The organism is Neobacillus sp. K501 (genome assembly GCF_053749995.1).
Genome location: NZ_JBSLYA010000006.1, coordinates 230,687 through 288,357, shown reverse-complemented (window position 1 = coordinate 288,357; position 57,671 = coordinate 230,687). Strand labels below are relative to the sequence as shown.

General features: G+C 41.3%; 52 protein-coding genes (2 of these 52 running past the window's edge). 43 read left to right on the top strand and 9 right to left on the bottom strand.

What is annotated here, in order from left to right; genetic code table 11:
• From purL to ACWM35_RS15680, 7 genes are all read left to right on the top strand, one after another.
• A protein-coding gene (gene purL, locus ACWM35_RS15710) for a phosphoribosylformylglycinamidine synthase subunit PurL (RefSeq protein ID WP_454819739.1) crosses the window boundary here: on the top strand, positions 1-1,601 show its 3' portion. 631 nt of this gene lie to the left of the window's left edge; 1,601 of the gene's 2,232 nt are visible here — the last part of the coding sequence; its start codon lies beyond the left edge, outside the window; the stop codon is at positions 1,599-1,601.
• On the top strand, positions 1,577-2,986 hold the full coding sequence (gene purF, locus ACWM35_RS15705) for an amidophosphoribosyltransferase (RefSeq protein WP_454819738.1): 1,410 nt from the start codon (positions 1,577-1,579) through the stop codon (positions 2,984-2,986). Before purL ends, purF begins: the two co-directional genes overlap by 25 nt.
• Before the next feature lie 5 nt (positions 2,987-2,991).
• On the top strand, positions 2,992-4,017 hold the full coding sequence (gene purM / locus ACWM35_RS15700; RefSeq protein WP_454819737.1) for a phosphoribosylformylglycinamidine cyclo-ligase: 1,026 nt from the start codon (positions 2,992-2,994) through the stop codon (positions 4,015-4,017).
• Entirely contained in the window at positions 4,014-4,601 is a 588-nt protein-coding gene (gene purN, locus ACWM35_RS15695; protein ID WP_454819736.1) for a phosphoribosylglycinamide formyltransferase, read from the top strand. The genes purM and purN overlap by 4 nt, the downstream gene beginning before the upstream one ends.
• Entirely contained in the window at positions 4,591-6,129 is a 1,539-nt protein-coding gene (gene purH / locus ACWM35_RS15690) for a bifunctional phosphoribosylaminoimidazolecarboxamide formyltransferase/IMP cyclohydrolase (RefSeq protein WP_454819735.1), read from the top strand. Before purN ends, purH begins: the two co-directional genes overlap by 11 nt.
• A 298-nt stretch (positions 6,130-6,427) precedes the next feature.
• The gene (gene purD, locus ACWM35_RS15685; RefSeq protein WP_454819734.1) at positions 6,428-7,699 is read left to right on the top strand and encodes a phosphoribosylamine--glycine ligase; all 1,272 of its coding nucleotides are present in this window, start codon (positions 6,428-6,430) and stop codon (positions 7,697-7,699) included.
• A 195-nt stretch (positions 7,700-7,894) separates the two neighbouring features.
• On the top strand, positions 7,895-10,012 hold the full coding sequence (locus tag ACWM35_RS15680) for a peptidoglycan D,D-transpeptidase FtsI family protein (protein WP_454819733.1): 2,118 nt from the start codon (positions 7,895-7,897) through the stop codon (positions 10,010-10,012).
• 21 nt (positions 10,013-10,033) lie between these two features.
• Here the strand turns inward: ACWM35_RS15680 and ACWM35_RS15675 are convergent, their stop codons facing one another.
• A complete protein-coding gene (locus ACWM35_RS15675) occupies positions 10,034-10,147 on the bottom strand; it encodes an EYxxD motif small membrane protein (RefSeq protein ID WP_454819732.1) in 114 nt (37 codons plus the stop codon).
• Between the two features lie 55 nt (positions 10,148-10,202).
• Entirely contained in the window at positions 10,203-10,505 is a 303-nt protein-coding gene (locus tag ACWM35_RS15670) for a YgaP family membrane protein (protein ID WP_454819731.1), read from the bottom strand.
• A gap of 165 nt (positions 10,506-10,670) precedes the next feature.
• Between ACWM35_RS15670 and ACWM35_RS15665 the strand changes: the two genes are divergently transcribed.
• The 3 genes from ACWM35_RS15665 to ACWM35_RS15655 all read left to right on the top strand — a co-directional run bounded on the left by ACWM35_RS15665 (position 10,671) and on the right by ACWM35_RS15655 (position 13,915).
• A complete protein-coding gene (locus tag ACWM35_RS15665; protein WP_454819730.1) occupies positions 10,671-12,419 on the top strand; it encodes an adenine deaminase C-terminal domain-containing protein in 1,749 nt (582 codons plus the stop codon).
• 100 nt (positions 12,420-12,519) lie between these two features.
• Entirely contained in the window at positions 12,520-13,566 is a 1,047-nt protein-coding gene (locus tag ACWM35_RS15660) for a DUF3048 domain-containing protein (RefSeq protein ID WP_454819729.1), read from the top strand.
• 34 nt (positions 13,567-13,600) lie between these two features.
• The gene (locus ACWM35_RS15655; protein WP_454819728.1) at positions 13,601-13,915 is read left to right on the top strand and encodes a YerC/YecD family TrpR-related protein; all 315 of its coding nucleotides are present in this window, start codon (positions 13,601-13,603) and stop codon (positions 13,913-13,915) included.
• 21 nt (positions 13,916-13,936) lie between these two features.
• Here ACWM35_RS15655 and ACWM35_RS15650 read toward each other — a convergent pair whose 3' ends face one another.
• Complete coding sequence (locus tag ACWM35_RS15650) at positions 13,937-14,470, bottom strand: hypothetical protein (protein WP_454819727.1); 534 nt, start codon at positions 14,468-14,470, stop codon at positions 13,937-13,939.
• A 145-nt stretch (positions 14,471-14,615) separates the two neighbouring features.
• Here ACWM35_RS15650 and ACWM35_RS15645 point away from each other — a divergent pair, with 145 nt between their 5' ends.
• The 10 genes from ACWM35_RS15645 to ACWM35_RS15600 all read left to right on the top strand — a co-directional run bounded on the left by ACWM35_RS15645 (position 14,616) and on the right by ACWM35_RS15600 (position 29,138).
• On the top strand, positions 14,616-15,299 hold the full coding sequence (locus ACWM35_RS15645; RefSeq protein WP_454819726.1) for a heptaprenylglyceryl phosphate synthase: 684 nt from the start codon (positions 14,616-14,618) through the stop codon (positions 15,297-15,299).
• Between the two features lie 64 nt (positions 15,300-15,363).
• Positions 15,364-17,634, top strand: a complete 2,271-nt coding sequence (gene pcrA, locus ACWM35_RS15640) for a DNA helicase PcrA (RefSeq protein WP_454819725.1) — start codon at positions 15,364-15,366, stop codon at positions 17,632-17,634.
• A 269-nt stretch (positions 17,635-17,903) separates the two neighbouring features.
• Entirely contained in the window at positions 17,904-19,910 is a 2,007-nt protein-coding gene (gene ligA, locus ACWM35_RS15635) for an NAD-dependent DNA ligase LigA (protein WP_454819724.1), read from the top strand.
• Positions 19,911-19,924: 14 nt separating this feature from the next.
• Positions 19,925-21,091, top strand: coding sequence for a CamS family sex pheromone protein (locus tag ACWM35_RS15630; protein WP_454819723.1), 1,167 nt, complete (start codon positions 19,925-19,927; stop codon positions 21,089-21,091).
• A 266-nt stretch (positions 21,092-21,357) separates the two neighbouring features.
• Positions 21,358-22,905, top strand: coding sequence for an L-glutamate gamma-semialdehyde dehydrogenase (gene pruA / locus ACWM35_RS15625; RefSeq protein WP_454819722.1), 1,548 nt, complete (start codon positions 21,358-21,360; stop codon positions 22,903-22,905).
• Between the two features lie 550 nt (positions 22,906-23,455).
• Complete coding sequence (nirB, locus tag ACWM35_RS15620) at positions 23,456-25,855, top strand: nitrite reductase large subunit NirB (protein WP_454819758.1); 2,400 nt, start codon at positions 23,456-23,458, stop codon at positions 25,853-25,855.
• Between the two features lie 6 nt (positions 25,856-25,861).
• Entirely contained in the window at positions 25,862-26,182 is a 321-nt protein-coding gene (gene nirD / locus ACWM35_RS15615; protein WP_454819721.1) for a nitrite reductase small subunit NirD, read from the top strand.
• A 184-nt stretch (positions 26,183-26,366) separates the two neighbouring features.
• The gene (gene cobA, locus ACWM35_RS15610; protein ID WP_454819720.1) at positions 26,367-27,815 is read left to right on the top strand and encodes a uroporphyrinogen-III C-methyltransferase; all 1,449 of its coding nucleotides are present in this window, start codon (positions 26,367-26,369) and stop codon (positions 27,813-27,815) included.
• A 2-nt stretch (positions 27,816-27,817) separates the two neighbouring features.
• Positions 27,818-28,522 (top strand): sirohydrochlorin chelatase, encoded by a 705-nt coding sequence (locus ACWM35_RS15605; RefSeq protein WP_454819719.1) that lies wholly within the window; start codon positions 27,818-27,820, stop codon positions 28,520-28,522.
• A complete protein-coding gene (locus tag ACWM35_RS15600; RefSeq protein WP_454819718.1) occupies positions 28,512-29,138 on the top strand; it encodes an NAD(P)-binding protein in 627 nt (208 codons plus the stop codon). The genes ACWM35_RS15605 and ACWM35_RS15600 overlap by 11 nt, the downstream gene beginning before the upstream one ends.
• A 26-nt stretch (positions 29,139-29,164) precedes the next feature.
• Here the strand turns inward: ACWM35_RS15600 and ACWM35_RS15595 are convergent, their stop codons facing one another.
• Complete coding sequence (locus tag ACWM35_RS15595; RefSeq protein ID WP_454819717.1) at positions 29,165-29,374, bottom strand: hypothetical protein; 210 nt, start codon at positions 29,372-29,374, stop codon at positions 29,165-29,167.
• Positions 29,375-29,610: 236 nt separating this feature from the next.
• Between ACWM35_RS15595 and aceB the strand changes: the two genes are divergently transcribed.
• The 4 genes from aceB (at position 29,611) to ACWM35_RS15575 (ending at position 34,520) form a co-directional block, all read left to right on the top strand.
• Positions 29,611-31,203, top strand: coding sequence for a malate synthase A (aceB, locus tag ACWM35_RS15590; RefSeq protein ID WP_454819716.1), 1,593 nt, complete (start codon positions 29,611-29,613; stop codon positions 31,201-31,203).
• Positions 31,204-31,235: 32 nt separating this feature from the next.
• The gene (gene aceA / locus ACWM35_RS15585; RefSeq protein WP_454819715.1) at positions 31,236-32,513 is read left to right on the top strand and encodes an isocitrate lyase; all 1,278 of its coding nucleotides are present in this window, start codon (positions 31,236-31,238) and stop codon (positions 32,511-32,513) included.
• 806 nt (positions 32,514-33,319) lie between these two features.
• Positions 33,320-33,751, top strand: a complete 432-nt coding sequence (locus tag ACWM35_RS15580; RefSeq protein ID WP_454819714.1) for a YueI family protein — start codon at positions 33,320-33,322, stop codon at positions 33,749-33,751.
• A gap of 226 nt (positions 33,752-33,977) precedes the next feature.
• Positions 33,978-34,520, top strand: coding sequence for a hypothetical protein (locus tag ACWM35_RS15575; protein WP_454819713.1), 543 nt, complete (start codon positions 33,978-33,980; stop codon positions 34,518-34,520).
• A gap of 26 nt (positions 34,521-34,546) precedes the next feature.
• On the opposite strand, the gene ACWM35_RS15570 is transcribed toward ACWM35_RS15575, so the two are convergent.
• Positions 34,547-35,002, bottom strand: coding sequence for an OsmC family protein (locus ACWM35_RS15570; protein ID WP_454819712.1), 456 nt, complete (start codon positions 35,000-35,002; stop codon positions 34,547-34,549).
• Between the two features lie 79 nt (positions 35,003-35,081).
• On the opposite strand from ACWM35_RS15570, the gene ACWM35_RS15565 reads away from it, so the two are divergent.
• The 4 genes from ACWM35_RS15565 to gatB all read left to right on the top strand — a co-directional run bounded on the left by ACWM35_RS15565 (position 35,082) and on the right by gatB (position 38,937).
• The gene (locus tag ACWM35_RS15565) at positions 35,082-35,582 is read left to right on the top strand and encodes a VanZ family protein (RefSeq protein WP_454819711.1); all 501 of its coding nucleotides are present in this window, start codon (positions 35,082-35,084) and stop codon (positions 35,580-35,582) included.
• A 122-nt stretch (positions 35,583-35,704) separates the two neighbouring features.
• The gene (gene gatC, locus ACWM35_RS15560; protein ID WP_454819710.1) at positions 35,705-35,998 is read left to right on the top strand and encodes an Asp-tRNA(Asn)/Glu-tRNA(Gln) amidotransferase subunit GatC; all 294 of its coding nucleotides are present in this window, start codon (positions 35,705-35,707) and stop codon (positions 35,996-35,998) included.
• A 52-nt stretch (positions 35,999-36,050) separates the two neighbouring features.
• Positions 36,051-37,496, top strand: a complete 1,446-nt coding sequence (gatA, locus tag ACWM35_RS15555; RefSeq protein WP_454819709.1) for an Asp-tRNA(Asn)/Glu-tRNA(Gln) amidotransferase subunit GatA — start codon at positions 36,051-36,053, stop codon at positions 37,494-37,496.
• Between the two features lie 13 nt (positions 37,497-37,509).
• Complete coding sequence (gatB, locus tag ACWM35_RS15550) at positions 37,510-38,937, top strand: Asp-tRNA(Asn)/Glu-tRNA(Gln) amidotransferase subunit GatB (RefSeq protein WP_454819708.1); 1,428 nt, start codon at positions 37,510-37,512, stop codon at positions 38,935-38,937.
• Between the two features lie 506 nt (positions 38,938-39,443).
• Here gatB and putP read toward each other — a convergent pair.
• Positions 39,444-40,922, bottom strand: coding sequence for a sodium/proline symporter PutP (gene putP, locus ACWM35_RS15545; RefSeq protein ID WP_454819707.1), 1,479 nt, complete (start codon positions 40,920-40,922; stop codon positions 39,444-39,446).
• Positions 40,923-41,142: 220 nt separating this feature from the next.
• On the opposite strand from putP, the gene ACWM35_RS15540 reads away from it, so the two are divergent.
• Positions 41,143-41,697 (top strand): thioredoxin family protein, encoded by a 555-nt coding sequence (locus ACWM35_RS15540; protein WP_454819706.1) that lies wholly within the window; start codon positions 41,143-41,145, stop codon positions 41,695-41,697.
• A 237-nt stretch (positions 41,698-41,934) separates the two neighbouring features.
• Here ACWM35_RS15540 and plsY read toward each other — a convergent pair whose 3' ends face one another.
• Complete coding sequence (gene plsY / locus ACWM35_RS15535; RefSeq protein WP_454819705.1) at positions 41,935-42,561, bottom strand: glycerol-3-phosphate 1-O-acyltransferase PlsY; 627 nt, start codon at positions 42,559-42,561, stop codon at positions 41,935-41,937.
• 95 nt (positions 42,562-42,656) lie between these two features.
• Between plsY and ACWM35_RS15530 the strand changes: the two genes are divergently transcribed.
• From ACWM35_RS15530 to ACWM35_RS15495, 8 genes are all read left to right on the top strand, one after another.
• Positions 42,657-43,430, top strand: coding sequence for an RNA polymerase sigma factor (locus ACWM35_RS15530; protein ID WP_454819704.1), 774 nt, complete (start codon positions 42,657-42,659; stop codon positions 43,428-43,430).
• Positions 43,427-43,894, top strand: a complete 468-nt coding sequence (locus ACWM35_RS15525) for an anti-sigma factor family protein (RefSeq protein ID WP_454819703.1) — start codon at positions 43,427-43,429, stop codon at positions 43,892-43,894. The genes ACWM35_RS15530 and ACWM35_RS15525 overlap by 4 nt, the downstream gene beginning before the upstream one ends.
• Positions 43,891-44,967 (top strand): DUF6677 family protein, encoded by a 1,077-nt coding sequence (locus ACWM35_RS15520; RefSeq protein WP_454819702.1) that lies wholly within the window; start codon positions 43,891-43,893, stop codon positions 44,965-44,967. The genes ACWM35_RS15525 and ACWM35_RS15520 overlap by 4 nt, the downstream gene beginning before the upstream one ends.
• On the top strand, positions 44,964-45,056 hold the full coding sequence (locus tag ACWM35_RS15515) for an LPXTG cell wall anchor domain-containing protein (RefSeq protein ID WP_454819701.1): 93 nt from the start codon (positions 44,964-44,966) through the stop codon (positions 45,054-45,056). Before ACWM35_RS15520 ends, ACWM35_RS15515 begins: the two co-directional genes overlap by 4 nt.
• A complete protein-coding gene (locus ACWM35_RS15510) occupies positions 45,053-45,976 on the top strand; it encodes a LiaF transmembrane domain-containing protein (protein WP_454819700.1) in 924 nt (307 codons plus the stop codon). Before ACWM35_RS15515 ends, ACWM35_RS15510 begins: the two co-directional genes overlap by 4 nt.
• A gap of 168 nt (positions 45,977-46,144) precedes the next feature.
• Positions 46,145-47,086, top strand: a complete 942-nt coding sequence (locus ACWM35_RS15505) for a diacylglycerol kinase (RefSeq protein WP_454819699.1) — start codon at positions 46,145-46,147, stop codon at positions 47,084-47,086.
• 434 nt (positions 47,087-47,520) lie between these two features.
• Positions 47,521-48,072, top strand: coding sequence for a cysteine hydrolase family protein (locus ACWM35_RS15500; protein WP_454819698.1), 552 nt, complete (start codon positions 47,521-47,523; stop codon positions 48,070-48,072).
• 61 nt (positions 48,073-48,133) lie between these two features.
• Positions 48,134-49,594: a nicotinate phosphoribosyltransferase gene (locus tag ACWM35_RS15495; protein ID WP_454819697.1), complete on the top strand. Its 1,461-nt coding sequence runs from the start codon at positions 48,134-48,136 to the stop codon at positions 49,592-49,594.
• A 377-nt stretch (positions 49,595-49,971) separates the two neighbouring features.
• On the opposite strand, the gene ACWM35_RS15490 is transcribed toward ACWM35_RS15495, so the two are convergent.
• Positions 49,972-50,292, bottom strand: a complete 321-nt coding sequence (locus ACWM35_RS15490; protein WP_454819696.1) for a hypothetical protein — start codon at positions 50,290-50,292, stop codon at positions 49,972-49,974.
• A gap of 162 nt (positions 50,293-50,454) precedes the next feature.
• Between ACWM35_RS15490 and rlmD the strand changes: the two genes are divergently transcribed.
• The 3 genes from rlmD to ACWM35_RS15475 all read left to right on the top strand — a co-directional run bounded on the left by rlmD (position 50,455) and on the right by ACWM35_RS15475 (position 53,882).
• Positions 50,455-51,825 carry a 23S rRNA (uracil(1939)-C(5))-methyltransferase RlmD gene (gene rlmD, locus ACWM35_RS15485; protein ID WP_454819695.1) on the top strand — a complete coding sequence of 457 codons (1,371 nt, stop codon included), beginning with the start codon at positions 50,455-50,457 and terminating at the stop codon, positions 51,823-51,825.
• 301 nt (positions 51,826-52,126) lie between these two features.
• A complete protein-coding gene (locus tag ACWM35_RS15480; RefSeq protein WP_454819694.1) occupies positions 52,127-52,789 on the top strand; it encodes an acetate uptake transporter in 663 nt (220 codons plus the stop codon).
• A gap of 238 nt (positions 52,790-53,027) precedes the next feature.
• Positions 53,028-53,882 (top strand): DUF6612 family protein, encoded by an 855-nt coding sequence (locus tag ACWM35_RS15475; protein ID WP_454819693.1) that lies wholly within the window; start codon positions 53,028-53,030, stop codon positions 53,880-53,882.
• Positions 53,883-53,985: 103 nt separating this feature from the next.
• Here the strand turns inward: ACWM35_RS15475 and ACWM35_RS15470 are convergent, their stop codons facing one another.
• Positions 53,986-54,936, bottom strand: coding sequence for a DUF5692 family protein (locus ACWM35_RS15470; protein ID WP_454819692.1), 951 nt, complete (start codon positions 54,934-54,936; stop codon positions 53,986-53,988).
• A gap of 252 nt (positions 54,937-55,188) precedes the next feature.
• On the opposite strand from ACWM35_RS15470, the gene ACWM35_RS15465 reads away from it, so the two are divergent.
• The 3 genes from ACWM35_RS15465 to ACWM35_RS15455 form a co-directional block, all read left to right on the top strand.
• Entirely contained in the window at positions 55,189-55,791 is a 603-nt protein-coding gene (locus ACWM35_RS15465) for a TetR/AcrR family transcriptional regulator (RefSeq protein ID WP_454819691.1), read from the top strand.
• A gap of 220 nt (positions 55,792-56,011) precedes the next feature.
• Positions 56,012-56,464 (top strand): DUF4275 family protein, encoded by a 453-nt coding sequence (locus ACWM35_RS15460; RefSeq protein WP_454819757.1) that lies wholly within the window; start codon positions 56,012-56,014, stop codon positions 56,462-56,464.
• Between the two features lie 263 nt (positions 56,465-56,727).
• Positions 56,728-57,671 carry the 5' portion of an ATP-binding protein gene (locus ACWM35_RS15455; protein WP_454819690.1) on the top strand. It continues 181 nt past the right edge of the window, so only the first 944 of its 1,125 coding nucleotides appear in the window; its start codon is at positions 56,728-56,730; its stop codon lies off the right edge, out of view.

The following is a 57,671-nucleotide window of genomic DNA, read 5'->3' as shown; positions in this document are numbered from 1 at the left end:
CCGTGATGTATGTCGGTGCGAAAACAGGTCGTGATGGCATTCATGGAGCAACCTTTGCTTCTGAGGAATTAACGGAGCAGTCGGATGAAAATCGTCCAGCTGTGCAAGTGGGCGATCCATTCATGGAAAAACTTCTATTAGAAGCTTGCCTTGAATTAATTCAATCCGATGCCCTTGTTGGAATTCAAGATATGGGTGCTGCAGGATTAACAAGTTCTTCCGCTGAAATGGCGAGCAAGGCTGGAATGGGTATCGAAATGAACCTCGACCTCGTTCCACAGCGTGAAACTGGCATGACTGCTTATGAAATGATGCTTTCCGAATCACAGGAGCGGATGTTGATTGTCGTTAAAAAGGGAAGAGAGCAGGAAATCAAAGATCTTTTCACCAAATACGACCTTGAAGCAGTGGCAATCGGTGTCGTAACCGATGATAAAAAACTTCGCTTGCTGCAACATGGTGAAGTTGTTGCCGATGTACCGGTAGACGCGTTAGCAGAGGATGCACCGGTTTACCATAAACCTTCAAAGGAACCTGCTTATTATGGCGAATTCCAAGCACTTGAAGTGGAAGTTCCACAGGTTGAAGATCTGAAAGAAACATTGAAGCAAATTCTAAGTCAGCCTACAGTGGCAAGCAAGGAATGGGTTTATAATCAATACGATTATATGGTACGGACAAATACAGTGGTTTCTCCAGGATCAGACGCTTCTGTTGTCAGAATTCGCGGCACCCGCAAGGCGTTAGCGATGACGACAGATTGTAATTCACGTTATGTGTATTTAGATCCTGAAGTAGGCGGAAAGATTGCCGTAGCAGAGGCAGCCCGTAATATCGTTTGCTCGGGTGCAGAACCTTTAGCGATTACCGATAACCTAAACTTTGGTAATCCAGAAAAGCCAGAAGTGTTCTGGCAAATTGAAAAATCAGCGGATGGAATCAGTGAGGCATGCCGTGTTCTGGAAGCACCAGTCATTGGCGGTAACGTCTCTTTATATAACGAAACAAGCGGAACTGCGATTTACCCGACACCGGTTATCGGAATGGTCGGCTTAGTAACAGATCTAGATCATATTACCACCCAGCACTTTAAAAATAATGGTGATCTTATTTACTTAATCGGAGAAACCAAACCAGAGTTTGGCGGCAGTGAATTACAAAAGCTGCAAAACGGAAAGATTTTTGGGAAAGCACCTGAATTAAATCTTTCCATCGAAAAAGAAAGACAAAGTCAATTACTGGCTGCGATTCGTGCCGGGCTGGTTCAGTCTGCCCATGACCTTTCAGAAGGTGGATTAGCGGTAGCCGTAACCGAATCTCTTTTTACCAAAGAAGAACTTGGTGCTGACATCAAGATTGCCGGCAACCCAGTTACTGCTTTATTCAGTGAAACACAATCTCGTTTTCTCGTATCCGTTAAAAAGGAGCACCAAACTGAGTTTGAAAGTTTCGTAGCAAATTCTGCGTTAATCGGTGAAGTAAATGGATCAGCAACATTACGAGTTCTATCTGAAGAAGGAACCGTGCTAGAGTCATCTGTACAAGAATTGAAGGATGCCTGGAAAGGAGCTATCCCATGCTTGCTGAAATCAAGGGATTAAATGAAGAGTGTGGCGTTTTTGGTGTCTGGGGACACCCGGATGCCGCCCAATTAACCTATTACGGTCTTCATAGTTTACAGCACCGCGGCCAGGAAGGTACGGGAATCGTTGTATCTGATGGAAATAAGTTAACCGGCATGAAGGGTGAAGGTTTAGTTTCAGAAATTTTCACCGCAGATAAAATGGCAAAATTAACAGGTTCGGCTGCGGTCGGCCATGTCCGTTATGCGACTGCGGGGGGCGGAGGCTACGAGAACGTCCAGCCGTTATTATTCCATTCGTCTACTGGCAGTCTTGCTCTTGCCCATAATGGAAATCTAGTAAATGCCAATTATTTAAAGCATCAGCTTGAAGCACAGGGAAGTATTTTTCAAACAAGCTCTGATACCGAAGTATTAGCTCATTTAATTCGCAGAAGCGGCTTCCAGAAGTTAAATGATGCGGTAAAAAATGCGCTTTCGATGTTAAAAGGCGCTTATGCCTATCTGATTATGACGGAAACGGAATTGATGGTGGCGCTTGATCCGCATGGTTTAAGACCGTTATCACTTGGTTGCCTTGGGGACGCTTATGTGGTCGCCTCTGAAACCTGTGCCTTTGATGTCATCGGTGCCGAGTATATCCGTGATATTATGCCGGGAGAATTACTGATCATCAATGAAAAGGGTCTGACTTCCGAACGCTTTTCACTAAGCACTACCAAAGCGATTTGCACGATGGAATACGTTTATTTTTCAAGACCGGATAGCAATATTCAAGGAATCAATGTTCATACAGCTCGTAAAAGCATGGGCAAAAGATTGGCGGTAGAGGCGCCGATTGATGCGGATGTGGTAACGGGTGTCCCTGATTCTAGTATTTCGGCGGCGATCGGTTACGCTGAAGCGTCTGGTATTCCGTATGAAATGGGATTAATCAAGAATAAGTATGTCGGAAGAACCTTCATTCAGCCCTCACAAACATTACGGGAGCAAGGGGTAAAGATGAAGCTGTCAGCCGTTCGCGGTGTTGTCGAGGGGAAACGAGTGGTGATGGTCGATGATTCGATCGTTCGTGGAACGACAAGCCGTCGAATTGTTACGCTTTTAAAAGAAGCGGGAGCGACTGAAGTACATGTTGTTATTAGTTCTCCGCCGATCAAAAATCCATGTTTTTATGGAATTGATACATCGTCTAAGGAAGAATTGATTGCTTCTGATAAGTCAGTGGAAGAAATTCGCCAAGCGATCGGGGCAGATTCGTTAACGTTTTTAAGTACCGATGGAATGCTGAGAGCCATTGCGAATACAGAGGGATCGGAAGGTTTTTGCCTTGGCTGCTTTACAGGGAATTACCCGACTGAAATTTATCCAGATACATTACAGTACTATTATCAAAGGGGGTAAGGAAGTTGGCAAATGCCTATAAGCAAGCGGGTGTTGATATCGAGGCAGGCTATGAAGCCGTCACAAGAATGAAGAAACATGTTCAAAAAACAGCAAGAGCCGGCGTTCTTAGCAGCTTGGGCGGATTTGGCGGAATGTTTGACCTGTCTGTCCTGAATTTAAAAGAGCCAGTGCTTGTCTCCGGAACTGATGGGGTCGGGACAAAGCTGATGATTGCCTTCATGATGGATAAGCACGATACAATTGGGATTGATGCGGTGGCAATGTGTGTCAATGATATCGTTGTCCAAGGTGCTGAGCCATTATATTTTCTCGATTATATTGCATGCGGAAAAGCAGATCCTGAAAAAATTGAAGCGATTGTCAAAGGAGTTGCCGACGGCTGTGAGCAGGCTGCCTGTGCGTTAATTGGCGGGGAAACGGCAGAAATGCCGGGTTTATATAGTGATAATGAATATGACCTTGCCGGGTTTACGGTTGGTGCTTGTGAAAAATCCCAGATCATCACAGGGGAATCGATTAAGACTGGAGATGTACTGATTGGTTTAGCCTCTAGCGGGATTCACAGCAACGGTTATTCCCTTGTAAGGAAGGTATTTAACAATTGGTCATTAGTCGAGTTTGTCGATGCCCTTGAGTGCACATTAGGGGAAGAATTGCTGAAACCGACGAAAATTTATGTGAAACCAATTTTATCAGCTTTGAAAAAATTCGACTTAAGGGGAATGGCTCATATTACTGGCGGCGGTTTTATCGAAAATATCCCGAGAATGCTGCCTGAGGGGCTAGGTGCCGAAATCGTTGAGCGAAGCTGGGAGATTCCTGCGATCTTTAAACTGATATCTGAGGTTGGACAAATCGAGTATAAAGAGATGTATAATATCTTTAATATGGGAATTGGAATGGTTATCGCTGTCGATAAGAAGGATGCGGAAGCGGTGCTGCAACATTTTAATGAAAGCGGCGAAACAGCTTATGAAATTGGTGTCGTCACCGATAAGGAAGGCGTTTCTTTTGGTGGCCGCCGATGAAGAATGTAGCTGTCTTTGCTTCGGGAAGCGGTAGTAATTTTCAAGCGATCATCGATGTTGTGAAGTCTGGGGAGCTTGAGGCAAACTTAGCGCTCCTCGTTTGTGATAAACCTGGTGCTTATGCCATTGAGCGGGCTAACTCGGCAAGAATACCATCGTTTGTTTTTAACCCTAAGGATTTTTTCAATAAAGAGGCATTTGAAAAAGAAATTTTGGTGAGATTAAAAGAGGCTGGCGTTGAATTAATTGTCCTCGCCGGCTATATGCGTTTAATCGGACCAACATTGCTTAGTGAATATAAAGGGCGGATTATCAACATTCATCCATCATTGCTACCGGCTTTTCCAGGTAAGGACGCAATTGGCCAGGCCTTGGCGGCAAAAGCGAAGTGGAGCGGCGTGACGATTCATTATGTCGATGAAGGAATGGACACCGGACCGATCATTGTCCAGGAACGGATTCGCCTTAGCAATAAAGAAACAAGAGAAAGCCTCCAGCAAAAAATCCAGCGAATTGAACATAAGCTGTATCCATCCATCCTGCAAATGCTGTTAATGAGAGGGGAAGTAACAAGTGACAACTAAACGCGCGCTTATAAGTGTTTCTGATAAAAATGGAATTACCGAGTTTGCAAAACAACTCGTCGATCTTGGTTTTGAGATTATTTCTACAGGTGGTACGAAAAAAACGCTTCAAGAGCAAGGAATTCCTGTGCTTGGCGTCAGTGATGTAACTGGGTTTCCCGAAATTTTAGAGGGGCGTGTGAAAACACTCAACCCATTGATTCATGGTGGCTTACTGGCAAAGCATGACGACGTGCAGCATCAAGCGCAGCTTGCAGAACACGGGATTGAGCCGATTCAGCTGGTTTGTGTAAACCTCTACCCATTCCAACAAACGATTGAGAAGCCAGAAGTTACCGTAGCTGATGCGATTGAAAATATTGATATCGGCGGACCGACGATGCTACGTGCTTCTGCTAAAAACCATCAATATTTAACGGTTGTTGTGGACCCAGCGGATTATGAAACAGTGATCGAGGAGTTAAAGTCTGAGGGTGTGACAAAGCTTGAAACGCGCCGAAAGCTGGCGGCGAAAGTTTTCCGTCACACAGCGGCATACGATGCTTTGATTGCGGAATATATGACCGTCCTTGCTCAGGAAGAAACTCCTGAGAAACTAACGGTTACATATGAATTAAAGCAAACGCTCCGTTACGGTGAGAACCCTCATCAGCAGGCGGCTTTTTATCAAAAACCACTTGGTTCTACTTTCTCGATTGCTAAAGCCGAACAGCTTCATGGCAAAGAGCTTTCTTATAATAATATCAATGATGCGGATGCTGCGTTGCAGATTGTAAAGGAATTTAGCGAACCGGCAGCCGTTGCAGTAAAACATATGAATCCTTGCGGAGTGGGTACTGGCAGTTCAGTTTTTGAAGCATTTGAAAAGGCATTTGCGGCAGACCCGGTTTCGATTTTTGGCGGAATCATTGCTTTCAACCGTGAAGTAGATGCGGAGACAGCTGGTAAATTACATGAAATTTTCTTAGAAATTATCATTGCTCCTTCTTTCTCAGCGGAAGCTTTATCGATTTTAACAAAGAAAAAGAATCTACGATTATTAACGATTCCATTTGCGGATGAGAATAAAGCAGAATTGAAAATGGTAACGATCGAAGGCGGATTGCTGGTTCAAGAACAGGACCGTTTCACATTGGAAGATGCAACAGTAACAGTTCCAACAAAAAGACAGCCAACAGAGCAAGAGTGGGCAGCATTAAAGCTCGGCTGGAAAGTGGTTAAGCATGTGAAATCAAACGCAATTGTTCTTACGAATGAAGATATGACGATTGGCATTGGTGCCGGACAAATGAACAGAGTAGGTGCAGCAGAGATCGCCCTAAAACAAGCTGGTGCTAAAGCTGAAGGTGCAGCGCTCGCTTCTGATGCGTTTTTCCCAATGGATGATACCGTAGAAGCGGCAGCAAAAGCAGGAATTACCGCGATTATTCAACCAGGCGGCTCCATCCGCGATGAGGATTCAATCAAAAAAGCCGATGAATACGGCATTGCTATGGTATTTACCGGAGTTAGACATTTTAAACACTAAACTTGAATTCTAAGAGGGCTATTGGCGACCGAGTACGTTAAAAATGACGAATCGCGGTCGCCAATAGGTTTGATTGGAACCCTAAACACGGTTGGATAAGGAAATGCGGTCGCCAATGGGTGCGATTGGAACCCGAAATACGGTTTGGAAAGAGAATGCGGTCGCCAATGGGTGCGATTTGATTCCAAAATACGATTGGGAGAGAAACCTGGGTCGCTTATATAAATATGGATTCCAACAAACCTGGTTGGAATTTTGTAATATTCCTGATGTTAAATTTCTATAAGAGGTGAAAAGGATGAATGTTCTAATCATTGGGCGCGGCGGAAGAGAACATGCTCTTTGCCGTAAAGTGAGTGAAAGTCCGCTTGTGGAAAAGGTTTTTGTTGCTCCTGGAAACGCGGGAATGACGGATTTCGCCGAACTGGTTCCGAATGTGGAAAGTGATCATGCGGGGTTAATCCAGTTCGCAAAAGAAAATAATGTAGGTTTGACCATCATTGGCCCGGAAGTTCCGCTGCTAGCTGGTTTAGCCGATCAATTTGAAAAGGCGGGATTAGCTGTTTTTGGTCCACGTCAACGCGCAGCAGAAATTGAAGGCAGCAAATCATTTGCAAAGGACCTTATGGAAAAATATCAGATTCCTACGGCTGAGTATGCCGTATTTACAACGATTGAGGAAGCACGCCAATATATTGAAGAAAAGGGTGCACCAATTGTCATTAAAGCGGATGGCTTAGCAGCAGGAAAAGGTGTTACCGTTGCTCTTACAAAAGAAGAGGCACTTCAAAGTTTAGAAGAAATGCTGGTTGGTCAGAAATTTGGTGTGGCTTCTGCTCGCGTAGTGATCGAAGAGTTTTTAAGTGGTGAAGAGTTTTCACTGATGGCTTTTGTCAATGGGGAAACAGTTATCCCGCTTGAAATCGCCCAGGATCATAAACGTGCTTTTGATGGTGACAAAGGGCCAAATACTGGCGGAATGGGAGCTTACTCTCCTGTCCCTCATATTCGTAAGAAAACTATTGAAACAGCGATTGAAACAGTGCTTAAGCCGGCTGCAAAAGCTATGGTCCAGGAAGATAGGAGCTTTTGCGGAATTCTTTATGCTGGGTTAATCGAAACGGCTGAAGGTCCGAAAGTCATTGAATTCAATGCTCGCTTTGGTGATCCGGAAACACAAGTGATTTTACCGAGATTGAAATCTGATTTAGTTGCTGTTGTTTTAGAACTTTTAGCGGGCCGCGTGCCCGAACTAGAATGGGATGATCAACCGATGGTAGGGGTTGTTGTCGCGGCAAAAGGCTATCCAGAAAGTTATGAACAAGGTGCGGTCCTCAAAGGATTATCCGACTTCTCAGAAGCGGTGTATACCTTCCATGCAGGAACAAAGAAAAACGAATCTGGTGATTTTATTACCGCTGGAGGCAGAGTTCTCCTAGTTGGGGCAAAGGCAGATAACTTAAAAGAAGCGCAAGACAAAGTGTATACTGAACTGCAAAAACTTCAGTGTGACGGCGTTTTTTATCGTAAGGATATTGGCTTCAAGGCTATCGGGCGCGTTTTTTCATAAAACTATTCTACTATTTCAATCATTTTTCAAGGCTGGCCACTGGTCAGCCTGTTTTTTTTCAATCTCAAGTATTGTAAATTTCCTAAAACTGTTAATCAGAGATTAACAGAATGGAAAACATGAGATATACTTGTCAGGGTGACTTCCAAAAGTTAGTAAAAGAGCTAGCTTAATAGAGTAAGAGGTGCATTTCGATTGAACCAAGTTAAGAAAGATAAAAAGAAAGTTGTTTCTTTTAGAGTAAATATCTTATTTATCATTGTCTTTGTATTATTTTCCATACTCATTCTTAGATTAGGAGTTTTACAGATTGTCTACGGAGAAAGCTATCAACGTGAATTAGAGCAAAATGAAATTGTTCCCATTAACCTATCCGTGCCACGTGGGAGAATCTATGATACGAACAGTAAGTTAGTCGTAGGCAATACCCCGTTAAAGGCGATTACATATACGCGGGAAAATAAGGTCAAGCAAGATGAGATGCTAGAAATTGCCGCAAAATTAGCGGCGTTGATTAGTAAAGATACGGAAGAAGATTTTAAGTCGATTACTAAGCGGGACCGTCAGGACTTCTGGATATTAAAACATCCGAATGAGGCTAAGAAAAAAGTGACCAAAGCGGATAAAAAACAGCTGGAGAAAAAAGAGCTGGAACAGAAAGAATATGATCAGGAAATTTATAAATTAACGAGGGAAAGAATTACCGAGGCGGAGCTGAATTCTTTTTCAACAAAAGAGTTAGAAGTTCTCGCTATTTTCCGCGAAATGGCTAGCGGCACCGATTTAACGCCACAAATCATTAAGAATAAAAATGTTACCGAAGAGGAATTTGCGATTGTTAGTGAAAACCTTGAATCATTGCCAGGTGTTGATACCACTACAGATTGGGACCGATCGCACGAATATATTAATGGTGAAGGGGTAGCCACGTTAGGTTCCGTCCTAGGAAAAGTGACTAGTTCGAAAGAAGGATTGCCAGGAGATACGCTTGATTACTTTTTAGCGAGAGGATACAGCCGAAACGATCGTGTTGGCAAGAGTTATCTTGAGTGGCAGTATGAAGATGTGCTGCAGGGACAGAAAGAGATCGTCAAGAAAGTGACGGATAAAGCTGGCAACGTATTAGAAACGAATGTCATCAATGAAGGCAAGAGCGGAAAGGACTTAGTATTATCAATCGATATTGAGTTTCAGCAAATGGTGGAAGCCATCATTCAAGATAAACTCAAGGTTGCGAAAGTAGGCCAGCCTTATATGGATCGAGCGCTTGTTTCGGTGATGAATCCGAAAACTGGCGAAATGTTGGCAATGGCTGGGAAGCAGTATATCAATAATGGATCCGAGGTTGTTGACTTTGCGCTAGGAAATATGACGACATCGTATTCAATGGGTTCTGTTGTCAAGGGTGCGACCGTCTTAACTGGATATCAAACAGGGGTCATTTCGCCTTATTCAAAATTATATGACCAGCCGCTGAAGTTTAAAGGAACACAGGTGAAAAAGTCTTGGAACCAGTCTGGCTTTGGTAGTATTAATGATTTATATGCCTTAAAGAGATCCTCGAACGTCTATATGTTCTTAGTGGCCATGAAAATTGGCGGACAGGACAGATATGTGCCTAATGGTCCATTGAGTATTGATAAAGTGAAGGCGATTAATACTTTCAGAAATCATTTTGCTCAGTTCGGTTTAGGGGTAAAGACCGGAATCGACTTGCCTGGAGAGCAAACAGGATATGGCGGGGGCCAAATTCCAACGGACGCAGGTAAAGTATTGGACTATGCAATCGGTCAGTATGACACTTATACACCTTTGCAGCTTCTGCAATATGTCTCGACGATTGCAAATGGTGGTTATCGCATTCAACCGCATTTAGTAAAAGAAATCCGCGATCCGAGTATTGAGCCAGAGGAGCTCGGACCTGTGATGAAAGAAATCACTCCGACAATATTAAACAAAGTGAATATGAAGGATGAATGGATTAAGCATGTTCAAGAGGGCTTTAAACAAGTAGTAAATGATCCGCAAGGAACCGGATATACGTATATCACTAATAAGCAATACAAGATTGCCGGAAAAACAGGAACCGCACAAGCATTATATGACGGCCCATTACCTGTCCACCCGATGACCTGGAATGTTACGTTTGTCGGCTACGCGCCCTATGACAATCCTGAAGTCGCTGTTTCCGTTGTTGTCCCGTGGTCAACTACCGATCAAACCCATGTTAATTTGGAAATAGCCAATGAGGTGTTTAAAGCTTATTTCGACCTAAAAGCAGGAAATGGACAGGTGCTACCGGTAGAAGAGTAAGGAAACAAGAACCATCCTAGGTTATCGGGCACGTCTTTTGTTATAGCGGCGGATATAAACATACAGAAGTGCCACAATCCCGCCAATAAGAGCAATTAGCACAAATGACATATCTAATAGATATTCCCAAAACATAATGTTATCACCTTTCTTTAAAGGGCTGACCATCGGCGGTCAGCCCATTTTCTTTTTAAGATGGGTTATAGGGCAGGACCTGATCAACATCAATGTTTGGAACAGTCTCTGCGACATCGGAAGAAGTGCTTGTCTGCTGGATTTGCATCCCATTCTGGTAATTTTCAAATAGAGCCGTTACCGGGCAGAAGCGGACAATCCCCTCGGCGACCTTCATCGCACCACATAATGCAACAAATAAATAGGAGTCTCTCCATGGGAACTTAACCATTTTTGCTGTGCTCCAGGCAAGAATTGTAAGACCAAAAGTAATCCTAATTAGCGCATTGATAATCCCGATATTTTTCGTAATTTGCATTTTGTTACCTCCTTCACAATATTTTTACACTATTCACCATTTCTTTAGTGCCTTAAAGAGTAAAATATGTTAGTATAGAGTAAATTGATTTTGTAAGGGCTTTCTTTATTGATAAAACAGTATTTTAATAGATAAATAACATCTCAGAGAGGGAGGGGTATTCGGATGCTCGAACAACGTTATCGTTGGAAAAATAAACATTTACGCACGCATGTATCCGTTTTAGATGGAAAAACTTCACCAACCATTTTATTGAAAAATGCTTTGTATTTAAATCAGACATTTCGCCAGTGGCTAAGAGCAAATATTTGGGTTTACGAAGACCGGATTGTCTATGTCGGAAATCAAATGCCGCCGAAATTGGATGGAAACTGTGAAATCATTGATTGTACCAATGAAATTCTTGTACCGGGCTATATTGAACCGCATGCCCATCCGTTTCAGTTATATAATCCCCATACATTAGCTGCCTATGCATCCCAGTTCGGAACCACGACATTAATCAATGACAACATGTCATTGATTATGAATTTGAGCAAAAAGGAAGCGTTTTCCTTACTGAAGGATTTGCGATCGATTCCTTCAACGATGTATTGGTGGTGCCGTTTTGACCCGCAAACAGAAATTTTAAATGAAGTTGATGTTTTTTCACATAGTAATATTAAAGCGTGGTTGGAGCATGATGCTGTCCTTCAAGGTGGGGAACTAACAGGCTGGCCGAAGTTATTAGACGGCGATGATATGATGCTTCATTGGATTCAAGAAGCAAAGCGGATGCGGAAAAAGATTGAAGGTCATTTTCCAGGTGCTTCGGAGAAAACATTAGCAAAAATGACGCTGCTTGGCGCCGACAGCGATCATGAAGCGATCAATGGTGAGGAGATTTATAACCGCTTAATGCAGGGATATATGGTTTCCTTACGACATTCGTCGATACGTCCGGACTTACCTAATTTACTGGATGAGATGAAACGTCTCGGTATTGAGGCATATGACCGCTTAATGATGAATACAGATGGGTCATCCTCTTCTTTTTATGAACAGGGAATCAATGACCTAACGATTCGGATTGCCATTGAAAAAGGCGTTCCCGTGATTGATGCTTATAATATGGCAACCGTCAATATTGCCCGTTATTATAATATCGACCATCTCCATGGTAATATTGCAACTGGAAGGGTCGCGAATATTAACTTTTTATCGAATATCGAAAATCCGACACCGCATTCCGTTTTGGCAAAAGGAAAATGGGTGAAGCGTAATGGCGAAGTGGTGGAAGAGGCGTATAGTTCGATTGAGTGGACGGAGTACGGTCTTAAACCGATGGAACTCAATTGGGAATTAACAATGGATGATTTGCAATTCTCTATGCCATTTGGGATTAAAATGGAAAATTCAGTCATCACCAAACCATATTCGATCGCCATCGATGCCTCCGGAGATGAACTGCCTTTCGACCATGATGAAAGCTTCTTCATGTTAATTGACCGCGACGGAAAATGGCGGATTAATACCTTGTTAAAGGGCTTTGCATCAAGAGTGTCAGCCCTTGCGAGTTCTTTTTCGAATACGGGGGATATTATCTTAATTGGGAAAAATAAACAGGATATGCTGGCTGCTTTTGAACGAGTGAAGGAGCTCGGCGGTGGAATTGTCCTGGTCGAGGAAGAGAAAGTAGTTTGTGAGGTTCCGCTTAAATTAAACGGAATTATGTCTGAACTGCCGGTTGAGGAATTGATCAAGGAAGAGAAAGTGTTACTAAAGGAATTGCGTGAGCGCGGCTATTCCTTCTCAGACCCAGTCTACAGCTTATTGTTCTTTTCATCTACACATCTGCCGTATATTCGGATTACGCAGCAGGGGATGTACGATGTTATGAATAAAACTGTGTTCTTTCCGTCGATAATGCGTTAAAATGTAAAAGTAAAAATGTGGGCACCTAGACCCATGGTCGTAAGTGCCCGCAGCAGAACACCGAGAACTCACCTTAGAGCAGATTGGAGTGTTTATCATAATGAAAAAATGGGCTGTTATCGCAACAGCGGCTTTATTACTACTTTCCGGCTGCAGCGAAAAAGAAAAGGCAAGCGGGACTAAGAAGCCAGAAAAAGAAGTAGAAGAGGTAGTACAACCAGAAGAACAGAATGAAACACCATATAATTTTCCTTTAACCGGCGTTGCTTCAGAAATTGAAACAGATGGCAGAGCGGTTGCAGTCATGATTAATAATCATCCGAAAGCTAGACCTCAATCTGGGTTGCATAAAGCGGATATTGTTTATGAGCTTCTTGCAGAAGGGGATATTACTCGTTTTCTTGCCGTTTTTCAAAGCGAAAAGCCAGATAATATTGGTCCGGTAAGGAGTGCAAGGGACTATTATGTGGAACTAGCCAAAGGTTTAGACGCACTCTATATTGCACACGGGTATAGTGCTGAGGCTCAGAAAATGCTAGAGCGTGGGGAAATTGATAACCTAAATGGCATGGTTTATGATGGTACTCTTTTTAAGCGGGCTACTTTCAGAAGCGCGCCACACAATTCCTATATTACGTATGAAAATATCGTAAAAGGAGCAGTGGAAAACAGTTACATGATGGATCAAACCCCTCCTGCTTTTACTTTTTTAACAGAGGAAGAAAGTAAAAACATTACAGGAGAGGATGCAACGACCGTCAATATTACTTATTCAAATGGTGGAATTTCTAATTCTACTTATGAGTACGATGCTTCTGTTGGTAAGTATAAGCGCTTTTCTAGCGGCGGCGAGCAGACCGTCGATTATGACACAAAAGAACCAGTTTTACTTGATAACCTATTTATTGTAGAAACAAACCACGCCATTGAGGATGAAGTAGGTCATAAGAATATCGATCTTGAATCTGGTGGCAGAGCGTATCTAGTCCAAAAGGGCAAAGTCATGGAAGTACAATGGAAAAATGACAACGGCCGGATCGTTCCTGTGAAAGATGGGGTTGTGGTTCCTTTTGTTCCAGGTAAGACATGGGTAAATGTTGTTCCAACTAAACCGGGAATGCAATCAAGTGTTACATTTAATGGGTAATAGAACTTTAATCGATTAAAGGGGTAAAGTGGAGATGCAAATTAATAAACTGCGCGGGAAGGAACTCGATCAATTATTTCAATCGGTCCTCTCCTTAAAAGATCTTGAAGAATGCTACCGCTTTTTTGATGATTTGTGCACAATTAACGAAATTCAATCATTGGCTCAACGCCTTGAGGTTGCAAGAATGCTCCGTGAAGGAAATACTTATCACAAAATCGAGACGGAAACAGGAGCAAGTACAGCAACAATTTCTCGAGTAAAACGCTGCTTGAATTTCGGAAACGACACCTATGAAATGGTACTTGAGCGGGTAAAAGAAGAGAATACGAAATCGGCCGAAGAATAACTTCTTCGGTTTTTTGTTTGTCTAAGGGCTGGTGGCTTGTGGCGCGAAATACTTGCGGATGGCGGAGAATAGTTGCGGATGGCGGAAAATACTTGCGGATGGCGGAAAATACTTGCGGATGGCGGAAAATACTTGCGGATGGCGGAAAATACTTGCGGATGGCGGAGAATACTTGCGGATGGCGGAGAATACTTGCGGATGGCGGAGAATACTTGCGGATGGCGGAAAATACTTGCGGATAGCGCGAAATACTTGCGGATGGCGGAAAATACTTGCGGATGGCGGAAAATACTTGCGGATGGCGGAAAATACTTGCGGATGGCGGAGAATACAAGCGGATAGCGGAAAATACTTGCGGATGGCGCGAAATACTTGCGGATGGCGGAGAATACAAGCGGATAGCGGAAAATACTTGCGGATGGCGCGAAATACTTGCGGATGGCGGAGAATACTTGCGGATGGCGGAAAATACTTGCGGATGGCGCGAAATACTTGCGGATGGCGGAGAATACTTGCGGATGGCACGAAAAACTCTCGGATAGCAGCAAAAAACACGTCTAGACCCCCCAAAAACCCACTTTCAACTCACCCCGCTCCCACATTTCCATTTTGGTTATAATTAGTATTAGTGTTTTCTTTTTTAATCATTTCAGCTAGTGCTATAATGGTGTAATGGAAACATGAATGGGAGGACTTTGGGATGTACGATTTTCGCGAGTGGCGCCATGTGTTCAAACTCGACCCAAATAAAGAGATAACAGATGATAGATTAGAGAAAATATGTGAATCTGGAACAGATGCGGTCATTGTTGGCGGGACAGACGGGGTAACCCTTGAAAATGTCCTCGATTTAATGGCTCGAATCCGCCGTTACACTGTTCCTTGTGTTTTAGAAGTCTCCAGTATTGAGACGGTAACCCCTGGCTTTGACCTCTATTTTATCCCAACGATTTTAAACAGTAACGATCCAAATTGGATTACTGGAATTCATCATCAAGCAGTGAAGGAATTTGGGGAAATCATGGATTGGGAAGAAATTGTAATGGAAGGCTACTGCATATTGAATGGGGATTGCAAAGCGGCGAAACTGACATCCGCCGATGCAGACAAATCCATTGATGATGCAAAGGCCTATGCGATGATGGCGGAAAAAATGTTCCAGCTGCCGATCTTTTACTTAGAATACAGCGGCAAATACGGGGATCCAGAATTGGTCGCCGAAGTGAAAAGGACACTTGAAAAAACAGTCCTATTTTATGGCGGCGGTATCGCGACCGAAGAGCAAGCAACGGAAATGGCCGAGCATGCAGATGTCATTGTCGTAGGCAACGTCATTTATGAAAATTTTGAACAAGCATTAGCAACCGTAAAAAGTGTTCGGTAGAATTTGCGAGAAACGCAAAATAGAGTTAAAATAAGAACAAACGTTTGGTATGGTGGTGAAGGAATTGCAATACTTATCAGATAAGCTTTTAAATGGCTTAAACCCAGAGCAGCAAAGTGCTGTAAAGGCAACAGACGGACCGCTATTACTGATGGCCGGTGCCGGTAGTGGGAAAACAAGAGTGTTAACACATCGGATTGCCTACTTAATCGTAGAAAAACGCGTCAATCCCTACAATATTTTAGCGATTACCTTTACAAATAAGGCCGCTCGGGAAATGAAGGATCGAATCGGAAAAATGATGGGCGGTGCAGCCGAAGAAATTTGGATCTCAACCTTCCACTCGATGTGCGTAAGAATACTGCGCAGAGACATTGATCGTTTAGGCTACAACCGTAATTTTACGATTCTCGATAGCGGTGATCAGCAATCCGTCATTAAGCGAATTTTAAAGGAAAAAAATATTGATCCGAAAAAGTTTGATCCTCGGGCGATTTTAGGATCAATCAGCTCAGCGAAAAATGAACTGATTGATCCAGAAGAGTATGACAAAACGGCTGGCTCTGGCGGTTATTTTGAGCAGAAAGTCAGTGAGGTTTACAAGGAATATCAGAAACAGCTGCGGAAAAATCAAGCGCTCGATTTTGATGATTTGATCATGATGACGATTCAATTGTTTCAACGCATGCCGGAAGTACTCGAATATTACCAACGGAAATTCCAATACATTCATGTTGATGAGTATCAGGATACAAACCGAGCTCAGTATATGTTAGTCAAGCTGTTAGCAAACCGCTTTAAAAATCTATGTGTTGTTGGGGACTCCGACCAGTCGATTTATCGCTGGCGTGGTGCGGATATTGCTAACATCCTTTCATTTGAAAAAGATTATCCGAATGCAACCGTAATTCTCCTTGAACAAAACTATCGTTCGACTAAAAAGATTCTCCTTGCTGCCAATAAGGTGATTGAAAACAATATGAACCGTAAGGCAAAGAATCTGTGGACAGAAAACCCTGAAGGGAACAAACTCGTCTATTATCGTGCAGATAGTGAGCAGGGAGAAGCGCAATTTGTAACTGGAAAAATAAAAGAATTAACCCGTGATGGCAAATACAAGCTATCCGATATTGCGATTCTTTATCGTACCAATGCCCAGTCGCGTGTGATGGAGGAAGTTTTACTAAAATCAACGATTGGCTATAGCATTGTCGGCGGAACCAAGTTCTATGACAGAAAAGAAATTAAAGACATGCTTGCTTATTTGCGGTTAATTTCCAATCCAGATGATGATATTAGCTTACAGCGGATTATCAATGTGCCGAAACGAGGGATTGGTTCAAGCTCGGTCGATAAAATGGCTAATTTTGCAGCCATGCATGGAATATCCATCTATCAAGCATTGGACTCTGTGGAATTACTAGGTTTAAGTCCAAAAATCACTAAGACCGCTAGGGAATTTAGGGACTTAATCCGGAATTACACCCAGCAGCAGGAATTTCTTTCGGTGACCGAACTGGTAGAAGAAATTCTTGATAAGTCAGGTTATCGCGAAATGTTAAAGGCGGAGAAATCCATTGAATCTGAAAGCCGTCTGGAAAACTTAAACGAATTATTATCCGTTACGAAAAACTTCGAAGAAACCAATGAAGATAAGAGCCTAGTAGCCTTTTTAACAGATTTGGCCCTTGTTGCCGATATTGATGCATTGGATGATGATGGTGAAAAGGCAGACACGGTTACTTTAATGACTTTGCACTCGGCAAAAGGGCTGGAATTCCCGGTTGTTTTCTTAATCGGAATGGAAGAAGGAGTATTCCCTCACAGCCGCTCACTGATGGAAGAAGTCGAAATGGAAGAGGAACGCCGCTTAGCTTATGTGGGAATTACGCGTGCGGAACAAACACTGTTCCTAACGAACGCACAAATGAGAACGTTATTTGGGCGCACCAGCATGAACATGCCATCCCGTTTCATTAAGGAAATTCCGGAAGAGTTAATAGAAGGAGTAGAAACGGAAAAACGAATGAATACTCCGTTTGGCTCAAGAGGATCTTCAAATAGCCGCTCTGGAAGCAGTTTTGGTGGTTCATCTGGAGGATCTTTTGGTACTCCAGCAGCAAGAAAAATCGTGATGCGTCCAACTGCTGCCTCAACTGGCGGTGACGAACTTGGCTGGAAGGTCGGCGATAAAGCGGAACATGGAAAATGGGGCATTGGTACCGTTGTGAGTGTTAAGGGACAAGGCGAAGGAACGGAGTTAGACATCGCTTTCCCAAGCCCAACCGGAATTAAACGCCTGCTCGCCAAATTTGCTCCGATTAAAAAAGTTTAAAGAATAGGTTAAGCGGAGAATTTCCGGTTAATATATATTTTTGAGGCTAAAAGCCAGATATAAGCGGAGATATTCCGGTTAACTGCTCTAAATAAGATAAAATTCAAAGATTTAGACAAACTAGCCGGAAAAACTCCCCTTATTTTTAGGGATTTATAAGTATCTCCCGATTTAAACGGAATTTCTCCTTTTATTTTCTAATACAATGAAGTCAACATTTAATGATAACAGGGCCTATATTTTTAGAATGACAGGAAAGGGCTGGATCAATGGACCTTCAAACCGCAAAAACCAAAGTTAGTGAAATCACAACCTTATTAAATCAATATGGCTATGAATATTACGTACTAGATCAACCCTCAGTTCCAGATGCTGAATATGACAGGTTGATGCAGGAATTATTGACTTTGGAGGAACAGTTTCCAGAGTTAAAAACGCCAGATTCACCTTCTGAGCGTATTGGCGGTAAAGTGCTTGATGTATTTGAAAAAGTAGAGCACCGAACTCCGATGTTAAGCTTGGGCAATGCTTTCAATGAACAGGACTTAAAAGATTTTGATCGGCGAATCCGCCAGGCGGTTGGCGATGAATTTTCCTATGTATGTGAATTGAAAATTGATGGACTTGCGGTGTCACTACGCTATGAAGATGGCTTGTTTATCCAAGGAGCGACACGAGGGGACGGCACGATCGGTGAAGATATTACAGCTAATATAAAAACCATTAAATCGATCCCACTCCGCCTAAGAGAGAATGTGACCCTCGAGGTGCGCGGTGAAGCGTTTATGTCTAAGCGTTCTTTTGAAGCATTAAACAAACTCAAGGAAGAACGCGGTGAAGATTTAGCGGCCAACCCGAGAAATGCTGCAGCTGGTTCACTAAGGCAATTGGATCCGAAGATTGCCGCTTCTCGAAATCTCGATGTCTATTTATATGGAATTGGCAATGCTGGAGAGCTTGGAGTTACCTCCCATAGTGAAGGCTTAGACTACTTAGATCAGCTTGGTTTTAAAACCAATAAAGAACGGCGTAAGTGTGCCACGATTGACGATGTCATTGTATTTGTGAACAGCTGGGTGGATAAACGCCCGAATCTTCCCTATGAGATTGATGGAATCGTTATAAAAGTGGACTCCTATGAACACCAAAATCAGCTTGGGACAACAGCAAAAAGCCCACGCTGGGCCATTGCCTACAAGTTCCCTGCCGAGGAAGTCGTGACAACATTAATCGATATTGAGTTAAGTGTTGGGAGAACGGGTGTCGTAACCCCAACCGCAATTCTGAAGCCTGTGAAAGTTGCAGGAACAACGGTGCAGCGTGCATCTCTGCATAATGAAGATTTAATTCGTGAAAAAGATATTAAAATCGGCGATCAAGTGGTTGTGAAAAAGGCTGGAGATATCATTCCTGAGGTTGTAAATGTGCTGGCTGAACAACGAACTGGTCAAGAAGTAGACTTCCAGATGCCAACCCATTGTCCAGAATGTGAAAGTGAGCTTGTCCGATTCGAGGGTGAAGTGGCATTGCGCTGTATTAATCCAAAATGCCCGGCGCAAATTCGCGAAGGACTGATTCATTTTGTTTCTCGTAATGCCATGAATATTGACGGTCTGGGTGAAAGGGTCATCAGCCAGCTGTTTGCCGAGAAATTAATCATTGATGTCGCTGATATTTATAAGCTCACTCGTGAGCAGCTTTTAGCGTTAGAAAGAATGGGAGAGAAATCCGTAGCCAATCTATTAAAGGCAATCGAAGTTTCAAAGGGCAATTCCTTAGAAAAATTGCTGTTTGGTCTTGGCATTCGCCATGTCGGTGCTAAGGCAGCCAAAACGTTAGCACAGCAGTTCGATACGATGGACAAACTAGCTGCCGCTTCGAAAGAGGACTTGATCGCCATCAACGAAATTGGCGATAAAATGGCCGATTCAATTGTCGCCTTTTTTGAACAGGAAGAAGCAAACGAGCTGATGAAGGAATTGGCTGCAGCCGGTGTAAATATGGAGTATAAGGGTCCTAAACCTGTATCGGTGGAGGATTCTGACAGTATCTTTGCTGGAAAAACGGTTGTTTTAACAGGAAAATTAGAGGTGCTCTCAAGAAATGAAGCCAAGGAAAAGATCGAAGCACTTGGTGGGAATGTATCAGGCAGTGTCAGTAAAAAAACACACCTAGTGATTGCTGGTGAGGATGCTGGTTCGAAATTAACGAAAGCCCAAGAGCTGGGGATCGAAGTATGGGACGAGGAGAAGCTCTTGGCAGAATTAAATAAATAAGAGGTGTTATCGACGTGAGAAAGCTCTCATTGCTCGCTCTCTCCCTTGCCATTTTGCTCAGTGGATGTGCACCAAACTTTCAAAAGCAGGATAGCACTGTTCAAACGAAAGAAAAAACGGATGAGAAAGCGATTATTCCGAAGTACAATATATCAGATAATTACTATCGTACGGTATTGCCATTTGAACCTGGGGAAGCTCGTGGATTAACTGTTAGCAATATTAATACTCGTTATGATATTAATGAATTCGAAACAGGACTGATGCGTATTGCCCAGCATCAATTTGACCCGAAAACCTACTATTTCAAAGAAGGTCAGGAGTTAAAGAAAAATACGGTCAGACTATGGTTAAACCGTAAATTTACTCCGGCACAATTAGAGGCAGAAGGTTTAAAGGATACTGAAAATATCGGCCTCAATCCGTTGATGGAGGATAACGCAGATTTTCAGGAAGGCAATAAAAATAGCCCGATTTATTTAGCCCATATTTTAGAGCATAACTATTTGGTGAAGGGTGAAAATGACACGGTTAAATTAGGCGGAGTCGTCATTGGCCTAGCACTAAATTCCGTGCATTATTACCGAACTGCCGTTGGAGAACCTTATTTTGAAAAAGAAATATCTGCGGCTGAAATGGAAGCAGAAGGGAAAAAGATAGCCCAAGAGGTCCTGACCCGTCTCCGCAACATGAAGGGGCTGAAGGATGTCCCGATAACGATTGCCTTGTTTAAGCAGCAAAGCCGAACATCCGTTGTGCCTGGCACCTTCTTCACCTACACCAATGTCGACAAAGGTAGCACAACGATTGGTAACTGGGAACCGGTAAATGAGAAATACTTCTTATTCCCATCAACCGATGCTCAAGAAGCACATCGTGATGATGTAACGGCCTTCTTAAACTTTAAGCAGGACGTGGAAGAGTATTTTCCAAACTTTAACGGGGTCATCGGCCAAGCTTTCTATATTGGCGACCAATTTCAAGAATTAGATATTACGATTCCAATCCAATTCTATGGAAAAACCGAAGCGATTGGCTTTACCCAATATGTCACGGGTCTTGTTTTGGAACACTTTCCAAAGTATATCTCCGTTTCGGTCAGTGTCACCTCCGTTGACGGACCCGAAGCCTTAATCGTCCGCAAAGCAAACGAAACCGAACCGTTTGTTCATATTTATTAAACCGAGGGCCTAGCATGAAGCTAGGTCTTTTTTTGTATGTTAAGAAAGTAATAAATTTTAGAATTGAAGATATTTCGACGGTTAAAATTTTTTGGAATTAAGTAAAAGGGCAACTAGGCAATCGCCTGCGCCTAACGGCTTGGCGCTAGCCAAGTTTTCTTTATGTGGAAAAAAAGTCCAAGCCCCTTTCCGTTGATACAAACAATAGAAACTGTTAGAATGAACAATGGAGTGAAAACGTTTAAATACATAGGAGGTCTAGGAATATGGTACAACCTTACAAACATGAGCCATTTACTGATTTTACGATTGAAGAGAACCGCCAGGGCTTTCTTAGCGGATTAAAAACCGTTGAAAGTTACTTAGGGCAAGTTTATCCACTTGTAATCGGCGGAGAAAAAATCACAACAGAAGATAAAATCGTTTCCTATAATCCAGCGAACAAAGAAGAAGTAATTGGCAGCGTCTCAAAAGCGAACCAAGAGCTTGCTGAAAAAGCAATGCAAGCTGCGGTTGAAGCATTCAAAACTTGGAAAAAAGTGAAGCCAGAATTCCGTGCTGATGTATTATTCAAAGCAGCGACAATCATTCGCCGCCGCAAGCATGAATTTTCTGCACTTTTAACAAAAGAAGCAGGTAAACCATGGAAAGAAGCAGATGCAGATACTGCAGAAGCAATTGACTTCCTTGAATACTATGGCCGCCAAATGCTGGCGATTAAAGATGGCGTTCCAGTAAACAGCCGTCCGAATGAATTTAACCGATACAATTATATTCCACTTGGTGTTGGTATCATCATTTCACCATGGAATTTCCCATTAGCAATCATGGCAGGTACAACGGTTGCAGCGATTGTTGCTGGTAACACTGTTCTTTTAAAACCAGCTTCAACAACTCCAATTGTTGCAGCTAAATTCGTAGAAGTGATGGAAGAAGCAGGTCTTCCTAAAGGCGTCCTAAACTTTGTTCCAGGAAGCGGCGCAGAAGTTGGCGACTACTTAGTTGACCATAAAGACACTCGTTTCATTAGCTTCACAGGTTCTCGTGATGTTGGTCTTCGTATTTTCGAACGTTCTTCAAAAGTGAACCCAGGTCAAGTTTGGATGAAGCGTCTAATCGCAGAAATGGGCGGTAAAGATACAATCGTCGTTGATTCTGAAGCAGATCTTGAGTTAGCTGCACAATCCATCGTGGCAGGTGCATTCGGTTTCTCTGGTCAAAAATGTTCTGCATGTTCTCGTGCGGTAATCGTTGAAGACGTTTATGATACTGTCTTAAACCGTGTTGTTGAATTAACAAACCAATTAACGCTTGGTAACCCAGAAGAGCAAGGCACATTCATGGGTCCAGTCATCGACAACAGCGCATTCAAGAAAATCATGGAATACGTTGAAATTGGCAAGCAAGAAGGTAAATTAATGGCTGGTGGCGAAGGAGATGACTCAAAAGGTTACTTCATTAAACCAACGGTTATTGCGGACCTTGCTCCGGATGCTCGCTTGATGCAAGAAGAAATCTTTGGCCCAGTGGTTGGTTTCACAAAGGCAACAGACTTCACAGAAGCACTTGAAATTGCAAACAACACTGAGTATGGCTTAACGGGTGCTGTTATCACGAAAAACCGTGAAAAGATCGAGCAAGCACGTGAAGACTTCCATGTCGGTAACCTATACTTCAACCGTTCTTGTACAGGAGCTATCGTTGGTTACCAACCATTCGGCGGTTTCAACATGTCCGGAACTGACTCCAAAGCAGGCGGTCCTGATTATCTATTACTACACATGCAAGCAAAAACAACATCTGAAATGTACTAATAGCAAAATGAGTCCTATTCAATTGAATAGGGCTTGTTTTTATTTTTTAGGAGGCTGACAAAATATAAATTATCAAAGTAGATGGGGAATATTAATATCCATCATGGTTCCATGACCTGAAAAAGCAAAAATCAAGCAAAACCATGTCATGAATTACGGTTTCATGACATGTAAAAGCGAAAGTCAAGCCAAATCAGGTCATGAATCTTGGCTTCATGACCTGAAAAGTCAAAAACCAAGCAACGCCAGGTCATGAATCACGGTTTCGTGTCATGTAAAAGCAAAATCTAAGCAAAACCGATCTATGAGGCTCGAAAATTTTGACCAAATTTACGATGCGTTCCCCCCAGCATATGTCCTCACCATCCACCCTTTTATCCACCGAATTGTTTTTGACAATAATGTGAAATGATTCACAAATAAGCCTGATTTGTGATGTACTTCACAATTTTTTACCCCCTTAGAGATTACAATGTATCTATAGAAAAAATCATACAAAAGGTATATTCATATAAATACTAAGGAGTGACTCACGTTGAAAAAACTAGTGATGATCGGGAACGGAATGGCTGGCGTTAGAACAATCGAAGAACTTTTAAAAATAGATCAAAACCAATTTGAAATTACCATTTTTGGACAAGAACCATATCCGAACTACAACCGGATAAAATTATCAAACATTCTTCAAGGGGACACAAATTTTGAAGAAATTATCATTAACCCTCTTGACTGGTATAAAGAAAATAATATTCAACTTTTTACAGGGGAAACGGTCACTAAAATTGATACAGCAGCAAAGAAGGTAATCTCTGATCAAGGCCGGGAAGTAGAATACGATGAATTAATTATTGCTACAGGGTCTAATTCTTTCATTCTCCCAATTCCAGGTGCTGACAAAATCGGCGTGACCGGTTTCCGTGATATAAAAGATTGTGAGATGATGATCAAATCAGCAGAACAATATAAAAAAGCAGTTGTCATCGGTGGTGGACTTCTTGGCCTTGAAGCAGCGAGAGGACTCCTCAATCTAGGTATGAAGGTTGATGTCGTCCACCTCATGCCAAACCTAATGGAACGCCAACTAGACCCCATTGCTTCCAGTCTGCTAAAAGCCGAGCTCGAATCACAGGGCATGAACTTTTTAATGGAAAAACAAACAACAGAAATTCTAGGTGATGAGCGGGTAACCGGGCTTCGCATTAAGGATGGCTCTACAGTTGACGCGGACCTAGTGGTAATGGCAATCGGGATTAAGTCCAATATTGAAGTGGCGAAAAACAGCGGCATCTATGTAAACCGTGGAATTGTTGTCAATGACTTTATGGAGACAAACGTGGAGAATGTCTACGCGGTTGGGGAATGTGCGGAGCACCGTGAAATGGTTTATGGCTTGGTTGCGCCTTTATATGAGCAAGGGAAAGTGCTAGCAGAGCATATTACTGGTAAGGAAACAAAACCATATGAAGGTTCCATCACAGGAACGCAGCTAAAGGTGGCGGGTGTTGACCTTTTCTCAGCGGGTGAAATTTTTGAAGATAAATCTACTAAATCCATCATGGTCTATAACGAATATGAGGGACTTTATAAACGGGTATTAATCCGCAACAATCAAATTGTCGGGATTGTCCTTTATGGCGACACGAAAGATAGTACGAGACTTTACCGGATGCTGACGAAAAAGGAAGATATCACAGGAGTATCGATTTTTGAATCCCAGTGTACTGGTGAAGGCGGATCCGATGATATTGCATCAATGCCAAATGACGAGTTGGTTTGCGGCTGTAATGGCGTAACCAAGGGTGCAATCGTTGAAGCGATCCAAACACAAGGTCTGACTACACTCGATCAAGTCAGTCACTGTACCAATGCTGGGCGGTCTTGTGGACGGTGTAAGCCGATGGTGAGCAGTATCTTAGCTTATACTCTTGGCGATCAATTTGATGCAGCAGCAGCAAAGAAAACAAGCATTTGCGGCTGTACTACCCTAAGCCGTGATGAATTAGTCGAAGAAATTAAGGCAAAAGGTCTTACAAGCGTAAAAGAAGTTATGAACGTACTTGAGTGGAATAATGACGAAGGCTGTACGAAATGCCGCCCGGCAATCAACTACTACCTAGGCATGATCCACATGGATGAATACAAGGATGACCGTGATTCACGTCTCGTCAATGAAAAAATGCATGCCAATATTCAAAAGGACGGAACATACTCAGTTGTCCCTAGAATGTATGGCGGTGTGACAACGGCAGCTGACTTAAAGAAAATTGCCGAAGTCGCTGAGAAGTATGATGTACCCCTTGTGAAATTAACAGGCGGGCAGCGAATTGGTTTGTTTGGAGTGAAAAAAGAAGACCTTCCGAGCATGTGGGAAGAGCTTGGGATGCCATCAGGATATGCTTATGGAAAAACGTTACGAACGGTTAAAACATGTGTGGGAGCGCAATTCTGTCGCTATGGTACACAGGATTCCATGGCACTCGGTATTGAACTTGAGAAAAAATTTGAGCGGTTGGATACTCCGCACAAAGTAAAAATGGGTGTATCTGCTTGCCCAAGAAACTGTTCTGAAGCAGGAATTAAAGATATCGGATTTGTCGGAATTGATGGCGGCTGGGAAATCTATGTGGCTGGTAATGGCGGGGTTGACCTCCGAGCTGGGGACCTATTAGCTACTGTTAAAACAGAAGCGGATGTCATGGAAATGACCGGTGCTTACCTTCAATACTATCGTGAAACAGCTAACTACTTGGAGCGGACATCTAAATGGGTAGAACGCGTCGGCTTAGAACACGTGAAGGAAGTTTTAGCAGACGAAACGACTAGAAAGCAATTAAACGAACGTATGGACCAAACCATCCAGAAATATAATGAGCCTTGGAATGAAGCGATTCAGAGCGAAGAAATAAAAGATAAGTATTATACAAAAAATACTGTCAAGGTTGGAGAGTGATCGAACATGCTGCAAACTATAACTCGCATTCCAGTAGCTAATTTCTCAAATTTAAAGTCACAGACAGGTTATTCGATTAAAATTGATGATAAAGAAATAGCGTTATTTAAAACATCTAAAGGCAATGTTTATGCGTTAGAAAATCGCAGTCCTCATCCGAAAGGCGGTGTCCTTTCGGAAGGATTGGTCAGTGGTGAATATGTGTTTTGTCCGGTTTATGATTGGAAAATTTCTTTAGCAGATGGACTTGTTCAAGCACCGGATACAGGCGAAGTTCGAACTTATCAAGTAGAATTAGAAGAGGATATTATCTTTATCGTTTTATAAATAAGAAAAGCGCAAGCGCCTTGGTCAGGGGCGACAGGCATAAGACAAGCCAACGAGAAGGTTGCACTTTAACCTTCTTGACGGATTGGCTTATGACCCGAGCCCCTAGGCGCTGGAGCTGGACAATTCTCGAAGTCGAATGTTATGCGCTTAAGGTAGGACAAATGGGAAGGATGGCTGCATCATGAAAACAGGGAAAGTATTTTTAGTAGGGGCAGGGCCAGGGGACATCGGATTAATTACCGTGAAAGGATTGGAAGCAATTAAGCAGGCGGAAGTCATTCTCTATGACCGCCTTGCCAATCCAAAGCTATTAGAATTTGCGCAGGCAGATTGTGAATTGATATACTGCGGGAAATTGCCTGATCGCCATACGCTGCGCCAAGAAAATATCAATGAACTATTGGTTGAAAAGGCATCAGCCGGTAAAGTGGTTATCCGCTTAAAAGGCGGGGATCCTGGAGTCTTTGGCCGTGTTGGTGAAGAAGCGGCAGCCCTTGCAAACTACCAAATTCCTTTTGAAATCGTCCCTGGTATTTCATCGGGGATTGCAGCCCCCCTTTATGCTGGGATCCCGGTTACTCATCGTGAGCATGCCGAATCATTCGCAGTCGTAACCGCCCACGATAAATCACAGGACGGGAAGCCTATGCTCGACTGGGAAGGTCTTGTCCGTGGTGTCGATACGATCGCCTTTTATATGGGAGTCGGAAATTTACCTTTTATCTGCGAGAATTTGATTACTCACGGGAAGGCGTCATCTACTCCAGTCATTTTAATTCAATGGGGTACCTTTGGCCGGCAGAAAACCTTACAAGGGACCTTGGCTGATATTTCTGCCAAAGTAGCACAGGCGAAGTTCACAAATCCTGCAATCATTCTGGTTGGAGATGTAATCTCTTTACGGGAAAAAATCAGTTGGTTTGAGAAAAAGCCATTGTATGGCAGACAGGTATTGCTAGCGCGTACCGGCGAGAGTATCAGCAGCCTGTCAAAGGAACTTCAGGAACAAGGGGCAGATGTCATCGAATTCCCAAGATGGAAAAAAACGATGGTTCCGGTGGATTTAACGAATATCACAGAATACGATGATATCTTGTTCACATCTCCGGAGTGTGTAGTGGAATTTTTTACTGCTGTTATCGAACAAAGAATAGACATTCGAAAAATAAAGGCTGATTTCTATGGCCGGTCTAGTAAAACCGTGAAGGTTTTAAAAGAGCGTGGCTTCTGTGCCGACGTCATGATCGAAACATCTGCGTCAAGGAAGCTCTTGGTTGTTGGAGATGATCGGTTCTTGAAAGCTGAACATATAATTGCAGACTACCTTGTTACGAGCAAAAAGGAACTGGATCTGCAGTTTGTTCCGATTTTTAAAAGAATGCTGGCGGAAGCGGACGTCAATACAGTGGTATTTCCAAGTAAAGCATCGGTTACAGCACTAATCGAGGGCTTGAAAGAATGCGATATCGATGCATTTCAACTGCTAAACGAGCGCCAAGTCATTAGTATCGGGCCGCAAACGAGAAAGGCGATTGAAGGAGCAGGGATAAAAGTAGCTGGAATGTCCAGAACGGCGACGAAAGAGGCCCTTGTCGAGCTGTTAGCAGTATGTCCGATCGAAGGAGAATAAAGATGGAAGCAATCATCTATATTGCGCACGGAAGTCGACTTGACACGGCTAATGAGCGATTTATTACTTTTATAAAAGAAGTCATGGATCGCTCGGAGGCGCAGATTCAAGCCTATGGATTTATTGAACATGCCAATCCGTCCATTGCTGAGGCGATCGAGTCATGTTTAGCGCTGGGAGCCAATGAGATCACAGTTGTTCCGATTTTACTATTACCTGGTATTCATGCGAATGAAGATATTCCTGCAGTGTTCAAGGAATTTCCTGATGTGGTGTTTCATTATAGCAAGCCTTTAGGAGTCGATGAAATCATGGTGGACCTTCTTTCCCAACGGCTAACGATGGCTGGTTTTAGCAATCGGGAAACGGAGACGGTGCTTTTAGTTGGTCATGGAAGCAGGGAGCCACAAGCTGCTGTTGAATTTGAACAACTAGCGAGCCGTTTACGCCGGAAAATCGGGACTGAGGTGCACACCGCTTACCTTACAACTCCTGTTTTTTATCATGAAAAAGTAAAAGAACTTATCGATAAAAAGGTGTATATCCTTCCGTATCTATTGTTTTCAGGAGGGTATACGGTCAAAATGGAGAAAGTACTTACTGAAATGGCCGGTCGAATCGAGATGTGTCCTCCGATTGGCTTTGATGAGAAATTAATTCCGCTCATTCAAAAACGAGCGAATGAGGTGTGTGCACATGAATTCTAGCTATCCGATTATGTTGCAGCTTGAGGGAAAAAAAGTAGTGGTGGTTGGAGGCGGGAAGGTCGCTGAGCGCAAGGTTAATGGCCTGCTCGGGACTGGAGCACGGGTATCTGTTATAAGTCCAGTTGTAACAGTTGAACTGCGAAGGCTTGCTAGCCAGGGAGTTATAGACTGGAAGGAAAAGCTATTTTCACCTGATGACATGAAGGACGCGTTTTTGATTTTTGCTGCAACGAATGATCGAGAACTAAACCAGTTCATCCGGAATTCAGCTGGAGTCCATCAACTCGTAACCATCGCCGATGACCCTGATGAATCAGATTTTCATGTTCCAGCTCATTTTCACCGTGGCAGGTTAAGCATTGCTGTCTCTACAGGCGGGGCTAGTCCAACGCTTGCAAGTACGATTCGTGCAGAACTTGAACAGCAATTTGATGAACGGTATGAGGAGTATTTGGAATTTTTATATAAAGCAAGACAGCAAATTTTAAAAGAAGTGGCAGATCCAGTAATCAAACGAAAAATATTAAAAGCGATTGTTACAACCGAATTTTTTAATAGCGATCAACGTGAAGCAGACTTAAAACAATTATTGGATGTATGGAAAGCGGGTATCTAAAGCAGATGCCCGCTTTTTTGTGTGCTTTATTCAGAAGATGTTGTTGCTTTTGCTGAATTTTGTACTTGGGTTACCGCCGTTAGAGCCGAAGAAATTTCACTGGATGCTTGCTTAATTGCTTCCTGAGCCAAGGTTGGATCGGAATTTGCCTTTTCAATAGCTTGAGATAACAGGGTTTGTGTTAGGGTAACATTTGCTTTTGCTTGATTTAACTGATTGACATCAATTTGAGTCACAATGACTTCCTCCCTCAATTATAAGAATTACCTCTATATCATGACCCCATGAAAAGTAAATATTTGAGGAAAGAAATTCCTTTTATCGGATTGAAAATAAAAACATAATAGTAAACGGGGAAAAAATACCCATTTTTATAAAAATTTTCAGAAAAGTAGTTCCATTTTTAAAAAGTGTGTTATATAATACAAAACAAGGTTAGATACTGTATTATAACAAAGAGGTGAATAAGTTCATGTCGACGCAAACGACTGGTATTGAGGTGGTCGGGGCCCTGAAAGCCCAGTATGATGAGATTTTAACACCGGAAGCATTAAATTTTATTGAAGAGCTTGAACAAAAATTCGGAGCACGGCGTGTCCAACTGTTACAGTCGAGAAAGAAACGCCAAGAGGAATTGGATAACGGAAAGCTTCCAGATTTCCTTCCGGAAACGAAGCATATCCGAACGGGAGATTGGACGATTGCTCCACTGCCACAGGATCTTCAAGACCGCCGAGTCGAAATTACCGGGCCAACAGAGCGGAAAATGGTCATCAATGCTCTAAATTCAGGTGCAAAGATTTTTATGGCAGATTGTGAAGATGCCACTTCGCCCACCTGGGAGAGTATCGTCGAGGGACAAATCAACTTAAGAGATGCGGTAAATCGAACGATTTCTTTTGAAAATTTGAATGGAAAAAAATATGTGCTGAATGAAAAGACGGCCGTGCTGCTTGTGAGACCACGCGGGCTGCATTTGGAAGAAAAACATGTCCTCCTTAATGGCAAGCCTATTTCCGGAAGCTTTTTCGATTTTGGATTGTACTTTTTCCATAATGTAAAGAACATGCTTGCACGGGGAACAGGACCGTACTTTTACCTTCCGAAGCTAGAGAGTCATCTAGAGGCTAGACTTTGGAATGATGTCTTTGTTTTCGCCCAAGACAAATTAGGGATCGCACAAGGAACGATTAAAGCAACCGTTTTAATCGAAACCATCCTAGCCTCCTTTGAAATGAATGAAATTTTATATGAATTAAAAGAGCACTCTGCCGGGTTAAATTGCGGTAGATGGGATTATATTTTCAGTTACTTGAAGAAGCTCCGCAACCATAAGGATGTCATCCTTCCAGATCGCTCACAAGTGACAATGACGGTGCCGTTCATGCGGTCGTATTCATTGTTAACGATTCAAACTTGCCACCGCCGGAAAGCACCGGCTATGGGTGGCATGGCCGCACAAATTCCGATCAAAAAAAATCCGGAAGCGAATGAAGAAGCTTTTGCAAAGGTTCGTGCCGATAAAGAGCGGGAAGCTCGTGATGGTCATGATGGTACATGGGTTGCCCATCCAGGGCTTGTGCCAGTTGCGATGGAAGTTTTTGACCGTGAGATGCCAATCGCGAATCAAATTCATACGACTAAGCAACAAAAAATTACGGTTACAGCGAGCGACTTGCTGGAAGTACCAGGGGGCACGATTACCGAAGAAGGTGTTCGCACGAATATCAATGTCGGAATACAATACGTAGCTTCTTGGCTAGCTGGCAGAGGCGCGGCGCCAATCCATAACTTAATGGAGGACGCGGCAACAGCAGAAATTTCACGGGCACAGCTTTGGCAATGGATTCGCCATCCGAAAGGTGTTTTAGCAGACGGACGGAAAGTAACGGTTGAAATGTATGAGCAATTAAAGGCTGAGGAATTAGTTAAAATCAAACAGGAAATTGGTGAGTCTGTCTATGAAAACGGGCGATTTGCAGAAGCTGTTACCTTGTTTGATGGCTTGATCTTAAATGATGAATTCGCAGAGTTTTTAACACTGCCTGGTTATGAGCTTATTTAAAAATATTAATAGATTAATAGGAGGAATGAAAAATGACGGATTCAAGAGTTACGCAATTACAAGAAAGCTGGGAACTAGATAAGCGTTGGCAAGGGATTACAAGACCATATACGGCAGAAGATGTTATCAAGCTTCGTGGCTCAATCGACATCGAGCATACTTTAGCAAAAAGAGGAGCAGATAAGCTTTGGAAACTAATCAATGAGGAAGACTATATTAATGCGCTTGGCGCGTTAACAGGTAATCAAGCAGTACAGCAAGTGAAAGCTGGCTTGAAAGCTATATACTTAAGCGGCTGGCAGGTTGCGGCTGATGCTAACCTTTCTGGCCATATGTATCCAGACCAAAGCTTGTACCCAGCAAACAGTGTACCAAGTGTGGTAAAACGGATTAACCAAGCGCTCCAACGTGCTGACCAAATCACCCATTCAGAAGGCGATGACTCCATCGATTGGTTTGCTCCAATTGTTGCCGATGCTGAAGCTGGCTTTGGTGGTCAGCTAAACTGCTTCGAGTTAATGAAAGGGATGATTGAAGCGGGTGCTGCAGGCGTTCACTTTGAGGATCAGCTTTCCTCTGAGAAAAAATGCGGTCACTTAGGCGGAAAGGTTTTACTGCCAACACAAACAGCGGTTAAAAACCTGATTGCTGCGCGTTTAGCTGCGGATGTAATGGGTGTACCAACTGTACTAGTTGCCCGTACCGATGCCAATGCTGCAGACTTAATTACTAGCGATATCGATATGACAGACGCACCATTCATCATCGGTGAGCGGACGCCAGAAGGATTTTACCGGACCAAAGCAGGACTTGACCAAGCAATTGCGCGCGGTTTAGCTTATGCCCCATATGCTGATCTGATTTGGTGTGAAACTTCCGAGCCTAATATTGAGGAAGCAAGACGTTTTGCCGAAGCGATCCATGAGCAATTCCCAGGCAAATTGCTAGCATACAACTGCTCGCCATCCTTTAACTGGAAAAAGAAACTGGATCCAGAAACAATTGCAAAATTCCAGCAGGAGCTTGGAAAAATGGGCTACAAGTTCCAATTCGTTACTCTTGCAGGCTTCCACGCCTTGAATCACAGCATGTTCGAGCTTGCTCGCGGCTACAAAGAACGTGGCATGGCAGCATACTCAGAATTACAGCAAGCGGAGTTCGACAGCGAACAATACGGCTACACAGCTACACGTCACCAACGTGAAGTGGGTACAGGATACTTTGACCAAGTTTCTATGGTGATTACAGGTGGAACTTCTTCTACAACCGCGTTGAAGGGGTCTACGGAAGAAGAACAGTTTACGAAATAATTATTGAATGTGTCCCGCTCTCTTTTTCGGAGGGCGGGATCCTTTATTATTATGGTTTCATATGACCCGTTGAGCTAAGGGGATAGAGGGTTGGGTCATTATGAAAGTTTCATAATACCCGTTGAGCTAAAGGGATAGAGGTTTTGGTCATTATAAAGGGTTCATAATGCCCATTGAGCTAAAGGGATAGAGGGTTGGGTCATTATGAAAGGTTCATAATACCCGTTGAGCTAAGGGGATAGAGGTTTTGGTCATTATAAAAGGTTCATAATGCCCGTTGAGCTAAGGGGATAGAGGTTTTGGTCATTATAAAAGGTTCATAATGCCCGTTGAGCTAAGGGGATAGAGGTTTTGGTCATTATGAAAGGTTCATAATGCCCGTTGAGCTAAGGGGATAGAGGGTTGGGTCATTATGAAAGGTTCATAATACCCGTTGAGCTAAAGGGATAGAGGTTTTGGTCATTATGAAAGGTTCATAATGCCCGTTGAGCTAAGGGGATAGAGGGTTGGGTCATTATGAAAGGTTCATAATGCTCGTTGAGCTAAGGGGATAGAGGTTTTGGTCATTATGAAAGGTTCATAATACCCGTTGAGCTAAGGGGATAGAGGTTTTGGTCATTATAAAAGGTTCATATTGTCCATTGCCAAAGTGAAGTGGCAGTTACGGTCATTATAAAAGTACATTATGTGCGAATCCTAAGTGATTTACCTTTAACCGGCCCTGTTGTTTGTCCATTTTTTGGAATGTAACTCTTTTTAAGGTATTATCATACATAATAATAGTCCTTTTAATGGAGTTGATCTGATTGAAAAAGCCAAATGTTGAGGATGTCCTTCAACAGGGAATACACGGCCCTTTGGAAACCAAGCCGGATGAAAGGCGAGAGTTTTTAGGAACTTTACGTGAGCGAATCATTGTCGCTCTCAAAAAAGCCCAGGTAGCGGAGAAAAGCATTTATCCGCAAGTCGAGCAAGAAATGAAAGCAAATCCACTGTCACATCTCTTTTTAAATGGAAATATGGATTACATGAAACTATCGAAGTATGTAAAGTTGGCAGCTAAATACAATCTTGAGCATACTATCGTCACCAACAAAGAGCACGACACAGAAATTGGGTTAATTCTAGCGATGGATTATGCAATTGATAAAGACGAGATTTATCTAACAAACAAACCGTTTATACAGCCTGAGGTTAAAAAGAGTAAAGGGCTTTTTGCAAAAATTTTTAAAAGATGAATCCAAAAGCAGTTGAAAGCACGAAAGCTAGTGCTATTTAACTGCTTTTTCCAGTTAAATTGGAATTATGGAATATTATGGGCTATAATAAATTATAAAAAGAATTTTTAGAATAATAAATTTACCAATGGGACGTACATAATTGATTTCAATTTAACTAAGTGTATAGAAGATTCATAGAGTCCAGAAACTATATTACTAGAAACAAGTTAAGGAGGAGGAGATTATGCAAAAAAGAAAACTACTTTTTATCATCATTAGCTTAGTTTTTATCATCACAGGCTGTAAATATCCAACTCTTGAAACAGCTGTAAGTAAAGCCATCCCATTTGAGGTACAGGAAATACTCTATGAAAAGAAAAGTCAGGGTACTACGATTCTTCTTTACACCCATAAGGCGGAAGGAGAAGATGGAGAACAACTTCCTGAACCAGTGCTAGGTATTGCTTTCCTAGAAGGGAATGATGAAGATGGCTGGGAAAATGATGGGCCAAATGGCTGGGATACTTCTGAAAATAAAAACTATAGCGTTTATCAACAAAATTATACCCATTATGGTAAAAAAGGTAAGATTCTGAAAGAGATGGATGTAGCTTTTGGTGAAATCCTCAATCAGGATATCGACAAGGTGGAATTTGCGGATCAGGATTCAGAAGAATACAAGATAGCGAAAATCATTAAAAAAGAAAATAAACGCTATTATTTAGGGATTGGGGATCATCCAAAGGTTAGGGCATTAAATGCTAACGGTGAGGTCATCCAGCCATAATACATATGTTAAAGGGGCTTGAAACATCAAGCCCCTCTACTAATCTCTACGGTTGCTTCTAATTGTATGTCTACATTCCCTTGAATCGCCCTGCTAATCATACAGGAGGTTTCCGCCTTTTTTGCCAGCTTATGTGCTAATAATTGCTCCTTATCAGTAGCATTCCTATTTAAAATAATATGCGGTCGATGGATAATTTTTTTATAGGTAATAACGCCCCTAGTTACGTCGACGATTCCCTCTGAATCCATCGTTAATGATTGTTTCTCCAGTCCGCTTCGTTCCATCATTGCAGCAAGCGTAATGATATAGCAGGTTGCTGCAGCCCCGAGCAGCATTTCATCCGGATTCGTACCAACCCCGGGTCCATCCATCTCTGGTGGAATCGAAACCTTTGTTTTTAAGTTTCCGCTCACAATTTCGCCCACATCATTCCGTAAACCAGGCCAGTCCGCTTTTAATAAAAATCGATGTTCTGCCATTTGAATTCCTCCTATGTTTAGTAATTCACGTTAAAATATGATAGTTTTAATATATAAATATCTATGGAGCAGAAGCTGAATGAAAATAATTGTAAAAAAATTTGCCCTAACACTGATCCTTTGCTGTTATCTTGCCATTCTAACAAAACTTATTCTATTTAAATATATTCCTCTATCTGAAATCATAAATCATTTTAATTTTACCTATGATCAAAACCTTTGGCGTTCAAATAACTTTGTTCCTTTTAAAACGATTTATTTTTATCTGTTTTTAGCAGATATAAATTTAAGTATCCGCATCGAGAACCTAGCGGGGAACATTATTGGTTTCATTCCATTTGGATTCATTTTACCACTTTTATCAAAAAGAGTTTTTAAGTTAAGTACGGTGATTCTCTTAACATTTTGTTTAAGTCTTACGTACGAAATTCTGCAGCTTGTTTTTGAATTTGGCAGTTTTGATGTGGATGATTTAATTTTGAATACATTGGGCGGAATTTTAGGTTATATTCCTATTAAACTAATTCGGTTTTTTAAGAAAAATCGTCGCCGCAAAAAAAGGCCATGGTTCTTTTTTTGATATTAATCTAAAATCATCTTCTTTTGCCTATAATGGTTAGGGAATCATTGCGGTGAAGCGGAAAAGTTTGGTATTATCAATATTAAAATAACCATGACCATTGGGATTGGAGGATCTGAAAGATGTCACGAATTTCTAACGAACAGGTTAAGCATGTTGCTAATCTTGCTCGCTTGGCAATCAACGAGGAAGAAGCAGAAAAATTAACAAAAGAACTGGATGCGATTATTACTTTTGCAGAACAGTTAAATGAATTAGATACGGAAAATATCGAGCCAACCTACCATGTGCTTGAGATGAAAAATGTATTTCGTGAGGATGTCCCGCAAAAAGGGCTTCCGCGTGAAGAAGTATTAAAAAATGCACCAGAGCATCAGGATGGCCAGATAAAAGTTCCAGCGATTATCGGGGAGTAAAAAGTAAAGCGGAAGCGCATTGGCGCTGGAGCTAGACAGAAGGAGGACTAAGGTGAGTTTATTTGATTATAAAGTTTCAGATCTCCATGAACTTTTACATAAGAAAGAACTAAAGGTTTCAGACCTTGTGAATGAATCGTATAAACGAATTTCAGAGGTTGAAGATAAAGTTCAAGCATTTCTAACATTAGATGAGGAAAGAGCTAGACTAACGGCTAAAGCACTTGATGAGAAATCCTCTGAAGGCTTAATATTTGGGATGCCAATCGGCATTAAAGATAATATCGTTACAAAAGGACTTCGTACTACTTGTGCGAGTAAGATTCTTGAAAACTTCGATCCTATTTATGATGCAACCGTGGTTCAAAAGCTGCAGCATGCAGAAACCGTGACCATTGGTAAGCTGAACATGGACGAGTTTGCGATGGGATCCTCGAATGAAAATTCCAGATTTCAAAAGACACGAAACCCATGGAATCTTGAAAGAGTACCAGGCGGTTCATCAGGCGGATCAGCGGCATCGGTTGCAGCAGGAGAGGTTTTATTTTCACTTGGATCTGATACTGGTGGGTCGATTCGCCAGCCGGCCGCTTTTTGTGGGGTTGTTGGCTTAAAGCCAACCTATGGACGAGTTTCCCGCTTTGGCCTAGTTGCTTTTGCCTCCTCACTTGATCAAATTGGACCGATTACGAGAACGGTTGAAGATAATGCTTATCTATTACAAGCGATTTCCGGGCTTGACCCAATGGATTCAACCTCTGCGAATGTTGACGTGCCGAACTTTGTGAATGCTTTAACAGGAGATATTAAAGGGTTAAGAATCGCGGTTCCAAAGGAGTATCTTGGTGAAGGGGTAAGCGAATCTGTTCGCCAAACGGTTTTAGAAGCTCTAAAGGTTCTCGAAAAACAAGGAGCGGTTTGGGAAGAAGTTTCATTGCCACATTCCAAATATGCGTTAGCAACCTACTATTTGCTTTCTTCATCAGAAGCATCAGCGAATCTGGCGCGTTTTGATGGAGTTCGCTACGGCTATCGAGCATCTGACGCTGATAGTTTAATCGATTTATATAAAAAGACACGTGCGGAAGGTTTTGGTGAAGAGGTTAAACGCAGAATCATGCTTGGAACCTTTGCCTTAAGCTCCGGTTACTATGACGCTTATTATAAAAAGGCTCAGCAGGTTCGGACTCTTATTAAAAAAGACTTTGAAGATGTCTTTGAAAAGTACGATGTGATCATTGGCCCAACAACGCCAACACCAGCATTTAAACTTGGTGAGAATATTGATGACCCGTTAACGATGTATGCAAATGATATTTTAACAATCCCAGTAAACTTAGCTGGGGTACCTGGAATCTCCGTACCATGTGGCTTTGATAACGGGCTGCCACTAGGTCTGCAAATCATTGGAAAGCATTTTGATGAAGCAACCATTTATCGTGTTGCTCATGCTTTTGAACAAGCAACCGAATTTCATAAACAAAAGCCAGAATTGTAGGGGGTGAAGAACGATGGAATTTGAAACAGTGATTGGTCTTGAGGTACACGTCGAATTAAAAACAGAATCAAAAATCTTTTCCGCAAGTCCAAACCATTTTGGGGCGGAACCGAATACAAATACAACGGTGATTGACCTTGGTTATCCCGGCGTCCTTCCGGTCCTTAATAAGAAGGCAGTGGAATTCGGGATGAAGGCAGCGATGGCCTTGAATTGCCAAGTGGCGACACATACTAAATTTGACCGAAAGAACTATTTTTATCCGGATAATCCAAAGGCGTACCAAATCTCGCAATTTGACAAGCCGATTGGTGAGCATGGCTGGATTGAAATTGAAGTGAATGGCTATACGAAGCGAATCGGGATTACCAGGATCCATTTAGAAGAAGATGCTGGGAAGCTAACACATGGCAATGGCTATTCGTTGGTCGATTACAATCGTCAGGGAACACCGCTTGTAGAAATTGTCTCAGAACCGGATATCCGTACACCTGATGAAGCCTATGCTTATCTGGAAAAATTAAAATCGATTATTCAATACACCGGTGTTTCGGACTGCAAGATGGAGGAGGGCTCACTCCGTTGTGATGCCAATATTTCAATTCGTCCACTCGGTCAGGAGGAGTTCGGAACGAAAACTGAGTTGAAGAACTTGAACTCCTTCAATTTTGTCCGTAAGGGTCTTGAATATGAAGAAGTGCGCCAACGGGAAGTCGTTTTAGCTGGCGGAAAAATTGATCAAGAAACCCGCCGATTTGATGAGGCTACGGGTAAAACGCTGCTTATGCGTGTGAAAGAAGGATCGGATGATTATCGTTACTTCCCAGAACCAGACTTGCTGGACTTATATATTGATGAGGACTGGAAGGCTAGGATTCGTGCTGAAATTCCTGAGCTTCCTGACCAGCGGCAAAAGCGGTATGTAGAAGAGCTTGGATTACCAGTTTACGATGCAAAGGTATTGACTGTTACGAAGGAAATGGCTGATTTCTTTGAAGAAACCGTGGCTTCTGGTGCAGATGCAAAAATGGCTTCCAACTGGTTGATGGGTGATGTTTCTGCCTACTTGAATGCTGAGGGCAAAGAACTTGAACAGGTTGCCTTAACTCCTGAAGGCTTAGCTGGTATGATTAAGCTTATTGACAATGGAACAATTTCTTCAAAAATCGCCAAGACTGTTTTTAAAGAGCTAATTGAAAATGGCGGCGATGCTGAGCAAATTGTGAAGGACAAAGGGCTTGTTCAGATTTCTGATGAAGGCACTCTTCTTAAAATTATTGCTGAGGTTCTTGATGCCAATCCACAATCGATTGAAGACTTTAAAAATGGGAAAAACAAAGCAGTTGGCTTCCTTGTTGGGCAGTTGATGAAGGCTACAAAGGGACAGGCCAATCCACAATTGGTTAACCAATTATTACAGCAGGAATTAGGTAAACGATAAAGTATATAGCTGGCAGAGACAATCTGCCGGCTATTTGTTTGTCGAAACAATCCTCGACAATCATTTCCCAATTTCCCGGGAAAAAGCCCTTTATTCCCTGGGGTTAAAATGGTTTTAATTAAACGTTTGTTTAAGTGACAAGATACGACTGGATTTTAGAGGGGAAAAGCCTGTATATAAAGGTTTAAGGGGTATTTAATCAAACGTTTAGTTAACAATTGAAATGGTGATTTTCGTCGAAATAGAGTTTATCCTTTATTTCTTTCGGTTAATCGAAATTTCTCTGACTCTATTCGACAAGATATTTTTTGATTTCTCTGCAAGGATCTTTTTAAATAAAGGATGGAACAAAATTTAAACAAACGATTAGTTAGACGACAATTTTCTACCATAATAATGGTGGAAATGCTTTACATCTAAGGGTTTGTACTACTTTCTAATCAAACGATTGATTAACATCGAAAAAACGCCTGGACAGTATATGTCCAGGCGTTTCATCATGACCGCTATTCTTGTTTCAATAAGCGGACGCTTTCATCAAATTCTTTTTCAATCTCATCATTTTTCTTATAAGTTATTAAACTTACGATAAATGAAACGATAAGGTTTAAGGCAAAGCCTGGTACGATTTCATATAAGGAATCGCCAAGCCCAACATTTTTCCAAACAATAACGGTTACGGCACCGACGATCATTCCGAAAAGAGCTCCCCAGCTGGTCATTTTTCTCCAGAACAAGCTTAGAATGATAATTGGACCGAAAGCAGCTCCGAAGCCTGCCCATGCATAAGCAACCAGGTCTAAGATTGTGCTGTTTTGATCTAAAGCAAGTATTGCAGCAACAACGGCAACGAGTAATACCGCCATTCTTCCTAAGAATACAAGATGTTTATCTGTTGCCTTTTTGTTCATGACGACTTTGTACAAGTCTTCAACAAGGGCACTAGATGTAACGATTAATTGGGAAGAAATCGTACTCATTATGGCTGCAAGAATCGCTGCTAAGGCAAAACCAGCGAAAAGTGGGTGGAATAAAATCTGGCTTAATTCAATAAAGACCGCTTCTGGGTTTTCTAACACTTGCCCAGGATTATTATGGAAGTATGCAATTCCGATAAATCCGGTGAAGATGGTACCAATAAGTGAGAAAATCATCCAACCCATACCAATGCGGCGGGCGCTTTTTGTCTCTTTAATTGATGTGATCGCCATAAAGCGGACAACAATATGCGGCTGACCAAAATATCCAAGACCCCAAGCCATTGCTGAAATAATTCCAAGAGTTGTTGTACCTTTAAAGAAGTCTAGATAATTAGGGTCAATCGCACGAATCGTATCAAACGTTTCTGTAGGACCACCAACTGTGAAAATTCCGATTGCCGGAACAAGAAGCAGGGCAATCAGCATCATTAACCCTTGAATGAAGTCTGTATAACTTACAGCCAGGAATCCTCCAAATAACGTGTAAGCGATGGTAACACCACCAACAATGAGAAGACCTGTCAGATAGCTTGTACCAAAGGAGCTTTCAAAGAATACCGCTCCAGAAACTAAACCGGAAGAAACATAGAATGTAAAGAAAATAAGTATAACGATACCTGATACAATACGGAGTAGTTTCGATTTGTCTTTAAAGCGATTCTCAAGGTAACTAGGAATGGTGATAGAATCGTTCGCCACTTGCGTGTAAGAACGTAAACGTGGTGCAACGAATAGCCAGTTAAGATAGGCACCAATTGTTAAGCCAATGGCAATCCACGCATCTGCTAGCCCGGTTACATAAATACCTCCAGGTAAGCCCATTAATAGCCAGCCACTCATATCAGCAGCGCCAGCACTTAAAGCGGTTACAGCAGGTCCTAAAGACCTTCCCCCAAGCATGTAATCCGTTAGATTGCTAGTTTTACGGTATGAGTACCAACCGATAAAGAGCATCATGGCAAGATAGATGCCAATAGATACTAATTGTAGTGTTTCATTGGACATGCATTTTCCCCCTTTGTTATCGTAGAAAACATTTTAAATAATATTTTCTATATATTTAATATTCTATCAATTGTATTTTACTATTTTATGAGTGATATTAATAGTATTTTTTAAATAGAAAAATATGCTAGTACAATAATGTTTATTAAAACAGTAAGCCCTTCCATTTGTAAGTGAGAAATGAAACGATTATCATAAGAGAAAAAGGAGTGTTTGGGGATTGAATTTAAATTCGTGGTTTCAAAAGGGACTATCAATGGAAGAGTACACCGTTTTAATGACCCGTAATAAAGAAGAAATGCTTTCCATTTATGAACGCTTTACCCTTACGGACGAGGATAGAAACAAGTTGGAAGCAGTAAAGTCGAAAGGGTTACGAGCGATCGTTCTGACAGAAGATTGGTGCGGAGATGCAATGCTTAATAATCCAGTTTTATTACGACTGGCAGAAGCTGCGGGGTTTGAGGTTCGTTTTGTCCTACGTGACCAAAACCTTGAGTTGATGGATCAATATTTAACGAATGGAACATCAAGAGCAATTCCAATCTTTATTTTTATCGACCAGGCAGGGAATGAAGTTGGTGTTTGGGGTCCAAGAGCTCCAGAAATGCAAGAGTTGGTAGTAAAGGGACGCGCAGAGCTTCCTGATAAGGACGCCCCGGATTTTCAAGATAAGCAAATAGAATTATATAAACGACTCGGTAAGGCCTATCAAACGGATCCATCCATTTGGCAAACTGTTGCAAACAGCATCATGGCTGTACTTTTAAAATAAGTTTTGATCACGGAAATCGGCCGCGCGAAATGGCGGATTGGCGACCGAAATCATATAGAAACAAAGAAAACGGTTGTTAATAAGGGTAATTGACGACCGAAAACATGTAGAAACAAAGAGAACGGTAGCCAATATGGGCCATTCGCGACCGAAATCAGATTGAAATAAAGAAAATGGTCACCAATAAATAACTTCTAATAAAAAAATCCCAGGTTAAGAACCTTGGGATTTTCTTATTTACATCTTTAAACCGCCGCCTTTTGGCGGGATTCGGTCGTTGATTATGCTTTTATCATTGATTTTCGGCTCCATACCGAGCATATAGTTACGGATATTGGAGCGGTGAAGAAAGGCTATAAATAACGTAAAAAATAAAAAGATAAGTTCAAATTCCAATTCAGGTGATACGAGTGAATATGCAAAAAGGGTAAGACCGACTGAGATGGAGCCAAAAAATACGTACTTAGAAATGTAAATCACTAAAAAGAAAATGACATAGGTGACAACAAGCAACGGAAAATTAGCAACTGCTAAGGTACCTGCTGTTGTCGCAATTGCTTTCCCACCACGAAACCCAGCAAAAATAGGGAAGCAGTGTCCAAATACGGCCACAAGTCCAAAATAAAGCGGGTCGACATCAAGGTTGAAGATGATTGGAAGCGAAGCAGCTACTGCCCCTTTCCCAATATCAACGAGTACCACGATGATGGCAGAGCCTTTGCCAAGAACCCTCAAGGTATTGGTTGCGCCAGGATTTTTGCTGCCGTAATCGCGGATATCTACCCCAAAAAAGAGCTTGCCCACAATCAGGGCAGTAGGAATACTGCCAATTACATAAGAAGCAATAAGCAATAGCCAGAGCATAGAATCATTCCTTTGTCAGAGTATCTTCATTCTTTATAGCATTTTAACATATTACAATGGTGCAATTTTGGTAAAGTTCCCAATTGGAGGAAATTTTGAGCTTTGGGGAAATGGCCAGGTTTGCTATAAGTTATGCTCGTTTAAGAGAATATATTCCTGAGAGTTTAATTGAAAGCTATCCATTAATACTTTACGTGCAGCCACTTCGCACGTTTTTATATGCTACTATTTATGAGAAAAATATTTTTTTGAAAAAGTGTAGGGGTTATGAACGAGCAGTTCGTCTATTAAGGTGTAAGTCAGAGAGAAAGGGGGAGAGAGCGATTAGTGACACAGTTTTAATTCAAAAAGTGCTGGACGGCAACGATCATGCATTTCGCCTTTTGGTTGAGAAGTACCGCAATGATGTGTTCCGGACCGTCTTTGCTGTTCTTCGCGATCAAAAGGAAGCCGAGGATGCCGCCCAGGAAGTTTTCATCAAAATATATACCTCTCTCTCCCAATATGAAAATCAAGGCTTTAAAACATGGATAACCCGAATTGCAGTTAATCATGCGATAGATGTGAAAAGAAAGCAGGCGAGACGCAAGGAAGAAGTGGTTGAGGCATTAGAACAGCAGGTGCTCGGCACACCGAAGGATAGTGTTGAAAAGGAACTAATTGAAAATGAACGAACAACGTTAATAAGAAAAAGGCTTGATGAACTCCCTGAGAATTATCGGGAAGTGATTTATGGCTTTTATATTGCAGAAAAAAGTTATCAGCAGCTGGCCGATGAACAAAAGGTACAGGTGAAAACGATCGAGACGAAGCTATATCGGGCTCGTCATTGGATGAAAAAGAATTGGAAGGAGGACGATTTTTCATGAAGCATTTTACTTATGATGAGTGGTTGAAGTACGTCAAGGACGAAATTAATGAAAAAAGCCGTGAGGATTTTGAAAGTCATTTATATGCATGTGACCAATGTTTGGAGCATTATTTACAAGCAGTAGCAGAGCATGAATCATCACTTCCAGTTCTATCAAATGAGAGCAGCTTTACCGATTTGGTGATGGCAGAAGTATTAAAGCAAAGTAAAACAGAAGAAACGCCACAATTGTCAAAAACGAAAAAGCCGTTCTATCAGCAAGCTGTTTTCCATTATATGCTCGCTGCGGCAGCGACACTCTTGCTAATGTTCTCAGGGGTCTTCCAATCACTAGCAAATTATGCAGGTTCAGTAGAAGCACCAAGTATGAAGGAAGCAAAGCCTTCAGTGACGGAAGGCGTCATTGATAAAACATTTGCATGGATGGATTCATTGGAAAAAAAGGAGGTTAATAAGAAATGAAAAGTTCAACAAAGGCATTAACATTATCATTGTTTCCCGGCCTTGGCCATCTATATTTCGGGAATATGATTCGTGGTCTCCTCTATTTAATGGGGGTAGTTGGCTGCGCATTTATAACGATCCTTGGGTTGTTTAGTAATAATGAAGAAATTGCCATTTTGGCATTCATGGCAGGAATCTTTCTTTATTTGGTAAGTTTTATCGATATGGGCGTGCAAATCTCGAAACAAAAGAAGGCATTGAAGGCCGCAAATCCGGAGGACCCACAACTGCAAGTAACCCAGGAATCGGAACGGTTTTATACGATTGTATTATCGTTTGTCCCGGGACTTGGTCATTTTCAGCTTGGTCTGATGAATCGTGGATTAACGCTATTGGCAGCATTTTTGGGTCTTGCTGTAATGATTATTTTCATCACAGCACTTAGCCATCGCGATGAATTTCTTGTTTTCTTGGCAGCACTGCCGATTATTTGGGTGTATGGATTCTTCGACTCTGTCCAGCAGTTAAATAAAAAACAGCGCGGTGAGGAGCTAATAGACAGAACAATCTTTGAAGACTTTGAAACAAGACGTGAAGTAGGAAAGAAGAGTAAATCCATTGCCACCTTTCTATCGATTTTCCCAGGGGCAGGTCACTTGTATTTAGGGCTGCAGCAGCGCGGGATTCAGCTGATGGCTGCATTTCTCTTTTCTATCTATATTTTAGATGTACTAAGGCTGGGGATATTCTTATTCCTGATTCCAATTATCTGGTTCTATAGCTTTTTTGATGCGATGCAAAAGGTTACAAGGTATGGGGATGAGGAAATTGAAGATGAGCCAATTATCGCTTATTTAATCAATCATCAGAAATGGGTAGGGATTGGACTAGTCCTGATGGGGTTTTACTATCTATTAATGAATATCTTTATCCCGGCATTCACACCGTGGATTACTCGATATTTTCAAGTGGATATTATGTATTGGCTATCAAGATACTTTCAAACAGGAGTAGTTTGCTTACTGTTAATCGGCGGCGGTATCAAGCTTTTATCCGGAAGCAAGGGGAAAAAGGAGGCTAAAAAGTCATGAGGAGATGGCAAAACAAAGTAGCGGGAGTACTCTTAATCGGAGCTGGAACCCTGTTCCTTTTTAGAAAAAGAAAGGTGGTACAGGAATGAGGACATGGCGTGTTGGGACGGTTTCGATGGGGGCCTCGCTCCTGCTCTTGGGTATTATTCTTTTCCTTTCAAGGTTTCTAGGCATGGAACTTGTTCAGGTGATGACAGCGTGGTGGCCGGTTTTATTGATTGTTCTGGGGATTGAAATATTGCTGTACTTATTTCTCTCACGGCAGGAGAAGCCGATGATTAAATATGACTTCTTAAGTATTTTCTTTGTTGGTGTGCTTGGGATGGTCGGAATTGCTTTTGCTGTGTTAAGTAGTACAGGTTTAATGGGGAAAGTAGAGGAAGCGATAGCGAGGGAAGAACGCTCGTTTGAATTGCCTGCCTATGCCTATAAAATGGATGATAGTATTAAACGGGTAGTTGTGAGGACGACTGGGTATCCAATGACGATTGAAACGACAGAAGAAAAGGAAGTATCGATGTTTGGTACTTACAGGACGGAAACGACCAAGAGTAAGGAAAAGTTGGTCAAGAGTGCGGAGGATTATGTTTCTGCCAATAGGAAGGGCGATACACTTTTTCTAAACGTGAAGACACTTCCAAACGAATCAGGTCTGTTCTCAACTTATCAAGAGATGGCAGCTACGATCTTGATTCCTGCCGATGTGAAGCTTGAAGTGATTGGCAATGGGAACAGTTTGACGCTCAATCCAAGGTCGCTCGTTAATAACTGGAGCATTAATGGTGTTTCCTCAATAGACGTGGAATTGAATGAAACCAGTGATTTAAAAATTGCGGCAAACGGTGTGGATGATGTAAGTGGGGAAGACGGCGCATGGCAGGTAACGGAGAAAGGTAACCAGAATGGCGGCATAGAAGGTGTAGAACGGAATGCCGTTTATCAGTCAGGAGAAGGGAAATATCAAATTAATATTAGTAATGCCAATTATGTCAGCTTAAATAAAAATTAATCTTCTCATCTTATTTTTTGCAAAAAAATAAAAAACAGGTATGATAATAGACGGTGGTAATCAGGATAAAATAAAATCGATGGCTACCTTAAAAATTGTAACCAAGTTCGTAAATTGGTAGAATATTGAAAAGAACTTATTGATTTCATAAAAAATAGGATGATGAAGATGAAAAGAGCAAGATTGATTTATAATCCTACTTCTGGACGGGAGATTCTTAAACGTCATCTTCCAGAAATTCTTGAAAAGTTAGAGCGTGCTGGATATGAAGCGTCATGCCATGCCACTACTGGTGCCGGGGATGCGACAAATGCTGCTAAGATTGCCGTTGAACGTCAGTATGATGTCGTCATTGCCGCAGGTGGTGATGGAACGATCAATGAGGTCGTGAATGGACTGGCTGATCAAGAGTTTCGTCCGAAGTTAGGGATCATACCTGCAGGAACGACAAATGACTTTGCCCGGGCATTGCAAATCCCAAGAGATATTGGGGCGGCGGTCGATATTATCACAAAAGGGGATCGCATACCAGTCGATATCGGGAGAATTAATGATAAGTACTTTATTAATATTGCCGGAGGCGGCCGAATCACGGAGCTAACCTATGAAGTGCCTAGTAAGCTGAAAACGATGCTTGGGCAATTGGCGTATTATTTAAAAGGTATGGAAATGCTGCCCTCCATTAAACCAACGGATTTGAGCATTGAATATGATGGAAAACTGTTTGAAGGGGAAGCAATGTTGTTCCTTGTTGGACTTACGAATTCCATCGGCGGTTTTGAAAAGATTGCGCCAGATGCCTCGATCAATGATGGCTTATTTTCTCTGCTCATTTTGAAAAAAAGTAATTTGGCGGACTTTATTCGTATTGCGACGTTGGCGATTCGCGGTGAGCATGTGAATGATCCAAACGTAATTTATACTCAAGCGAGCCGGATCAAAGTGCATTCTCAAGATAAAGTCCAATTAAACTTAGATGGCGAATTTGGCGGTTTACTGCCAGCGGAGTTTGAAAATCTTTACCGTCATTTAGAAGTTTTTGTACCGATCGATGATATTCGCCCACTGGACAAGCCAACCGATTGGGAGCCAGGAAAGAAATATAGTTAAAAGAGTTCGTTCCAATATGGAGCGGGCTTTTTTGCTGTGATAAAAGAGTTTTAAAACTAAGTGTTATTAGATTAGCTGTTTTCACTCCCCTTGTTGCTTTATTTAATATTGGATTTAGCAAGTGAGTAACCAGCGATAAGCGGAGATTTTCCGGTTATTCGCAAAATGGTGCTCGTTTCGGGGAAAATAAACGGAGATTCTCCGGTTATGCAAAGCAAAATCCCTTATTTTCAAATTTTTTGAGCCAATAGGCGGAATTTCTCCGTCTATTTAAACCTTTTTTGATAAAAATTACGAAATATGCGGAATTCTTCCGTCTACTTATCAGCTCGGGTGCTTTGAAAAACGGAATCTGTACCGGCTTCTTTTATTTGTTTCGTATTGAGAATTGGGTATATAATGAGGAAAAATGAGAGTTGAGGGGGACTGGGAAGATGGGGAATAGGGCATTAATTAACATCGACTATACGTACGATTTTGTTGCCGAAGACGGTGCGTTAACTTGTGGTGAACCAGGTCAAGCAATCGCGGCGAAAATTGTCCAACTGACTGAGGAATTTATTGAAAAGGATGACTATGTCGTTTTCGCCATTGATGTTCATGACAAAGGGGATGAATATCATCCGGAAACGAAGCTGTTCCCGCCTCATAATCTGCGCGGTACTGCTGGCAGAGATTTGTATGGTGCATTGAAGGATGTTTATGAAGCGAACAAAGAGAAGGCAAATGTCGCCTATTTCGATAAGACCCGTTATTCAGCTTTTGCGGGAACAGATCTGGAAATCAAATTACGGGAACGAGGCATCACCGAGGTGCATCTTGTCGGTGTTTGCACCGATATCTGTGTTCTCCACACAGCAGTGGATGCTTATAATAAGGGTTTTAAGATTGTCGTTTATAAGGAAGCGGTCGCGTCTTTTAACCAAAAGGGACATGAATGGGCTCTCGGACATTTTGAACAATCGCTGGGAGCTATGGTTAAATAAATTCTAAAATGATAAAATTAGGAAATATATTGTTTGTTAATGCAGTTTTCTGGAGGTTATTATGAAACACATTTATCAGGATGATAGTTTAACTCTGCATACCGATTTATATCAGATCAATATGGTAGAGACGTATTGGAGAGATGGAATACATAATAAACGTGCAGTGTTTGAACTGTTTTTCCGCAAGCTCCCATTTGGAAACGGTTATGCCGTTTTTGCTGGGTTGGAAAAAGTGATTCAGTTTATCCAAGGCTTCCGCTTTACGGAAGATGACATTGAATATTTGAAAAATGAAGTAGGCTATGCCGATGACTTTTTAACATACCTAAGAGATTTGCGTTTTACCGGCACGATCCGTTCAATGCGAGAGGGAGAGCTTGTTTATGGAAATGAGCCGATTTTAAGCGTGGATGCTCCTCTGGCAGAAGCACAATTAGTTGAAACGGCCCTCTTAAATATTGTTAACTATCAAACATTGATTGCCACAAAGGCGTCTCGAATTAAACAGGTTGTCGGAAATGAAGTTTCGATGGAATTCGGTACACGGCGGGCACAGGAAATGGATGCCGCGATCTGGGGAACGAGAGCAGCGTACCTTGCTGGCTTTGAAGGAACAAGCAATGTGCGTGCAGGGAAATTGTTTGGGATTCCTGTCTCGGGAACCCATGCTCATTCCATGGTTCAAGCTTATAAAGATGAATATACTGCTTTTATGAAATATGCAGAAACCCATAAAGATTGTGTCTTTTTAGTTGATACGTATGATACGCTCAAGTTAGGTGTGCCAAATGCCATCAAGGTAGCAAGAGAGATGGGCGACCGGATTAATTTTAAAGGAATCCGTCTTGATAGCGGTGACCTTGCTTATTTATCAAAAGAGGCTCGGAAACTGCTGGATGAAGCAGGATTTAAGGATGCAAAAATATTTGCATCAAGCGATTTGGATGAGTATACGATTCTCAATCTAAAAGCCCAGGGAGCGAAGATTGACAGCTGGGGAATTGGAACGAAGTTGATCACGGCGTATGAGCAGGCTGCACTTGGAGCGGTTTATAAGATTGTCTCGATTGAAGATGAGAATGGCAACATGGAGGATACGATCAAAATTTCCTCGAATCCGGTGAAAGTAACTACGCCTGGGTTGAAGAAAATATATCGTATCATTAATAATACCAATCATCATGCGGAGGGTGATTACATTGCCCTTGCGGATGAAAAACTGCCAGAAAAGCGGTTAAGAATGTTCCACCCCACCCATACGTATATCAATAAGGTGGTTACCAACTTTACGGCCAAAGAGCTTCATGATGATATTTTTTCTAACGGTAAACTCGTCTATGAGATGCCTTGTCTTGAGGAAACACGGGATTATGTGAAGCAAAATCTCGATGCCCTTTGGGATGAGTATAAGCGGACGATGAATCCGGAGGAATACCCAGTCGATCTTAGCCAAAAATGCTGGGATAACAAGATGAGAAATATTGAAGAAGTAAGGGAAAAAGTTAAAGAGATGAAGTGAATTTATGAGAGGCGTCCGAGAGTTGGGCGTCTTTTTTGTGGGGTGAGGGGGCCAGGTTCCCAAAACATCCAAAAAGTGTTGTAAGTCAATCTGCTTTTGTAGTAAGTGTCTAAAGATTTGTAGTAAGAGGCGATGATTTTGTAGTAATGCACAGAGGTTTTGTCGTAAAGGCTTCATAAATAAAAATCCCGCAGACTACTTACAAAAATCCGCGGGATCAGTATTTCTCTATTATTTTTGCTTAAAGAAATCCATAAAGGCATGGTAGATTTCAATGCCTTGATAGGTGAGCATACCTGCAGCAGTTAATGAAAACAGACCAATCATAACAAATCGGATCCACATTCTATTTTCCTCCCTTATTGTAAGTTCGTTCTTTACAATTTAGGAGCTGGAATCACGTAGTTGGATTGATGAAGTTTTGGGGTGAGGAAGATTAATTTATTTTTAAGATTTCTAGTGTAGATAATCAGCAGGATGATTGTAATCGATAATACATGTGCAAGTAGAATGTCTAGATGGAAATGGAATGTTTGCTTCTCCTCATCGTCCATTTGGGAATTCGAATTCCAATCATCGAAAACAAGGACGGCTTTACTTTCATGATGAATATGAGTAGGGAGATTGGAAATGTGAAGAATTGTCAGTGACATGATGGCGAGGAGTAATGTCATGAAGAGAACTCTCAGCTTCTTCATCGTTCTCAACTCCTTCCAAATGTGTATTGTTTTAATCATAAACACTTTCGATATGTTTGAAAACAAAAATGCTCCGACAATTTCCACCAAGGACAAGTTTCGCTTTCCTCCCGGCAATATGTTACAATCTTGCTAGTCAAAACGGAGTAAAGGACGAAAATAATGACGAAAACAATCCCAGTTAAGAAAAATGATTATATAGATGTAGTATTTGAAGACTTAACCCATGACGGCGCTGGAGTGGCGAAAGTAGATGGCTATCCGCTTTTCATTCCGAACGGGCTTCCAGGTGAAAAAGCAAAAGTGAAAGTCATTAAGGCAAACAAAGGCTATGGGTTCGGACGTTTAGTAGAAATTTATGAAAAAAGCCCTTATCGTGTCGAGATACCAAGCAGTGAGACTCATAAATATGGCGGCTGTCAGCTTGAACATATAAGCTACGAGGGCCAGCTAAAATATAAGGAAAATCAAGTGCGGCAAGTATTAACCCGCATTGGTAAGCTAGACGATGTCAAGATTCACCCGATTTTGGGAATGGAGCAGCCATGGTATTATCGAAATAAAGCTCAGGTACCTGTTGGGGAAAAGGACGGGAAGTTGATTGCTGGATTTTTTAAACCAAGAAGCCACGAAATCGTTGATACGGATGAAAGTCTGATTCAATTGCCAGAGGTGAATGAAGCGATTCAAGCGGTGAAGGAAATCTGCAATGAGCAAGGGATTTCTGCTTATGATGAAGAGTCACATAAAGGTGTACTTCGCCACATCATGGCCCGCTACGGAAGAAATACAGGCGAGCTGATGGTCGTGATCATTACAAGAACAGCCGATCTGCCCAATAAGAATAAGCTTGTCGAGGAAATCGTTGCCCGGATGCCGAAGGTTAAATCGATTGTCCATAATATCAATTCCAAGCGGACGAATGTCATTCTTGGGGAAAAAACAACCGTACTTTGGGGAAATGAAGTCATCTACGACTATATCGGTGATGTGAAATTTGCGATCTCAGCTCTATCCTTTTATCAAGTGAATCCGGTGCAAACAAAGGTACTTTACAACAAGGCACTAGAGTATGCAGGACTCACCGGCGAGGAATCGGTTATTGATGCGTATTGCGGGATCGGAACGATTTCGTTATTTTTAGCACAAAAGGCAAAAAAGGTATTCGGAGTTGAAGTTGTTCCGGAAGCGATTGAAGATGCGAAAAGGAATGCTGAGCTGAATGGCATCATCAATGCAGAATTTGCTGCGGGGGAAGCAGAAGTGGTAATACCGAAATGGTATAAAGAAGGGAATACAGCGGATGTTCTAGTTGTCGACCCACCGCGCAAAGGCTGTGACGAAGCATTGCTACAGACGATTATTGAAATGAAACCGCAGAAAGTAGTCTACGTTTCTTGTAACCCAGCAACCCTTGCACGAGATCTAAGAATCTTAGAAGACGGTGGGTATAAAACGTTGGAAGTACAGCCAGTTGATATGTTTCCGCAGACGACACATGTGGAGTGCATCGCGCAACTTAAATTAAAATAGGCAGTTTTCCCTCAAAATAGGGTGCTGTCCGTTTAAAAAAGCTCAATCCTTTTGGATTGAGCTTCTTTTGCTTTGTAAGTTTAAATTCATCTTTGTGAAATGATCTATGACACAAGTTGTTATTAGGTTCATTAGACGCCGTATCTACTTATTTTCAAGTTTTTGTTTAAAGTAGGTTCTGTATATTCGTTTGAATTTTTCTAAAAATACGGATCATAAATAACAAATTTTTATTATAGACAAAACAGACGAATTTCTGTATCTTTAGTAAGGCATATTTCTAAGGAGGAATTATACAACATTGAATAATCAAAATCATACCTCAGTAAAAATTATTACAGCTGATCCATCTGCACTTGGGCTGTTTGGTTTAGCAATGGTTACGCTTGTAGCATCAACACAAAAATTAGGACTGACAGAAGGCACTGCTTTAATTCTGCCATGGGCTTTCTTTTTAGGTGGTCTTGCACAATTAATTGCAAGTTTCCTAGATTCAAAAAAGAATAATGTATTTGGAACAACGGCATTTGGGGCATTTGGATTATTTTGGTTTGGTGTTGGAACAACATGGTTGATCCAATTAGGTGCTTTAGGCGAAAAGGTCCTTGCTAACGCGGATTCGAAACAGTTGGGTGTCGCATTCGTCGGTTATCTAATCTTTAGCTTATTTATGACGATCGGTGCAATGGAAACCCATAAAGTACTGTTTTTTATTTTTGTGCTAATTGATTTCTTATTTGTCGGATTGTCCCTAAGCTCATTTGATATCATGTATGAATTTTCACATATGCTTGCAGCAATTTCTGAATTACTCATTGCTTTATTCTCATTTTATGGGTCTGCTGCAGCGGTTTTAAATGCACATTTTGGTCAAGTTGTTTTACCTGTAGGTAAACCATTTGGCATATTTACAAATCAAAGTAAAAAAGAAATGAGAACAGAAAAAAGTCTCAAAATTGGGTGAACACTAGATAATTAAAAGTGCCTGTCACAACCCGGATCCTGTCGAAGAACTTCGGCAAATTCTGGGGTGTGTCAGGCACTTATTTTATTCTAAAAGCGGAAAAAGCCGGAATGAATTGTAATTGTATAAATCCAAATAATAGGAAAACAGGAAAAAGGTAGGAGTTATTTTTCTATTAAAACCCTTATAATGTATAAGTTGGAAAAATTATATAGATATAGAAAAGGGTGTGGAAGTGTTGAAAAAAGGTTTTTCGATTTTATTAGGTTTTTTCTTAGTATTGATGCTGGCTGCTTGTAATTCTAGTGCAGAACCAGTAAGTAAAAAGGAAAAACCTGCGAACAATGAGAATTCAGAGCTTACGTTAAAGCAAGTTTTTGACAAAACAACCGAAGCAGCGAAAGAATTAAAAAGCTTTAATGTCAAAATGGATATTAAGCAAGACATTAGCTCTAATCAAGATGAAGCCGCAAGTATGAAAATTGATACCACTCTTGAAATGGATGTTGTGCAGAATCCAATGGCTTTCTATCAAAAAATGAGCATGAAGATGCCTGATACTGAGGAAGTCATGGAAATGGAATCTTACTTTTCCAACGACGGTATGTATTATTATGATCCTACTAGCCAAACTTGGATGAAGTTCCCGGCAGAAATGATGGACGAACTAATGAAAGTATCTAATCAACAAACCAATCCAGCGGCAGAAATTGAGAACTTAAAGAAATTTGTTGATGATTTTAAATTCCAACAGGACGATAAAAGTTACATTCTATTACTAAATGCTTCTGGCGAGAAATTTACTGATTACTTAAAGGAAACGATTCAACAGACATTGCCTGCGGGAATGGCTGATTCGGAACAAGTCTTTGAAAATATAAAAATTAACAAAATGGATTACGAGATTCATATTGACAAAAAGACATTCTATCCAACAGTATTAAATCTCAACATGGTAATGGAAATGACAGCTGAAGGTGAAACGGTTAAAATTGCACAGGATATGAATGGAGTGTATGTAAAACATAACCATCTTAAGGAAATTGTGATTCCTCAAGAGGTTCTTGAAGGTGCAATAGAAGCAGGACAATAATATCTTGTTCAAGTTGTAACAAAAAAAATGGACTATTTTTAGTAGTAGTCCATTTTTTTCAGATTACAGATGTATGAGGGTAAATTAGTCAAACTCGTAAAGCTCAACTCACCGCAGCATCCTGATGATTATTTGATTCTTCACGTAATGCATTAATCTCCTCATATTCCTTTGTATCTTTCCAAATTTCATCTCTCAAAGGATTGAGTCGATACTTAACAATCCTCGTAACTTGCCAGACAGCTAGAATGACATTTAATGCTAAGCTGATTAGCGCAATTGTCCAGTTAGCTACTGGATTATATGACACACTAACATTGAAATTGCTTCCGACTGCAAAAAAGTATGGGAATGTCATGACCCACATCATCCAAAAAGATAGTGTTTGGGCACGGTTTTGCATCCAAGTCCCTTTTGCCCAAAGGAGAACAGGTACAGTCGCAGCGATATTTAGTGCAAATCCTGAATAAAAAGCATTGCCTGGTGCACAGGAATAAACATAGGCGATATTCCATAGACCATAAGCAATAATCCACAGTTTTGTTTGGTCTGGCCACAGCATATCCTTTTTCTTACCAGAGGTAGCGAATATTCCAACCCAACCACATATGAGTAGAAGATTCAATATTCCTGCAATGGCGTTCACATAGTTCCAACCGCCAGAGATATAATACATTCCATCAACCATTCCTTCAAAACCCATAATTCCTACTTGAAACTCCCGAATAACGGCCTCGGCAATATTAATTGCCAATATGGCAGGAACGAGGATAAGATACCATGGATGCTTTTTGTGGAAGTTTGTAAAACGAATCACCATGTAAATCAAACTCCCAGTTAAGGCTGAATAAACCTTCACCCAATGGAACCAGGATGTGATTTCCGGGTCGGCTGTGAAAAGCCAAATAGGTGTTAAAACGACTGGAAAAACAATGAACATGATAACGCTTCCAATCTTACTAGAACGAACCACTTCATTTAATGCAATTAGAAGCCCAAAAACAACAAACCACATAATAACATTGTACCAGGGGATGGATTCAAAAAAGAACATAACATGACTCTCCTTTCAGTTTTGGAAATAATGTACTTCTAACCAGATACAAACTCTTCTCTGTAACAATTGGATAATAGCAGTATAAGCGATCTTTCATAAACATAACGAACGTTCGGTATGTTTATGTGAAAAATGTAACAAACTTTACGGAGGTTGTCAATCTGGATTTCTAAGCAGTAGGTACTCATCAGAAAGCTCTAAAAGCTTGTGTTATAATGAGTAATTATTATGTAAGGAGTATCGATACTGATGATGACCGATGGGAAAATGAAAATTATAGATGCAGTTAGAGCAATTATTATTGAACACGGTATTCAAGGAACAACAATTCGAGGAATCGCAGAAAAGGCAGGAGTCAGTACAGGTGCGATCTATCACTATTACGATTCAAAGGAAGCCATATTATACGATGTGATGGATGAAGGATTAAGTGAGATAAGGCGAATTGCAACTGTATCGATTGAAGATAAGAAAAAGTTTAAAGAAATAATTCAGGAAATATTTGCTGGTATGCAAGAACGATTTAAAAAGGATGCAGAGAATCGGTTACAATTTTATTTGGCTCACGAGGCTATGCTAGGAAATGAGGAATTAAAGCATAAGTTTAAGGAAAAGTATGAAGATTGGATTAACCGATTAGAAGCTATATTTGTTCAAGCTTACAATACAGAAAAAGGCCCCTTAACGAAAGCAGTTGCAACTTGGACGATGGCTGGCATCGATGGGATGGTTCTTCAAACCCTGCTGAATACGAACACTGTAGACCTCAAACATATTAACCAGGTATTAGAGTTTCTTTTAAACCAAGGCTTTTCTCACTTCTTCGAGGTTATACAGGGAAGCAACCAGTGAGTGTGAAAAAGACAAAATGAAAAGTGCCTGTCACAACCTGAATCCTGTCGTAGAACTTCGACAAATTTCTGGGGTGTGACAGCATTTATATTATTAGTGGCTCAGGTTTATCTTGATGAAGGTAATCCCTTCCATAAAGGAGAATATAATCATCTCTGGTAGAAGTTTTTCTATGTTTAGCAATTTGATTATATAGTAAGTGGGTGTCATGTTGGAATATATGGATCTAGTATCATTACTAAGAATGAAAAAAGTAAGAGTGATAGAAATACCTAAATGGGGGACATATCTACGAAAGCAATGGGAAGATACCTTTGTCGATCATCTTAGTGATGAAGAAAAGAAATCAATTTATCTTTATGATGAAGATGGCTTCTGTGGCTACTTATGGCATGTATTTAGTTATGAAAAAAGGAAATGCTTAAAAGAAAAACAAGCGGATATAACATTTAACAAACAATCAAAACAATTTTGTTATGTTTTTTATCAGCATACCGATGATGCTTATATCCTTGAAAATGCTTCAGCCCTAACAGCTGCGGACTTTGTCAATGAAGAGGATGTATACGTAGTAGATCAAGAGTTTAATTGGACTTATGTAAGAACTCATGAAACATGCTGGTGCGGTCCTTATTTTAGCCGGAAAAGGGTTTTATTTTTGCCTTTGAGGTAAAGTGAGATAGTTAGAAAATTGTTATTAGAAGAAATTTCAGGTAAAATATTGCAAAAATTCTAAAAATATAATATAATTATTATGGATATAGGGTTAATGCCCTGATCTATTTGAAATTAAAGTAAATAATGAAATCTATTCGGTAACGAATTCTAGAATAGTATGCTAGATTTTTAAACCACAGTAAGAAGTAGGGGGTTCCTGCTCTTATTGTGGTTTTTTTATTTTATTAAATTAAAAAAGGAGGAATCAGCCTTATCGTTATGCATGGAACCGACCTAAAGAGCGTTCTTTTAAAAGTTTATCGAGATACTAATATGGATAAGGACTTCTCGATTCTATCAAAAAATCGTGATCCGTTTATATTAATCGATTTGAAAGGGAATATTGAATATGCCAGCAATGCTTGTGAACCGCTTTTGGGCTATTCAAGAGATACATTACAACAATTATCATTAAATAAACTGTTTATTTCAGACTCTTTAGAACCAGCGCATAACTTTTTTAAAGGTAGAGAACAGGGGAAACTCGATAATTTTGATGGCAAGATACAAGATATTGAAAGAGGTATACTAGATGTTAACATTACCTCAATCCCAATCTTTTTTGAAAAGGATTTTCTAGGTTCGTATCTTATCTTAAAAAATATTACGATCATAGAACAAAATAGGCTTACAACGGAAAGTGAAAAGGAGTATCATACCTTAATTAAAAGTTTATCCCGTATTTCGGAAAAACAAGCTACTGCCGGACAGTTGGCAGCCGGAATTGCCCATGAGATTCGCAACCCAATTACAGCAATCAAAGGCTTTATACAATTAATAATGGGAGAAAACCATAGTAATAAAATCTATCTTGAAATCATAAATTCCGAGATTGATCGAATTGAAGCCATTTTAAAAGAATTAATGGTGCTTGCAAAACCATCTAAGCAAAAATATGAAAGAGTAAAACTCCAAGTACTTTTGGATCAAGTTGTTACCCTTATGCTACCTCAAGCCCATTTAAATAATATTCAAATAAAAAAGCAACTTGATTTTTCTAATATATGTATCATTGGGGATAATAACCAATTGAAACAAGTTTTTATTAATTATATAAAAAATGCAATCGAAGCAATGCCCGATGGGGGAATATTGCGAATCCAAGGGAGTCCCATTGTGGGGGGACTAGTCAAAATTAGTATCAGTGATCAGGGTACTGGTAT

What these genes read in the sequence shown, in the direction of transcription:
- ACWM35_RS15495 (WP_454819697.1), top strand. Translation starts at nt 48,134, where the DNA reads ATGAAACACATTTATCAGGATGATAGTTTAACTCTGCATACCGATTTA.
- ACWM35_RS15515 (WP_454819701.1), top strand. Translation starts at nt 44,964, where the DNA reads ATGAGGAGATGGCAAAACAAAGTAGCGGGAGTACTCTTAATCGGAGCT.
- purN (WP_454819736.1), top strand. Translation starts at nt 4,014, where the DNA reads ATGAAGAATGTAGCTGTCTTTGCTTCGGGAAGCGGTAGTAATTTTCAA.
- plsY (WP_454819705.1), bottom strand. Translation starts at nt 42,561, where the DNA reads ATGCTCTGGCTATTGCTTATTGCTTCTTATGTAATTGGCAGTATTCCT.
- aceB (WP_454819716.1), top strand. Translation starts at nt 29,611, where the DNA reads ATGTCGACGCAAACGACTGGTATTGAGGTGGTCGGGGCCCTGAAAGCC.
- purD (WP_454819734.1), top strand. Translation starts at nt 6,428, where the DNA reads ATGAATGTTCTAATCATTGGGCGCGGCGGAAGAGAACATGCTCTTTGC.
- ACWM35_RS15525 (WP_454819703.1), top strand. Translation starts at nt 43,427, where the DNA reads ATGAAGCATTTTACTTATGATGAGTGGTTGAAGTACGTCAAGGACGAA.
- ACWM35_RS15520 (WP_454819702.1), top strand. Translation starts at nt 43,891, where the DNA reads ATGAAAAGTTCAACAAAGGCATTAACATTATCATTGTTTCCCGGCCTT.
- pruA (WP_454819722.1), top strand. Translation starts at nt 21,358, where the DNA reads ATGGTACAACCTTACAAACATGAGCCATTTACTGATTTTACGATTGAA.
- purF (WP_454819738.1), top strand. Translation starts at nt 1,577, where the DNA reads ATGCTTGCTGAAATCAAGGGATTAAATGAAGAGTGTGGCGTTTTTGGT.
- ACWM35_RS15575 (WP_454819713.1), top strand. Translation starts at nt 33,978, where the DNA reads ATGCAAAAAAGAAAACTACTTTTTATCATCATTAGCTTAGTTTTTATC.
- rlmD (WP_454819695.1), top strand. Translation starts at nt 50,455, where the DNA reads ATGACGAAAACAATCCCAGTTAAGAAAAATGATTATATAGATGTAGTA.
- aceA (WP_454819715.1), top strand. Translation starts at nt 31,236, where the DNA reads ATGACGGATTCAAGAGTTACGCAATTACAAGAAAGCTGGGAACTAGAT.
- ACWM35_RS15605 (WP_454819719.1), top strand. Translation starts at nt 27,818, where the DNA reads ATGGAAGCAATCATCTATATTGCGCACGGAAGTCGACTTGACACGGCT.
- ACWM35_RS15665 (WP_454819730.1), top strand. Translation starts at nt 10,671, where the DNA reads ATGCTCGAACAACGTTATCGTTGGAAAAATAAACATTTACGCACGCAT.
- ACWM35_RS15470 (WP_454819692.1), bottom strand. Translation starts at nt 54,936, where the DNA reads ATGTTCTTTTTTGAATCCATCCCCTGGTACAATGTTATTATGTGGTTT.
- putP (WP_454819707.1), bottom strand. Translation starts at nt 40,922, where the DNA reads ATGTCCAATGAAACACTACAATTAGTATCTATTGGCATCTATCTTGCC.
- ACWM35_RS15645 (WP_454819726.1), top strand. Translation starts at nt 14,616, where the DNA reads ATGTACGATTTTCGCGAGTGGCGCCATGTGTTCAAACTCGACCCAAAT.
- cobA (WP_454819720.1), top strand. Translation starts at nt 26,367, where the DNA reads ATGAAAACAGGGAAAGTATTTTTAGTAGGGGCAGGGCCAGGGGACATC.
- ACWM35_RS15600 (WP_454819718.1), top strand. Translation starts at nt 28,512, where the DNA reads ATGAATTCTAGCTATCCGATTATGTTGCAGCTTGAGGGAAAAAAAGTA.
- ACWM35_RS15670 (WP_454819731.1), bottom strand. Translation starts at nt 10,505, where the DNA reads ATGCAAATTACGAAAAATATCGGGATTATCAATGCGCTAATTAGGATT.
- nirD (WP_454819721.1), top strand. Translation starts at nt 25,862, where the DNA reads ATGCTGCAAACTATAACTCGCATTCCAGTAGCTAATTTCTCAAATTTA.
- ACWM35_RS15655 (WP_454819728.1), top strand. Translation starts at nt 13,601, where the DNA reads ATGCAAATTAATAAACTGCGCGGGAAGGAACTCGATCAATTATTTCAA.
- ACWM35_RS15570 (WP_454819712.1), bottom strand. Translation starts at nt 35,002, where the DNA reads ATGGCAGAACATCGATTTTTATTAAAAGCGGACTGGCCTGGTTTACGG.
- gatB (WP_454819708.1), top strand. Translation starts at nt 37,510, where the DNA reads ATGGAATTTGAAACAGTGATTGGTCTTGAGGTACACGTCGAATTAAAA.
- ACWM35_RS15675 (WP_454819732.1), bottom strand. Translation starts at nt 10,147, where the DNA reads ATGTTTTGGGAATATCTATTAGATATGTCATTTGTGCTAATTGCTCTT.
- gatC (WP_454819710.1), top strand. Translation starts at nt 35,705, where the DNA reads ATGTCACGAATTTCTAACGAACAGGTTAAGCATGTTGCTAATCTTGCT.
- ACWM35_RS15490 (WP_454819696.1), bottom strand. Translation starts at nt 50,292, where the DNA reads ATGAAGAAGCTGAGAGTTCTCTTCATGACATTACTCCTCGCCATCATG.
- ligA (WP_454819724.1), top strand. Translation starts at nt 17,904, where the DNA reads ATGGACCTTCAAACCGCAAAAACCAAAGTTAGTGAAATCACAACCTTA.
- ACWM35_RS15660 (WP_454819729.1), top strand. Translation starts at nt 12,520, where the DNA reads ATGAAAAAATGGGCTGTTATCGCAACAGCGGCTTTATTACTACTTTCC.
- ACWM35_RS15565 (WP_454819711.1), top strand. Translation starts at nt 35,082, where the DNA reads ATGAAAATAATTGTAAAAAAATTTGCCCTAACACTGATCCTTTGCTGT.
- ACWM35_RS15505 (WP_454819699.1), top strand. Translation starts at nt 46,145, where the DNA reads ATGAAAAGAGCAAGATTGATTTATAATCCTACTTCTGGACGGGAGATT.
- ACWM35_RS15510 (WP_454819700.1), top strand. Translation starts at nt 45,053, where the DNA reads ATGAGGACATGGCGTGTTGGGACGGTTTCGATGGGGGCCTCGCTCCTG.
- nirB (WP_454819758.1), top strand. Translation starts at nt 23,456, where the DNA reads ATGATCGGGAACGGAATGGCTGGCGTTAGAACAATCGAAGAACTTTTA.
- ACWM35_RS15465 (WP_454819691.1), top strand. Translation starts at nt 55,189, where the DNA reads ATGATGACCGATGGGAAAATGAAAATTATAGATGCAGTTAGAGCAATT.
- ACWM35_RS15460 (WP_454819757.1), top strand. Translation starts at nt 56,012, where the DNA reads ATGGATCTAGTATCATTACTAAGAATGAAAAAAGTAAGAGTGATAGAA.
- ACWM35_RS15500 (WP_454819698.1), top strand. Translation starts at nt 47,521, where the DNA reads ATGGGGAATAGGGCATTAATTAACATCGACTATACGTACGATTTTGTT.